Origin of the sequence: Bradyrhizobium canariense, from assembly GCF_018130465.1 — a bacterium.
GTDB lineage: Bacteria > Pseudomonadota > Alphaproteobacteria > Rhizobiales > Xanthobacteraceae > Bradyrhizobium > Bradyrhizobium canariense_C.
On record NZ_JAFCKJ010000012.1, the window covers coordinates 56,275 to 111,861 of the forward strand.

General features: G+C 64.7%; 55 protein-coding genes and 2 tRNA genes (1 of these 57 only partly in view). 13 read left to right on the forward strand and 44 right to left on the reverse strand.

Features of this window, described 5'->3' with window-relative positions; all coding sequences use genetic code 11:
- Positions 1-15: 15 nt before the first annotated feature.
- Positions 16-1,875: a sensor histidine kinase gene (locus JQ591_RS26710; RefSeq protein ID WP_211398993.1), complete on the forward strand. Its 1,860-nt coding sequence runs from the start codon at positions 16-18 to the stop codon at positions 1,873-1,875.
- 106 nt (positions 1,876-1,981) lie between these two features.
- On the opposite strand, the gene JQ591_RS26715 is transcribed toward JQ591_RS26710, so the two are convergent.
- Both JQ591_RS26715 and JQ591_RS26720 read right to left on the reverse strand, forming a co-directional pair.
- Entirely contained in the window at positions 1,982-3,541 is a 1,560-nt protein-coding gene (locus JQ591_RS26715) for an oleate hydratase (protein ID WP_211398994.1), read from the reverse strand.
- A gap of 186 nt (positions 3,542-3,727) precedes the next feature.
- Positions 3,728-5,536, reverse strand: a complete 1,809-nt coding sequence (locus JQ591_RS26720; protein ID WP_211398995.1) for an AMP-dependent synthetase/ligase — start codon at positions 5,534-5,536, stop codon at positions 3,728-3,730.
- Between the two features lie 112 nt (positions 5,537-5,648).
- Between JQ591_RS26720 and JQ591_RS26725 the strand changes: the two genes are divergently transcribed.
- The 3 genes from JQ591_RS26725 (at position 5,649) to JQ591_RS26735 (ending at position 7,179) form a co-directional block, all read left to right on the forward strand.
- Positions 5,649-5,996, forward strand: a complete 348-nt coding sequence (locus JQ591_RS26725; RefSeq protein WP_211398996.1) for a DUF3088 domain-containing protein — start codon at positions 5,649-5,651, stop codon at positions 5,994-5,996.
- A 128-nt stretch (positions 5,997-6,124) separates the two neighbouring features.
- A complete protein-coding gene (locus tag JQ591_RS26730) occupies positions 6,125-6,694 on the forward strand; it encodes a cysteine hydrolase family protein (RefSeq protein ID WP_211398997.1) in 570 nt (189 codons plus the stop codon).
- Between the two features lie 164 nt (positions 6,695-6,858).
- The gene (locus tag JQ591_RS26735) at positions 6,859-7,179 is read left to right on the forward strand and encodes a hypothetical protein (protein ID WP_211398998.1); all 321 of its coding nucleotides are present in this window, start codon (positions 6,859-6,861) and stop codon (positions 7,177-7,179) included.
- A gap of 43 nt (positions 7,180-7,222) precedes the next feature.
- Here JQ591_RS26735 and JQ591_RS26740 read toward each other — a convergent pair whose 3' ends face one another.
- The 4 genes from JQ591_RS26740 to JQ591_RS26755 form a co-directional block, all read right to left on the reverse strand.
- Positions 7,223-8,494: a flavin monoamine oxidase family protein gene (locus JQ591_RS26740; RefSeq protein ID WP_211398999.1), complete on the reverse strand. Its 1,272-nt coding sequence runs from the start codon at positions 8,492-8,494 to the stop codon at positions 7,223-7,225.
- 10 nt (positions 8,495-8,504) lie between these two features.
- On the reverse strand, positions 8,505-9,215 hold the full coding sequence (locus tag JQ591_RS26745; RefSeq protein ID WP_211399000.1) for a RibD family protein: 711 nt from the start codon (positions 9,213-9,215) through the stop codon (positions 8,505-8,507).
- Between the two features lie 19 nt (positions 9,216-9,234).
- On the reverse strand, positions 9,235-9,909 hold the full coding sequence (locus tag JQ591_RS26750; protein WP_027514241.1) for an FABP family protein: 675 nt from the start codon (positions 9,907-9,909) through the stop codon (positions 9,235-9,237).
- Between the two features lie 160 nt (positions 9,910-10,069).
- Complete coding sequence (locus JQ591_RS26755) at positions 10,070-10,249, reverse strand: hypothetical protein (RefSeq protein ID WP_211399001.1); 180 nt, start codon at positions 10,247-10,249, stop codon at positions 10,070-10,072.
- A gap of 597 nt (positions 10,250-10,846) precedes the next feature.
- Here JQ591_RS26755 and JQ591_RS26760 point away from each other — a divergent pair.
- A complete protein-coding gene (locus tag JQ591_RS26760) occupies positions 10,847-11,992 on the forward strand; it encodes a helix-turn-helix transcriptional regulator (protein ID WP_211399002.1) in 1,146 nt (381 codons plus the stop codon).
- Between the two features lie 58 nt (positions 11,993-12,050).
- Positions 12,051-13,193 (forward strand): helix-turn-helix transcriptional regulator, encoded by a 1,143-nt coding sequence (locus tag JQ591_RS26765; RefSeq protein ID WP_211399003.1) that lies wholly within the window; start codon positions 12,051-12,053, stop codon positions 13,191-13,193.
- A gap of 27 nt (positions 13,194-13,220) precedes the next feature.
- Here the strand turns inward: JQ591_RS26765 and JQ591_RS26770 are convergent, their stop codons facing one another.
- The 3 genes from JQ591_RS26770 to pcaB form a co-directional block, all read right to left on the reverse strand.
- Positions 13,221-14,540, reverse strand: a complete 1,320-nt coding sequence (locus JQ591_RS26770) for an aminotransferase class V-fold PLP-dependent enzyme (RefSeq protein WP_211399004.1) — start codon at positions 14,538-14,540, stop codon at positions 13,221-13,223.
- A 268-nt stretch (positions 14,541-14,808) separates the two neighbouring features.
- Positions 14,809-15,693 carry a tripartite tricarboxylate transporter substrate-binding protein gene (locus JQ591_RS26775; RefSeq protein ID WP_349630409.1) on the reverse strand — a complete coding sequence of 295 codons (885 nt, stop codon included), beginning with the start codon at positions 15,691-15,693 and terminating at the stop codon, positions 14,809-14,811.
- Positions 15,694-15,794: 101 nt separating this feature from the next.
- On the reverse strand, positions 15,795-17,201 hold the full coding sequence (pcaB, locus tag JQ591_RS26780) for a 3-carboxy-cis,cis-muconate cycloisomerase (protein ID WP_211399006.1): 1,407 nt from the start codon (positions 17,199-17,201) through the stop codon (positions 15,795-15,797).
- 757 nt (positions 17,202-17,958) lie between these two features.
- Between pcaB and JQ591_RS35600 the strand changes: the two genes are divergently transcribed.
- Complete coding sequence (locus tag JQ591_RS35600) at positions 17,959-24,273, forward strand: S8 family serine peptidase (protein WP_211399007.1); 6,315 nt, start codon at positions 17,959-17,961, stop codon at positions 24,271-24,273.
- 135 nt (positions 24,274-24,408) lie between these two features.
- Here the strand turns inward: JQ591_RS35600 and JQ591_RS26790 are convergent.
- The 9 genes from JQ591_RS26790 to JQ591_RS26830 all read right to left on the reverse strand — a co-directional run bounded on the left by JQ591_RS26790 (position 24,409) and on the right by JQ591_RS26830 (position 30,409).
- A tRNA-Phe gene (locus JQ591_RS26790) sits at positions 24,409-24,484 on the reverse strand.
- A gap of 184 nt (positions 24,485-24,668) precedes the next feature.
- Positions 24,669-24,851 (reverse strand): DNA gyrase inhibitor YacG, encoded by a 183-nt coding sequence (gene yacG / locus JQ591_RS26795; protein ID WP_211399008.1) that lies wholly within the window; start codon positions 24,849-24,851, stop codon positions 24,669-24,671.
- Positions 24,852-24,946: 95 nt separating this feature from the next.
- A complete protein-coding gene (locus tag JQ591_RS26800) occupies positions 24,947-25,576 on the reverse strand; it encodes a Maf-like protein (protein ID WP_007597557.1) in 630 nt (209 codons plus the stop codon).
- A gap of 156 nt (positions 25,577-25,732) precedes the next feature.
- Positions 25,733-26,200: a low molecular weight phosphatase family protein gene (locus tag JQ591_RS26805; RefSeq protein WP_211399009.1), complete on the reverse strand. Its 468-nt coding sequence runs from the start codon at positions 26,198-26,200 to the stop codon at positions 25,733-25,735.
- Between the two features lie 6 nt (positions 26,201-26,206).
- Entirely contained in the window at positions 26,207-26,704 is a 498-nt protein-coding gene (locus JQ591_RS26810; protein WP_007615473.1) for a UPF0262 family protein, read from the reverse strand.
- Positions 26,701-27,996, reverse strand: coding sequence for a histidinol dehydrogenase (gene hisD / locus JQ591_RS26815; RefSeq protein ID WP_211399010.1), 1,296 nt, complete (start codon positions 27,994-27,996; stop codon positions 26,701-26,703). Before hisD ends, JQ591_RS26810 begins: the two co-directional genes overlap by 4 nt.
- 272 nt (positions 27,997-28,268) lie before the next feature.
- On the reverse strand, positions 28,269-28,706 hold the full coding sequence (locus JQ591_RS26820) for a DUF2948 family protein (RefSeq protein WP_211399011.1): 438 nt from the start codon (positions 28,704-28,706) through the stop codon (positions 28,269-28,271).
- Between the two features lie 78 nt (positions 28,707-28,784).
- Positions 28,785-29,444, reverse strand: coding sequence for an NAD(P)H-binding protein (locus tag JQ591_RS26825; RefSeq protein ID WP_211399012.1), 660 nt, complete (start codon positions 29,442-29,444; stop codon positions 28,785-28,787).
- Positions 29,445-29,470: 26 nt separating this feature from the next.
- Complete coding sequence (locus tag JQ591_RS26830) at positions 29,471-30,409, reverse strand: SDR family oxidoreductase (protein WP_211399013.1); 939 nt, start codon at positions 30,407-30,409, stop codon at positions 29,471-29,473.
- 83 nt (positions 30,410-30,492) lie between these two features.
- Here JQ591_RS26830 and JQ591_RS26835 point away from each other — a divergent pair, with 83 nt between their 5' ends.
- Positions 30,493-31,146, forward strand: a complete 654-nt coding sequence (locus JQ591_RS26835) for a TetR/AcrR family transcriptional regulator (RefSeq protein WP_211399014.1) — start codon at positions 30,493-30,495, stop codon at positions 31,144-31,146.
- A 6-nt stretch (positions 31,147-31,152) separates the two neighbouring features.
- On the opposite strand, the gene JQ591_RS26840 is transcribed toward JQ591_RS26835, so the two are convergent.
- The 5 genes from JQ591_RS26840 to JQ591_RS26860 form a co-directional block, all read right to left on the reverse strand.
- Positions 31,153-31,977: an alpha/beta fold hydrolase gene (locus JQ591_RS26840; protein ID WP_211399015.1), complete on the reverse strand. Its 825-nt coding sequence runs from the start codon at positions 31,975-31,977 to the stop codon at positions 31,153-31,155.
- A gap of 122 nt (positions 31,978-32,099) precedes the next feature.
- Entirely contained in the window at positions 32,100-32,609 is a 510-nt protein-coding gene (locus tag JQ591_RS26845) for a hypothetical protein (RefSeq protein WP_211399016.1), read from the reverse strand.
- 234 nt (positions 32,610-32,843) lie between these two features.
- Positions 32,844-33,152, reverse strand: coding sequence for an EthD family reductase (locus JQ591_RS26850; RefSeq protein WP_211399017.1), 309 nt, complete (start codon positions 33,150-33,152; stop codon positions 32,844-32,846).
- 211 nt (positions 33,153-33,363) lie between these two features.
- Positions 33,364-35,070, reverse strand: coding sequence for an FAD-dependent oxidoreductase (locus tag JQ591_RS26855; RefSeq protein ID WP_211399129.1), 1,707 nt, complete (start codon positions 35,068-35,070; stop codon positions 33,364-33,366).
- A 27-nt stretch (positions 35,071-35,097) separates the two neighbouring features.
- Complete coding sequence (locus tag JQ591_RS26860) at positions 35,098-35,322, reverse strand: hypothetical protein (protein WP_211399018.1); 225 nt, start codon at positions 35,320-35,322, stop codon at positions 35,098-35,100.
- A gap of 316 nt (positions 35,323-35,638) precedes the next feature.
- On the opposite strand from JQ591_RS26860, the gene JQ591_RS26865 reads away from it, so the two are divergent.
- A tRNA-Thr gene (locus JQ591_RS26865) sits at positions 35,639-35,713 on the forward strand.
- A 992-nt stretch (positions 35,714-36,705) separates the two neighbouring features.
- Here the strand turns inward: JQ591_RS26865 and JQ591_RS26870 are convergent.
- From JQ591_RS26870 to JQ591_RS26885, 4 genes are all read right to left on the reverse strand, one after another.
- Entirely contained in the window at positions 36,706-37,035 is a 330-nt protein-coding gene (locus JQ591_RS26870) for a hypothetical protein (RefSeq protein WP_211399019.1), read from the reverse strand.
- A 147-nt stretch (positions 37,036-37,182) separates the two neighbouring features.
- Complete coding sequence (locus JQ591_RS26875; protein ID WP_211399130.1) at positions 37,183-37,659, reverse strand: Crp/Fnr family transcriptional regulator; 477 nt, start codon at positions 37,657-37,659, stop codon at positions 37,183-37,185.
- Positions 37,660-37,856: 197 nt separating this feature from the next.
- Positions 37,857-38,477, reverse strand: coding sequence for a ferric reductase-like transmembrane domain-containing protein (locus tag JQ591_RS26880; RefSeq protein ID WP_211399020.1), 621 nt, complete (start codon positions 38,475-38,477; stop codon positions 37,857-37,859).
- Between the two features lie 11 nt (positions 38,478-38,488).
- A complete protein-coding gene (locus tag JQ591_RS26885) occupies positions 38,489-38,992 on the reverse strand; it encodes a Twin-arginine translocation pathway signal (protein WP_211399021.1) in 504 nt (167 codons plus the stop codon).
- A 278-nt stretch (positions 38,993-39,270) separates the two neighbouring features.
- On the opposite strand from JQ591_RS26885, the gene JQ591_RS26890 reads away from it, so the two are divergent.
- Positions 39,271-40,278 (forward strand): LLM class flavin-dependent oxidoreductase, encoded by a 1,008-nt coding sequence (locus tag JQ591_RS26890; protein WP_211399022.1) that lies wholly within the window; start codon positions 39,271-39,273, stop codon positions 40,276-40,278.
- Positions 40,279-40,389: 111 nt separating this feature from the next.
- Here the strand turns inward: JQ591_RS26890 and JQ591_RS26895 are convergent, their stop codons facing one another.
- The 6 genes from JQ591_RS26895 to JQ591_RS26920 are packed head-to-tail and all read right to left on the reverse strand — an operon-like array spanning position 40,390 to position 44,997.
- On the reverse strand, positions 40,390-41,265 hold the full coding sequence (locus JQ591_RS26895) for an amidohydrolase family protein (protein WP_211399023.1): 876 nt from the start codon (positions 41,263-41,265) through the stop codon (positions 40,390-40,392).
- A gap of 13 nt (positions 41,266-41,278) precedes the next feature.
- Positions 41,279-41,674, reverse strand: coding sequence for a RidA family protein (locus JQ591_RS26900; RefSeq protein WP_211399024.1), 396 nt, complete (start codon positions 41,672-41,674; stop codon positions 41,279-41,281).
- Between the two features lie 24 nt (positions 41,675-41,698).
- The gene (gene hpaH, locus JQ591_RS26905) at positions 41,699-42,502 is read right to left on the reverse strand and encodes a 2-oxo-hept-4-ene-1,7-dioate hydratase (RefSeq protein ID WP_211399025.1); all 804 of its coding nucleotides are present in this window, start codon (positions 42,500-42,502) and stop codon (positions 41,699-41,701) included.
- Between the two features lie 3 nt (positions 42,503-42,505).
- On the reverse strand, positions 42,506-43,366 hold the full coding sequence (locus JQ591_RS26910) for a fumarylacetoacetate hydrolase family protein (protein WP_211399026.1): 861 nt from the start codon (positions 43,364-43,366) through the stop codon (positions 42,506-42,508).
- 44 nt (positions 43,367-43,410) lie between these two features.
- The gene (locus tag JQ591_RS26915) at positions 43,411-44,028 is read right to left on the reverse strand and encodes a flavin reductase family protein (protein WP_211399027.1); all 618 of its coding nucleotides are present in this window, start codon (positions 44,026-44,028) and stop codon (positions 43,411-43,413) included.
- Positions 44,029-44,031: 3 nt separating this feature from the next.
- The gene (locus tag JQ591_RS26920; protein WP_211399028.1) at positions 44,032-44,997 is read right to left on the reverse strand and encodes a Bug family tripartite tricarboxylate transporter substrate binding protein; all 966 of its coding nucleotides are present in this window, start codon (positions 44,995-44,997) and stop codon (positions 44,032-44,034) included.
- 131 nt (positions 44,998-45,128) lie between these two features.
- On the opposite strand from JQ591_RS26920, the gene JQ591_RS26925 reads away from it, so the two are divergent.
- The 3 genes from JQ591_RS26925 (at position 45,129) to JQ591_RS26935 (ending at position 48,093) form a co-directional block, all read left to right on the forward strand.
- Entirely contained in the window at positions 45,129-45,929 is an 801-nt protein-coding gene (locus tag JQ591_RS26925; protein ID WP_211399029.1) for an IclR family transcriptional regulator, read from the forward strand.
- An 81-nt stretch (positions 45,930-46,010) separates the two neighbouring features.
- Complete coding sequence (locus JQ591_RS26930) at positions 46,011-47,306, forward strand: O-acetylhomoserine aminocarboxypropyltransferase (protein ID WP_211399030.1); 1,296 nt, start codon at positions 46,011-46,013, stop codon at positions 47,304-47,306.
- Positions 47,307-47,310: 4 nt separating this feature from the next.
- On the forward strand, positions 47,311-48,093 hold the full coding sequence (locus JQ591_RS26935) for an alpha/beta fold hydrolase (RefSeq protein WP_211399031.1): 783 nt from the start codon (positions 47,311-47,313) through the stop codon (positions 48,091-48,093).
- Between the two features lie 20 nt (positions 48,094-48,113).
- Here the strand turns inward: JQ591_RS26935 and JQ591_RS26940 are convergent, their stop codons facing one another.
- The 11 genes from JQ591_RS26940 to phnG all read right to left on the reverse strand — a co-directional run.
- Positions 48,114-48,347 (reverse strand): hypothetical protein, encoded by a 234-nt coding sequence (locus JQ591_RS26940; RefSeq protein ID WP_211399032.1) that lies wholly within the window; start codon positions 48,345-48,347, stop codon positions 48,114-48,116.
- A 60-nt stretch (positions 48,348-48,407) separates the two neighbouring features.
- Entirely contained in the window at positions 48,408-48,656 is a 249-nt protein-coding gene (locus JQ591_RS26945) for a hypothetical protein (protein ID WP_211399033.1), read from the reverse strand.
- A gap of 176 nt (positions 48,657-48,832) precedes the next feature.
- On the reverse strand, positions 48,833-49,444 hold the full coding sequence (locus JQ591_RS26950) for a pyridoxamine 5'-phosphate oxidase family protein (protein WP_211399034.1): 612 nt from the start codon (positions 49,442-49,444) through the stop codon (positions 48,833-48,835).
- Positions 49,445-49,466: 22 nt separating this feature from the next.
- A complete protein-coding gene (gene phnN, locus JQ591_RS26955; protein WP_211399035.1) occupies positions 49,467-50,063 on the reverse strand; it encodes a phosphonate metabolism protein/1,5-bisphosphokinase (PRPP-forming) PhnN in 597 nt (198 codons plus the stop codon).
- On the reverse strand, positions 50,060-51,217 hold the full coding sequence (locus JQ591_RS26960; protein WP_211399036.1) for an alpha-D-ribose 1-methylphosphonate 5-triphosphate diphosphatase: 1,158 nt from the start codon (positions 51,215-51,217) through the stop codon (positions 50,060-50,062). The genes phnN and JQ591_RS26960 overlap by 4 nt, the downstream gene beginning before the upstream one ends.
- A gap of 11 nt (positions 51,218-51,228) precedes the next feature.
- Positions 51,229-51,927, reverse strand: a complete 699-nt coding sequence (gene phnL, locus JQ591_RS26965; protein WP_211399037.1) for a phosphonate C-P lyase system protein PhnL — start codon at positions 51,925-51,927, stop codon at positions 51,229-51,231.
- A gap of 22 nt (positions 51,928-51,949) precedes the next feature.
- A complete protein-coding gene (phnK, locus tag JQ591_RS26970; protein WP_211399038.1) occupies positions 51,950-52,747 on the reverse strand; it encodes a phosphonate C-P lyase system protein PhnK in 798 nt (265 codons plus the stop codon).
- Positions 52,740-53,636 carry an alpha-D-ribose 1-methylphosphonate 5-phosphate C-P-lyase PhnJ gene (locus tag JQ591_RS26975; RefSeq protein WP_211399039.1) on the reverse strand — a complete coding sequence of 299 codons (897 nt, stop codon included), beginning with the start codon at positions 53,634-53,636 and terminating at the stop codon, positions 52,740-52,742. Before JQ591_RS26975 ends, phnK begins: the two co-directional genes overlap by 8 nt.
- Positions 53,633-54,736 (reverse strand): carbon-phosphorus lyase complex subunit PhnI, encoded by a 1,104-nt coding sequence (locus JQ591_RS26980; protein ID WP_211399040.1) that lies wholly within the window; start codon positions 54,734-54,736, stop codon positions 53,633-53,635. The genes JQ591_RS26975 and JQ591_RS26980 overlap by 4 nt, the downstream gene beginning before the upstream one ends.
- A gap of 4 nt (positions 54,737-54,740) precedes the next feature.
- Entirely contained in the window at positions 54,741-55,349 is a 609-nt protein-coding gene (phnH, locus tag JQ591_RS26985; protein ID WP_211399041.1) for a phosphonate C-P lyase system protein PhnH, read from the reverse strand.
- Between the two features lie 4 nt (positions 55,350-55,353).
- Positions 55,354-55,587: the 3' portion of a phosphonate C-P lyase system protein PhnG gene (gene phnG / locus JQ591_RS26990; RefSeq protein ID WP_249137759.1), read on the reverse strand. Its footprint extends 180 nt past the window's final position; 234 of the gene's 414 nt are visible here — the last part of the coding sequence; the start codon falls outside the window, past its right edge — the gene reads right to left on this strand; the stop codon is at positions 55,354-55,356.

Sequence of the window (55,587 nt, forward strand, 5' to 3'; positions counted from 1 at the left end):
GGCATAGTGTCCGGCATGCGGATGATCATCGCGATCAAGCGGATCCTGATCATCTGCCTGTTCGCAAGCCTGGCGCCTAAATGCGCTGCGGCCGACGGTCCGGGGCAACGCTCGATCCTGGTCCTGGAAGATGCCGACTTTCGTTCGCCGTTCTATTCCGAGATTTTTGCCGGTATCCGCACCGCCGCGAAGGAAAGTAGCCAGATCCATACCGTGATCTACGGCGAAAGCCTCGATCTCGCCCGTTTCCCGGGACCGGACTACGAGGAGAGCCTAGTCGGTCATCTCAAGACCAAATACGCACACCGGTCGATCGACGTCATCGTCTCGATCGGCGTCGCATCGGCGAAATTCCTTCAGGGGCACAAGCGCGACATCTGGCCCGCCGCACCTGTGGTTTACGGCTTCGTGCCCGATCTGCCCGAGACGCGCGCGCTGTTCCTGCCCGGCACGACCGCGATCTTTGCCAAGGTGTCGCCGGCGCAATTGCTGACCGCCGCACGCGCGGTCGTTTCCGACCTGACTGGCGTCGTCCTCGTGGGCGATGCATGGAAAAATCCTCTGATATACGGCCACTGGAAGCAGGAATTCACGGCCGCGATGCCAGATCTCGAGGTTATCGATCTGTCCGACATGGTGATGCGGGAGGTGCGCGAACGGGTCCGGTCCCTGCCCCCGCGCACTGCAATCCTGACCTCGGCAATGTATTCCGACGGCGAGGGCACCTACTATTTGCCGGCCTCGGCGCTTGCGCGCGTCGCCGAGCACGCGAACCGCCCGATCATCATCACCTCCGATACATTTCTCGGGCGGACGGGAGTTGGCGGCTTCCTGCTGCTGCCCGAAGCCATCGGACGGGAAGCCGGCCAAGTGGCGATGCGGATTCTCGGCGGCGAAGCGCCGTCGAGCATCCCGCCCGTTGCCGGGGACAACGTGAAGCCGATCTTCGACTGGCGACAGCTCAAGCTCTGGAATGTGGACGAAGCCCAGCTACCCCCGGGCAGCGAGGTGCGTTTCCGAGAACCGAGTTTCTGGGAGCAGTATTACGGGCGCGTCATGATCAGTGCAGCCGTGGTGCTGGCGCAGGCGATGTTGATCATCATCCTCCTGCACGAGCGCAGGCTGAGATTTCTGGCGGAGGTCGAGGTCCGCCAGCGCATGGCGGAGCTTGCCCACATGAATCGTCGCGCGACCGCGGGCGAGATGTCTGCCTCGATCGCACACGAGCTGAGCCAGCCGCTCGCCGCCATTCTGATCAATGCTGAGACAGCCGGGCAGGTGTTGCAGACTCCGGCTCCTGACCTCGGCGTCATCAGGGATATACTGGATCACATTCGCCGCGACGATCTGCGCGCAAGCGAGGTTGTCGTTCGGCTGCGCTCGTTTCTGAAGAGAACTCCCACGGAGCGGCGCGAGCTCGACCTCAATGCGACGGTCGGCGAGGTGTTTCGGTTCCTTTCCGTCCAGGCCCGGACCCACGACGTCGCGCTCGCCACGGACCCATCGTCCTCGGATATTCGCGTGAAAGCCGACAAGGTGCAGCTCCAGCAGGCTATCCTGAACCTGGTCATGAATGCCATCGATGCGGTGGTCGACCTCCCGGAGGATCGGCGACGCATCGTCGGTCGAACCAGCCTCGCGAACGACAATCAGGCCATGATCTCCATTGCGGATGACGGCGACGGCATCTCCACAGACAGGGTAGCCGAAATCTTCAAGCCGTTTTTCACGACCAAGACGCAGGGCATGGGCATCGGCCTCTCGATCACGCGCACGATCATCGAGGCACATGGCGGGCGCATCTGGGCCGAGAACGGGCCGACAGGAGGCGCAGTCTTTCATATCAGCCTGCCGCTGGCAGCGGCACGATCGTAAGTCGAGGCCGGCTGCCGTCAGGCGTCAGCCATCAAGTATGATGGTCACCATGCTTCGGGAGCACCATGACGCGATCGCCGTTTCTGCTGCGTCCTGGCTCCATCCGTCACGTGAACGCCTTTTCCAGCGTCGCGCAGATCACCGCGAGCGATTTGTCGTGCCGCGTCACCGGCGGCACCGGGCGATCGATCTTCATCAGCTGATAGACCGCCATCTGCGCCGCGCGCACCGAATATTCGACGGTGAACACGACGTCATCGGGGATTTCGACGAACTGGCTGACGAAGGCGAGATTGACGGAATTCCTGGGCACCGGCAGCGGCCGGTCGGTCGCCGTGCGCGGCATGAACATGCTGGTGATGTAGGGCATGCGGCAGGGAACGCAGACCGCTTCCTCGAAGACGCCAGGGTCGAAATTCAGGTGGCCGCAAAGCTCCTTGAGGATGTCGGCGCCGCCGCAATCGGACATCGGCTTGGCCACGAAATTGCCGACGCGGTCGGGATGCAGCGCGTAGCCCCAGAACACCTGCACGTTCTTCGGCTGTCCGGCGAAATGCGGCTGGTGATACAGCACCACCGACATCAACCAGTTGGAATCCCTGAACGTGACGAGGCCGCCGGTGCCGGCCTTGTTGCCGGAGAACGCCTCCATACTGTCGAAGAAGCGCGGATCGCGGCAGGTGGCAGTGAAGGACAGCCAATAGGATTCCGGGATCGACGCGTTGAACGCGGACGGCCTGCCGAATTCGGGACGTCCCTTCGCGATTTGCTCCCACAGCGCCCAGCCCTGGCTGTCGGACTTGGTCAGGCGCGGAGCCGGCTCGGTCATCGAGCCCAAGCTCGAGGCGTCCGTCATCGAGCCGTTCTGAAAGAACACGAGGTCGCCGTCCTCGAGCTGGACATTGGCGTTGCGGCCGTCGCGGTCGAGCACGAGCTGGCGCACCCGCAAGCGTCCGTCCTCGCGCTCGATCGCCATGTCGGTGACGGCGGTGCCGCGCACGAATTGCACGCCCTGCCCCTTGAGCCAGTCGGCGAGCGGCCGCACGATCGCGTCATACTGGTTGTAGACGGTGCGTTTGACGCCGGCGAGCGTCTCGATGCGCGGGAATTCGTTCATGAAGCGGTGCAGATAGCGCTTCAACTCGACCGCGCTGTGCCAGGGCTGAAAGGCGAAAGTGGTCTGCCACATGTACCAGAAATTGGATTCGAAGAATTTGGGCGACAGCCAGTCGGTGATTCGGCTATTGCCGAGCGTCTCCTCCGAGGCCTCCGTGAGCCGCAGCAGCTCGAGCCGGTCGCGCGCGGAAAATCCCATATGCGAGACGTCGAGCTTGAAGCGGTTGCGATCGACCAGCCGCGCTCGCGAATGCGCGGGGTTCTCGATGTTGAACGCGACGGTTTCCTCGCGCACGCTGAGGCCGGGACGTTCGAGCGAGGGAATGCTCGACAGCAGGTCCCAGGTGCATTCGTAGTGATCGGTCGTGAGCATGCGCCCGCCGCGTAGCGAATAAGCGCCGTTCGCGAGCAGCGCGCCGTCGAGGCTGCCGCCGACCAGCGGCTGCGCCTCGTAGATCACGATGTCCCGCCCCGGCAGCTGCGCGTCACGAACGAGGAACGCCGCGCCCGCAAGCGATCCAATGCCGCCACCGATGAAATACGCCTTCATGTCCTGCCTCGATCTGCAATTCGACTTTTCGCGGCGACATTGCCTGCGGAGGCGGCGATCGAAGTTGCGCTGGATCAAGCGCGGCAGACGCAGCGTTCAAGAGGACGTGAGCACAGCGCCCTCTCCTGTTCCGTTCTTGTCGGTGCTTGTCCGTTCTTGGGGGAGAGGCCAGGGGGAGAGGCCAGGTCACGATGCCGCCGGCTTCTTCGCATAGATCTGCTCAATCTCGGCGACGAAACGGCGTTCTAACGCTGGGCGCTTGTTCTTTAGCGTCGGCGTAAGCAGTCCCGCGGCGATGGTCCAGGGCTCCAGCGTCCACCACACCGCGCGCGGCGTGGCGTAGGACGGATAGGCCTTCACGGCGGCTGCGATCCGCGCGAGCAGCGCGGCGCGCTCTGCCGCATCGCCTTGCTTGCCGCTCGCTGCGAGCCTCTCCTTCTCCTGCCCCCAGGCTTTTGCGTTGAGCACGACCAGCGCAGTGAGGAACGGCCGCTGCTCGCCGACCACCAGCGTCTGCTCGAACAGCGGATCGGCGAGGATCGCGGTCTCCAGATCCACCGGCGCGATCTTCTCGCCGGTGGACGTCACAAGGATGTCCTTGATGCGGCCCGTGATGGTGATCCGCCCGTCCTCGATTCGGGCCTGGTCGCCGGTGTGCAGCCAGCCGTCCGGTTCCTTGACACGGCGCGTCTCCTCGGGCTTGCGCCAGTAGCCAAGCATGACGCTGGGGCCGCGCACCAGCAACTCGTCGTTCTCACCCAGCCTGACCTCGATGCCGTCGAGGACGTGGCCGACCGAATGCGGATCGTTGTCCTCGATGGTGTTGACGGAGACCACCGGCGAGGTCTCGGTCATGCCGTAGCCCTGGAGGACGTCGAGTCCGAGCGACAGGAACAGGCGGATGACAGGCTCGGCGATCGGCGCGCCGCCGGACACCGCGACGCGCAGGCGGCCGCCGAGTTGCGCCAGCACCTTGTCGGCAACGAGCCGCTTGAGCAGCGGCCAGGCCAGCCGGTCGGCGAGGGACAGCCCGCCGCGCCCCTGCCGCGCATCGAAGCGGCGGCGGCCGACCGCCAGCGTGAGGTCGAGCAGCACGCGTTCGACGGCGCCGGCTGATACGCGATGCTGCATGATCAGCGCGTAGACGCGCTCGTAGATCCGCGGCACCGAGATCAGCACCGTCGGACGCACATGCCTCAAATCCTCGGAGAGTTGCGGCACCGAGCGCGCATAGGCAACGCAGGCCCCGGCCGCGATCGGATAGTAGTAGCCGCCGGTACGCTCGAAGGTGTGCGAGAGCGGCAGGAACGACAGGAACACATCGTGCGGCGCCGCCGCGATCCGCTGCGCGATCGCCTTCACATTGGCGACGATGTTGTCATGCGACAGCATCACGCCTTTCGGCCGTCCCGTCGTGCCCGACGTATAGACGATGGCGGCAAGATCGTCCGGCTCGATCGCGACATCGGGCAGCGCGGCCGCGCCGGGAGCATCTGCGAGCCAGCGGTCGAGCATGACGATGCGGGCATCGGCGGGCACCGGCCCGGACGAATCCGCGCAGACGATGCGCTTGACGTGGTCGAGCGGCTGGCCGACGGCTGCGATCGACTGCCAGCGCTCCAGCGTATCGACGAACAGCAGCAGCGCGCCGGAATCGGCGAGGATGTAGGCGATGCTGTCGGGATTGTCGACGGCATGCATCGGCACCGGCACCAGGCCCCGCGACAGCGCCGCCTGGTCCATCGCGATATGCGGAATGCCGTTCGGCATCAGGATCGCGACGCGCTCGCCTGGCGCGAAATCCTCAGCCGCCAGCGCCCGGCGCCACAGTTCGAATTCCGCGTCGATCTCCTGCCAGGACTGGCTGACCCAGCGGCCTGCATCCACATCGAAATGACAATAGGCCGCGCCCGCCGGCGTCGCGCTGACGCGCCAGCGCAGCAGCTCCGGCAGCGTCCTCACCCCGTCGAGCGGTTGACTTATCGGCCCCGGCATGGCGTCCTTTCGCAACTTGATCGATGCTCCCTCAATCTGGGGCCTCGACACTAGTCCAGCCAGTCCTTGCCACTTTGATCCGAAGCAAGGCGGCCATGCCCCGGAACAGTCCATGACGCGCGACCGCCTGTTTCTGCTGCGTCCCGGTTTCGAGGACCCGGCCTTTCCGGGCCGCCGTTTCTATTGCTGGCATTGCGCGCTGATCGAGGGCGTGCTGGTCTCGTTTCCGCAGCTCGCCGACAAGCTCGACGTCGAGCGCATCCCGTGGCCGCGCCCGCGGCAGGCCGTGATCGCACTGGCCGGCGAGGAGAACCAGTCATTGCCGCTGCTCGTGCTGGCGGTTGGAGCGACCTCGCCGCACCAGACCGTCAGCCATCAGGGCCGCGCGTTCATTGCCGACAAGGACGCAATGCTGGCCGCACTCTCCGAACGCCACGGCTTTCCCGATCCGCATCCGTGAGCGGGAGAGCGTCCGGGGCACGAGAGCCGTCGCGAAACGAGGGAAGATTGACATTGCGTGTTGTCGCTATCGCCTCGCATAGTCGGCGCAGCAAGCAAGTCTGCAAGAAAGTCTGAAAGCCGCTCCTCATGCCCCACCCCCTTCCCGCCCTCATCGTCGTCGACGTCCAGGGTGCGTTCGACGAGTGGGAGGCGGCGGGCAAGCGGCGCAACAACCCGGATGCAGTAGCACGTATTGCCGATCTCCTGACGGCGTTCAGAACGAGCGGCGCGCCGATCTTCCACATTCGTCATGAGGGCACCAAGCCGTCCTCCTCGTTTCTGCCGACGGGCTCCGGCTACGCCGTCAAGGATGAGGCGCGCGAGCAGCCGGGCGAGATCGTGATCGTCAAGCGCGTCAACAGCGCCTTCATCGGCACCGATCTGGAAAAGCACTTGCGCGCAGGCAATATCCGCACGCTCGTCATCTGCGGCGCCACCACCAATCATTGCGTCGAGACGACGACGCGGATGGCCGGCAATCTCGGCTTCGACGCGCAGCTGGTGCGCGATGCGACCTGGACGTTCGAGCGGGTCGGGCCGGATGGCGACAAGCATTCTGCCGAAGAGATCCATGCGATGACGCTGTCGAATCTCAACGGCGAATTCGCACGCATCGTCACCACCGATGACGTGATTGCGTCATTCGCGGCAGAGTGATGGCAGAGTTGCGATCAACGCCGGCGATGCGACAATAAATCTCACGACAAGCGCATTTCGCGCGAATCGGAGGCCGATGAAACTGCGTCGTTTCGACGCCCGCACTGGCCGGAACGCGCCGGATGCCCATGTGTTGTCACACGACATTCAACTGGAGTGATGACATGAAGTATCTCTTTGTCGCGATGGCCGTCGGTGCTGCGGCGCTTGCCGGCGGGTCGGCGGCGAACGCGGCCAACCCTTCGAGCGCGAAACAGAACGCGCCGGCCGCTCAGTCAACCGATATCAGCGCGCAGCACAGGCACCACCATCATGGCCATCGCCATCACTGGCGCCCTCACCACCATCATGGCTATCATCGTCCGCACTACCGCAGCTACGGCTATTACCCGCGGCATCACGGCTATTACGGCGGAGGGCCGTACGGATATTACGGCGGTGGCGGTCCCGCCGTGACGTTCGGCTTCGGCGGCAGTCGCTGGTAAGACGAAAGGCCCGCGGAATGCGGGCCTTTTTTCGCTCGCCAGCCTATCCCCGCAAGATCATCCCCGCCGTCTGCTGGCCGCTCGCCAGCGCCGCCTCGACTGTTCCCATGTCGGCTCCGCGATAGAGCGCCTCGCCTGAGAACAGCACCGGACCGTCGGCCCGCGCGAGGATCCCTTGCGCCTCGCGCGTTCGCGGCGTCGCCCAGGAGTAGGCGCCGCGGGCGTAGGGATCGCGCGCCCAGTTTGTCGCAGCGGCCGCGACGAGCTCACGCGAGAGATCCTCGCGCGGTTGCTTGAAAATGGCCGCCAGCGAATCGAGCCCGGCATCGATGAGCCCTTGCGGATCGAGATGCGACAGCGCCGCCGTGCGCGGGCCGCCGAACCAGCCGGTAAGCACGGGATGCTGGTCGGGATATCGCGTCCACCACACCGGGATGGTCTGGTCGGATAGAAGGAAGGTCATGTCCGCGAGCTCTTCCTTGCGCTCGCGCCACCATGGCCGCGTGAAACGCAGCAGAATTTTTATCACATTGCCGAAGCCGATGTCGTCGGCGGCCGCGGCCTTCGCGCGCGCGCTGCTCGGCAGACCGATCTCGCGCAACAGCGGCAGCGGCACGGTGAGGATCACGCGATCGCAGCCATGCACATCGCCGCCGGCACAGCGGACGGCCATCGTGCCGCCGGCCTCCTCGATCGCCGACACCACGCAGCCGAAGCGAAACGTCGCGCCAAGCCTGCGGCACTCGGCCGTCAGGAACTCGATCATCGCACCATAGCCGCCCTTGATGCGCGCCTGCGGGGAGTGCCCGCCATCCATCCATTCCTCGCGCAGCGCCAGTGTGGAGGCGCGCTCGGGGTCGGCCGCGTCATAGCCCTCGACCATCCGCTCGATTGAATGGCGCAGCCGCGCGTACTCATTCCCGGCAAAATGCCGGCGCAGGAAATCGGCGACGGTGAGATCGTCCTTCAAGTCCCGAAGCACGGCTTGCAGCTCAGCCTCATGCGGATCGAAGCCATCCTCGCGCACGATGTCTGCGCCGTCAAAGCTCCACCGCTCGCCTTCGATCCCCTGAAGGGACAGCCCGGCCTCACGCAGCAACGCCCGCGTGACCGGCGCCTCGCCGTGGACGAATTCGGCGCCGCCATCGGCGGGGTAGCCGAACTCCGAAGTCGACAGCGGATGGATGCGGCCGCCGCAGCGCTCGCGCGCCTCCAGGATCGTCACTGTCCTGCCCGCGCACGCCAGCTCGCGCGCCGCCATCAGGCCGGCTGCGCCGGCACCGACGATGACGATATGCTCTGATGTTGCCGACATCTCGGTGCTGTTACTTGCCCACGGCCTGCGGGTCGTTCTGGATCAGATAGCGCAGCAGCAAGACACCGCCGCCGAGATCCCGCGTGCTCTCCAGCGTCATCGCGGTCAGCGGTGCACGCCGGTCCCCGTCGGAGTCCGTCGAATCGAACACGAAGGGTGCGCCCTTGGCGCCATCGATCGCGGGACTGAGGATCAGATTGAACTCGTCGATCAGACCGGCACGCAGGAACGCGCCGTTGGCGACGCCGCCACCCTCCACCAGCAGGCGCTTCACGCCGAGCTCGCGGTTGAGAATGTCCAGCGTCAGCGCGAGGTCGATCTCGGACTTGCCGGCAAAGATATAGGACACGCCCTCGCCGCGGAGCCCGGCGAGATGCGAATCGGAGACACTCTCGGTCAGCACGACGACGATCGGATCGCCGCCGATATCGGAGCGGCCCCAGCCGATCTTGCCCTGCGCATCGAGCACGACGCCATAGGTTTTCGCATCACGTCGCGCGAACCAGCTTTCGCGCGGAAATTTCGCGTCAGCCGTCGTAGGATAGGGCTTGCCCTTGGCGAACTCCGAGCCGGTGACGCGGCCGATCACCCAGGCATCGCCGCCGAGCTCGTCATGGACCTTCTCGAACCAGTCCGTCCCCGCCCCCTTCGGGCGCCAGCGGCTCGGATGGGTGCGGCCATCCAGGCTCGAATGCATCTGACAGATGACGTAAGGCTTCATGCGTATCTCCTGGCCGCGCTCAGGCGGCCGGCTCATTGCCCTTCTCATTCCCCGTGGCGCGGTCGTTCACGATCACCGCGAGGGGATTAAGCTTTGGCGGTGCGACCAGTTTTAGCGTGTTGGTGTCGCGATGGTTGAACGGCGCGCCGCGCACGAACAGCTCGGTCTGGATCAGATAGGTCCAACTGCCGTCGTCGTTGAAGGTGATGTCGCAGCGGTAAGCATCGGTGCGGAACGCTTGTTCCAGAAAATCGGTCGAGCAGATCCCGTAAGCGGTGTCGCCGCGCTTGGCGGTGACGGAGATCTCCTTGTCGTCCGGCCCGGCCTTGCCCGACGCCAGCAGCACCTGCCCGCGCGGGATCGCCAGCGTCTGCATGATCAGCCCGGTCGCGGGCTCCCACAACCAGTAGCCGACCTGGTCATGGAAGGTGATGTCTTCCTCGGGCGTGTTGATGTGGATGTGATAGCGCAGCCCATAGAGCAGCTGCGGCCCGTTGGCCTGCGGATCGATCGGGTCCATCCGGATGCGCTCGATGAAGGTGCGCCGCTCCGGCCCCTCCGCCTTCGGATTGATGTCGATACCCTTGTCGGCCTGCCAGACGCCGGCGAGACGGCGGAGCGGGCCGAGATTGGCAAGGCCGTCGGGCGAGACGTCCTCGGGCTCGGTGAAGATATCGGCGGGAAGGGGGAGCATAGGTGTCCTCGCGTTATTGCGAGGCAGCAATAGCATGAGAGCGCTGGCGTGGCTCGTTCTCAGGCCTCACAATCGCGAATGGACATAGGCGCCACGCGCAGACGATACGTGATGCGAAGCGGAGCCGAACCTCCTCGGTTCGGCTCCGCCGCAAGGGCGGCTAGTGGCGGTGATCGCGAACCTCAGGCTGATTCCGGTGATCCCGGACGATGGGTTGATTGCGATGGTCGCGCACGATGGGCGGATCGCGATGGTCGCGGACGATGGTCGTCGCGTTCGAGGGTGTCACCACGTTCGCCAATGCGATCGCGGCGAGAGCCACTAGGATGTAATTGCGCATGAGTCTTGCCTTCTGCTTGGTGGATCACTGCGAGCCACCTGACAACAAGCTAAGATTGATCAGCTCGAATGATATGTGTCGTCGATCACCCGGCGATGATCGATGCGCTGTCAGCCGTGCCGTCGTCCAATCGGAGGAGAGGCGGGGCGGCGACCGTCACGATCAATCATGATTCGGCTACGCCCGGACGGGCCTCCTCAGCCGCGATGCGGGGGGCGGTTGCGACATCGCCGTGCCGCTGAAACGGCACGGCAGCAATGCAGTCGAGAGGATGGCGACAGCAGGACGCGCAACGAAGCGTGACGACGACGTCATGACCATGTCTTTCGCAATCGACGTCGCCTCTGCCGCAGTTTTAATCAGACACCCGAGCGTCGGGCTTACGCAGTCAAGCCGCTGACGTTCCGGAATTCGTGAAAATCATGGCAGCTGCCCAAGAGGGCGTCATAAGCATTTGTGTTCGGTGTTCCCGTTTGCGCCCCGGAATCGCGGTGATAAGATCACCGCCTCAGGATTGTGAAATACACCATAGGCGATGAAGCCACTCCTAAACTAGCGTTCACGTGACGTCCGTTATTTTCAAGTGAGTGGTTTGGAATGCAGCAGGCTTCGGTCGAGAAGTTCTCAGACCTCATCGGCGCGATCTACGACTGCGTGATCGCGCCGGAACGCTGGACGGGCGTTCTAAACGAGATTCGCACGGAGCTCGGCTTCGCGACCGCCGTGCTCTCGGCATATAGCCTCACGAACATGAGGATCGGAGTCAATGCCGCCTCCGGGACCGACCCTGTCCAGACGATGGCCCAGACCAGCATCGAGTATGCACCTGATATCGTCGAACTCTGGGGCGGCGTTGAGCGCATCCGGCAATATCCGCTTGGAGAACCGATCATTCGATCCCAGGCGGTCCCGGAGGAAATAGTCCTCGGCAATCGCTATCACCTGGAATGGGCTCTCCCCAAGGGCTTGTTCGACGCCGTCGGCGTCGCCCTCGTTCGCGAGAAAACAATGATCGGCAATGCGACATTCAGTCAGCATCAGTCGGACGGGGCCATTGACGATGCGCAGGTCAGCGGATTGCGCGTTCTCGCACCTCACATCCGCCGCGCCGTGATCATCAGCAATCTGTTCGACATGAAGACCGTGGAAGCCGCGACATTCGCCGCGACAGTGGAGGCCCTGACGGTCGGAGTCGTTCTGGCGGACGACGATTCGAAGATCGTTCACACCAATGCCGCAGCCACAGCCATGCTCGCGGCAAGCGATCCGCTTCTGGCTCGACATGGCCGCATCGCCGTTCAATCGGCGACCACCACCAGCAGATTGCAATCGGCCATCGCGCAAGCAGCGAAGGACGAGGCGGCACTCGGCCAAAAAGGCATCGGCATCCCGATCCCCCGCCCGAGCGGAGACCCTCTCGTCATTCACGTTCTGCCGCTGCGCCGCGGCCACATGCGGGCCGGCCTGGTCCAGCGCGCCGCCGCCGCTCTGTTCGTGGCATCGGCCTCCGGTCCGCCGCAGCTGCCTCACGATGCTCTCATCCAGCTCTACGATCTGACGCCGGCCGAAATTCGTATCTTCGAGCTCATCTGCGATGGACAGACACGCGACGTGATCTCGTCGCAACTCGGCGTGTCCGTCAGCACCGTGAAAAGTCACCTCTTGCACGTCTTCGAAAAGACAGGTTGCCGGCGCCAGGTCGATCTGGTCAGGCTGGCAAGGTCGCTGACGTTTCCGGCATAGGGAGGCTCGGTTGACGGTACGCTTTGTCGCCCAGTGATTTTGAAGTGAGCAGTTTGGAATGCAGCAGGCTTCGGTCGAAAAATTCTCGGACCTCATCGGCAGTGTCTATGATTGTGTGATCGCGCCGGAGCGCTGGACCGAAGTTCTGGATCAGATTTGCGCCGAGTTCGGCTTTGCCACCGGCGCGCTCTCGGTCGCCAGCCTCTCGAACATGAAGGCCGTCGTCAATGCGGTCTCCGGGTCCGACCTGGCCCAGATGGCCCAGAACGGGGTCGGCTACGGCGCCGACATCATCGAGCTCTGGGGCGGCGCCGAGCGCATTCAGCAATACCCGCTCGGCGAGCCGATCGTTCAATCCCAGGCCGTCCGGCAGGACATCATTTCCAGCAACCGCTATTATCGCGAATGGGCCCTGCCCAAGGGCTTGTTCGACGCCGTCGCCGTCGGCCTCGTTCGCGACAGGACGATGGTTGGAAATGCGATATTCAGCCAGCATGAGTCGGCAGGCCGCATCGACGATGCGCAGGTCGACGGATTGCGCCTTCTGGCGCCTCACATCCGCCGCGCCGTGACGATCAGCAATCTGTTCGACATGAAGGCGGTGGAAGCTGCCACATTCGCGGCGACGGTGGAGGCCCTGACGGTCGGCGTCGTCCTGGCCGACGAGGATTCGAAAATCGTTCACACCAACGCCGCGGCCGCGGCGATGCTCGCGGCCGGCGATCCGATCGTGGCAAGGCATGGCCGGATCGCAGTTCAATCCGCGGCAACCACGGCCACATTGCAATCGGCCGTCGCGCAGGCCGCAAAGGACGAGGCGAGGCTCGGGCAAAAAGGCATCGGCATCCCGATCCCTCGCCAAGGCAGTGACCCTCTCGTCATCCACGTTCTGCCGCTGCGACGCAGCCACATGCGATCCGGTCTGATCCAGAGGGCCGCCGCCGCCTTGTTCGTGACGTCAGCCTCCGGGCCGCCGCGATTGCCTTACGATGCGCTCAACCAGCTCTATGACCTGACGCCGGCCGAGATTCGCATCTTCGAGCTCATCTGCGAGGGACACACACGAGACGCGATCTCGAGTTTGCTCGGCGTTTCCGTCAGCACCGTGAAGAGCCACCTCATTCACGTCTTCGAGAAGACGGGCTCCCGGCGTCAGGTCGATCTGGTCAGGCTCGCGAAATCGCTGACGTTTCCGGTGTGACCGAGGCTCCCTCCCGCCTCGCACGGGTTAGCCCGCCTTCGTCCCCGTGATGGCAGCAAGCGCCTCGACGAGCCGGTCGAGATCGGCCTCCTCGGTATAGAGCGCCGGCGTCACGCGGATGCATTGGCCCTTGGCGATGCCCGCCCGGCGAACCGTCAGGACCTTGTAGGTGTCCCTGAGCTTCGCCACGGTGGCGTCGTTGTCGGCCTTGCTGGTCTTGCCGGCGAGGCGGAAGGACGTGATCGCACCATACAGGCCGACCTCATCCGGCGTCAGGATCTCGATGTCCTTGAAGCCCCTGCTACGACTGACCCAGTAGTCGCGCAAATAACGCAGGCGGGCCTGTTTCGCCGCAGCACCGATTTGCTGATGCAGTTCGACGGCCGCGGGCACCGTCAGCACCGTCGCGAAATTGACCGTGCCGGTGTGGACCCGCGAGCGGATGTCGGTGTCCGGAAAATCCTCGTCACCGAGGTCGCGATCGATGTCGGCGAGGCGGTCCTTCCTGATGTAGAGAAAGCCCACGCCGACCGGCGCGCCGATCCATTTGTGCAGGTTGAAGCCGACAAGATCGACCTCCAGCTCACCCACGCGAAAATCCATCTGTCCCCAGGAATGGGCGGCGTCGAGGATCGTGTCGATGCCCCTGGCCTTGGCCATGCGGGCGATCTCGGCGACCGGCATGATCAGGCCGGTGCGATGACTGACATGGGTGAGGAGGAGCAGCCTGGTCTTCGGATTCGCCTCGAAGGCGCGGGCATAGGCGTCTAGCACGGCCTGGCGGGTGGCCGGCTCCGGCACGTCGAACTTGACCACGTCGACGCCACGGCGCGCCTTGAGTGCGTTCATCGCATACTGCATCGAATCGTAGTCGAGGTCGGCGTAGAGCACGCTGTCGCCGGGCTTCAGCCTGTTGTAGCCGCTGATGAGCAGCTGCAGCGCTTCGGTCGCGCCGCGGGTGAGCGCGATTTCCTCGGGCGCTGCTCCGACCGCCGCCGCCACCTTGGCTCGCACGGAATCGAAATCCGCGCCCGCGCGCTGCCGCGCGTAGTAGGTGTTTTGATAGTTGACCATGTCGGACAGGCGGATGAACTCGCGCCGCACGGGCTCGGCCATGACGCCCCAGAAGCCGTTCTCCAGATTGACGATATCAGGCGTCACGGCATAGAGCCCCTTCACGGCCGACCAATAGGCCTTGTCGGTGGCGATGGCGGCCGCGGGTCCAGTCAGCTGTGCCGGCAGGCCCTCGGCGGCAAAAGCCGGCGCTGCCAGCGGCGCGACGGCTGCGGCCGCGAGGCCCTTCAGGATCGACCGGCGGTCGGAGGAAATCGTCTTGATCAGATGCATGTCCACCCTCTGCGATGCGCGGCGAAAGGAGCAGCGATCGATGGAACGCCGATGACAGCGGGATGACAACCTGATGATGCCGGACGTTGCTCTGGGAGGGACTACGATGTTGCTCTGGGAGGGACTACGATCTCGTGCTCGTCGGGGACCACGCGGGGATTACAGTGCATTTAATGCGGTAATTTTGTAGTCGATCAAAATGGCCGATCAGGTAAAGCGTGCATTGAGCGCACTATCACCGCAATTGAAGGATCGGGATCGGCTGCGCCTATTGATCGAGCCGAATCTGCGCGGTTTTGACAATGTCCTGCCAGCGCGCGATCTCTTCGGTCATCCGCTGCTTGAGCGGTGCGGGGCCGCGCTGATCCGGCGGCGGCAGAATCAAGCCTGCCTGTTCAAGTCTTCTGCGCACGCTGTCGTCGTCGAGCGCCGCGCGAAGTGCATCGGTGAACCGGTCGCGAATGGCGTCCGGCACGCCTTTCGGCAGGTAGAATGCGAACCAGCTCGACGCGACGAAGCTTGCGAGCCCCGCTTCCGTCGCCGTCGGCGTGTCCGGCAATTGCGGAACGCGTGCGGGCGCCGAAACGGCCAGAAACCGCAAATGGTTGTCAGCCAGGAAGGGAAGGACGTCGCCCAGCAATGCACAGCTGAAGTCGCTGCGGCCCGCGATCAGGTCGGTCATCGCCAGCGCCGATCCGCGATAGGGTACCCCGACCGGCTTGAACCCGACCACGCCGGTGAACAGCAGACAACTGATGTGGCTGATCGAACCGACACCGGCATGGGCCAGGGTGAGGTCCGGACCGCGCGCCTTGGCGATCGCGATGAAGGACGCCATGCTGTCCGCGCCGAGGTCGTGGCGGGCGACGACGAGGATCGGTGTTTCCGCAACCAGGCCAATCGGCGTGAAATCAGCCAGCGGATCGTAGCGAAGGTTCGGATACAGCGCGACCGATGCCGCGTGCGTGCCGACGTGACCGCTGACCAGCGTATAACCGTCGGGTGTGCTTTTGGCGACGCGCGTCGAGCCGGTCGTGCCGCCCGCCCCGGCGACATTCTCGACAATGATCGGCTGCCCGAATTGTCGCGACATGTGCTCGGATACGATCCGGCTCATCACGTCATTCGGGCCACCCGCCGCGAACGGGACCACCAGCGTGATCGGCCGTGACGGAAACGGAGCCTCGGCCTTCGCCGCACTCAGCATTGTCAGCATCGCAGCTGCGGCAACGACGGGGCGAATGCGTTTCAGCCTCATGGGGTCCCGCTCCGCTTCGCCTGTTGCGCGGCGCTGCCCGGCCGATCAGCGGATGCCGCGAGGACGCGGTCGACCTCGCGGCCGGACAAACCGGTGTACCGGGCCGGATCCGCGGCCGCTTCGATCTCGTGCGGCGCGAGGTGGGCCGTCACGGCCGGATCGCGCGCAAGGCTCTGGGCCAAGGTGAGGCCCGAAGCGATGGCGTGCGTGCAGGCCGCACCCACCATCTCATGCGCATGATGGCGCCCGACATGCGGAGCGAGCGCCATCATGACGGCCTCGGCTGCGATCAGTCCCTGTGTCCGTCCAAGATTGGCCTGCATCGCATCGGGTCTGACGACGAGCCCGGTACAGAGCCGGATGGCATTTTCCATGGCCCGGGCGATCAGCATGAAGGCTTCCGGCAGCAGCAGCCATTCGGCCTGCCACGGTCCCGTCGCCCGTTCATGGTCGTGGACCGAAGCATCGAGCATGGCGCTTGCAAGACGGCGCAACGCCGATCCGGTGCTGAGAATCTGCTCGCATATGATCGGATTTCGCTTGTGCGGCATCGTGCTGGAGCCGCCATGGCCCTGGCCACCCGGCTCCAGCACTTCCCCGACCTCGGTCTGTGCCATCAGCACGACATCGGTTGCGATCTTGCTCAGGCTCGTGGAGATCAGTCCGAGCAGGCAAACCGTCTCGGCCAAAGCGTCGCGCGCGGCGTGCCATGCCACAAGCGGCTCGGCGAGTCCGAGTTCGCGGGCCAGCCCGGCGCGGACGCGGTCGCCGTCGTCGCCGAGCGAAGCGAAAGTGCCGACAGCCCCGCCGAACTGAACCTGGAGCACTCTTGGTCTGAGTTCGGCGAGACGTTCTCTGTGGCGCAGCAGGCCCGACAGCCAGACGGAAACCTTGAATCCAAAGGTGATCGGAATCGCATGTTGAAGCTTGGTTCTGCCGACCATCGGTGTGTCGCGGTGGATTCGCGCCAGCTCCGTGGTCGCCGATATCAAGCTCTCCAGATCGCGCTCGACGAGTTCGAGCGCGTCGCGAATCTGCATCACGAGCGCGGTGTCCATGATGTCCTGACTCGTGGCACCCCAATGAACGAATTCGCCATGGGGTTTGCCAGTGAGCCGGATCAACTGCTCGACCAGATTCACGACCGGCAGTCCGGCGCGCAACGTGCCCGCGGCCAGTTCGTCGAGGTCGAGCCGCTCCGCACGAGCAGCGGACGCGATGGCCGCCGCAGCCCCGGCTGGGATCAACCCGAGCTGCCCTTGAACCCTGGCGAGCGCGGCCTCGACGAGGAGCATCGAGGCCAGTGAATTGCCCTCGCCGAAAATGGCGCGCATCGGCGCGGTGCTGAAAAGGTCGGCAAGGTGGCGGCTGCTGAAGACCGTCGCGGGCTCGAAACTCAGCATGGCGATGCCGCAACCATCGATCGCCGAGCGGGTATGTCGCCCTCTGTCACAAGCGTCCCGTCATCGCGGACGCGCACTGATAGTCTGGAGAGCAATCGCCGCTTAAAAATTAGCCGCATCGGTCGGTACCGTCCCTCCGCCGTCACGCCTCATTGCGCAACCGTATCAAGCCTAGGTTACCTCTCGGTTTTTCAAAAATGCAATGTTGAGATAAGTGCGTTCTGAATCGAAGAACGCGGCTTTCGAGGCGGCAATGGCCGCGGCGTGGTTCTTGTGCCGCGTTGCCGGCCAGCCGATCAATCCGCGACGATCGGTCCGAACGCCTCCCATCGATCGCCTGTGAAACGCATCATTCGGAACTCCTTGAGGCGCACGACCTGCGAGTCGAGGGTCGGGTCCGACGCATCGCATGATGCGTCGCTAAGGAAGAGTTGGGCTGCTCTTGCGCCGAGCGTTTCCTCCATCTCCGACGCCGCCGGCGAAATGACAGGGCATGGAACCGCGCCGCGCAAGTGCGGCCTCTCTGTTTCGTGACCAGCGACGGAGGCAACCATTGCCCAAAGCGGACCGGACTCAACCGAACGGTGGAGGCGGCCACCACTCATTTCAAATTGAATGCTTCTGCTTCGTCGCATCGGACGGAAGCGCGTGCCGACGATCGAGCAGGCGATTTGCGTGCTCGGCCCAACACAAGAATGAATCGATCTGCAACTACTGCGTGAATTTTAGATCAAGACAGTCTTTGGAGATGAGATAAATGGCTTACAAAGGTTCGGCGCGCTTCCCGTTTTTCGATCTGGACACCCCATTTTACGATCTGCAGTTTTCTTTTTCCGATCCCGTGCTCGGCAACCTAGGGCCCACGCCGAATCTCAATTCTTCGATTGCCGATCCGATTCAGCCTGCTTCGGATGCCGCTCCCGATCAGCTTTCCTCAAACTTCAATCCCAATCAGCTGGTCATCTTCCCACCGCCTCCCATTCTCGCCCCACTTCTGCAAGGCGACTGGTATCTTCAGAATGTTGGGCAAACTCTCGGCACGCCGGGCCAGGACCTCAACGTCAAGCCCGTCTGGCCGGAGTATACCGGCAAGGGCGTGCATGTCGGCATCTTCGACACAGGCGTTCAAGGTAACCACCCCGACCTTCAGGCCAATATAACCGGCATACCCGGGACGAATATTCCCAGTTATTCACCGACCGTGGCGGAACTCGGGAACTCCGAGAACGCCCATGGCACACAAGTCGCGGGAATCATCGCTGCCGCAAACGACGGTGTGGGTGCGACAGGCATCGCCTATGATGCGAAAATTACCGGCGTTGCTTTTGATGTCGGTGGGCAGGCCAATTACGGCCTCCTCACCTATTTCAAGAACTTCGATGTTACGAGCAATAGTTGGACGGACAGGCACGCTTTCGGGCTGAACTACAACCACCTCCCGCAGATCGCAGGGGCGGTCTTCACGGCCGTGACGATCGGGCGCGGCGGCCTTGGCACCATCATCGTTGCCGGCGCCGGCAACGATCGCGAGGGCGGGTCCGAATATGTCCGTGACGTGAACGAGACCAAGCACGGAGTCCAGCCGTTCCTTGCTACAGATGTCAATGCTGAGAATTTCAACAGCGACCCGCGGGTCATTACAGTGGGTGCCGTAGATCACAATGGCAACGTGCTCGATTACAGCACACCAGGCGCCGCTCTGCTGGTTTCGGCGTTCAGCGGTCTGGGCGGCACCACCGACAATGACCAAAGAAATGGAACGGGCACCGCACCCGATGGGAAGCCGCACGTCATCGGAACCAGGGACGGCGTCCTTTCCACCGATCTGCTTGGCTGGAACGGCTACAATAACAATCCCTCGGGCGGCCTCGTTGATGGCGACTACGCGCTTTTCACGGGAACGTCTGCTGCCACCCCCGAGGTGGCGGGTGTCGTTGCGCTCATGCTGCAGGCCAATCCCGATCTCGGCTGGCGTGACGTGCGCGATATTCTCGCCTTGACCGCTCGCCATACGGGAAGCGCCATCAACGCAGCCCCGACGGGGTCCGAAAAATATATTTGGACCAATAATGGCGCCGACGAATGGAACGGCGGTGGACTTCACTTCTCGAACGATTACGGGTTCGGCACCGTGGATGCCAAGGCGGCGGTTAGCCTCGCCGAAACCTGGACCGAGCAATCCGTCTCTTCCAATCAGGCCCTTGCGGTGGGATTTTTTCTTCAGCCGCTGCACATCGCCGACGCCAGTTACGTAGTCAACGCCGGCGGCGTCGTCCGCAGCGAGGAAGGAATTACGCGGTTTTCCATCAATATCGCCGACGATATCAAGATCGAGGACCTGACGCTCACCCTCACCAGCAGTCATGCGAATGTGAGCGATCTGACGATCGTGTTGACCTCGCCCGACGGGACGCGCAGCGTCATGCTGGATCAAGTCGACAACGCCGACTATCAAGCCGCCATCGTCCACGGCAACGTTAATCCTATCGCCTTCCCGACCAGCGGATGGACCATGACCAGCAACCAGTTCGCGGGCGAACTGAGCGCTGGAACCTGGACCGTCTCCATCATTGACCACAACATCGGCTACACCGGCGACATCACCAATGCCAGGCTCAACATCTTTGGCAGCGCCAACACGACCAATGACACCTACGTCTTCACCGACGAGTTCGGCACGCTCGGCAATGATTCCACCCACGGATTTGTTTTGTTTGACAGGGATGGCGGCATCGACACCATCAACGCGGCCGCCGTTTCGACCGCCTCGATCATCGACCTGGAGAATGGACATTATCGTATTGCGGGTCGCGAATACTCTGGCGGCTGGGGCACGACCGACGATTTTCACCTGCACCTGATAGAGAACGTCATCGGCGGCGACGGCGGCGACACGCTGGGCGGCAACGAGGCCGACAACCATCTCCAGGGCATGCGGGGCGACGACACGCTGCGCGGCTATGAAGGCAATGACACGCTGGATGGCGGTGCCGGCAACGACAATCTCGATGGTGGCGCCGGCGACGACACATTGACAGGTGGCGCCGGGGCCGACGTTCTCATCGGTGGTGATGGACACGACACCGTAAGCTACTGGGACTCCTTGGGGGTGAACGTCAATCTGGCAACCGGCATTGGCCTCGGGGGTGACGCCGAGGGCGACCACCTCAGCGGCATCGAACATATTGACGGCAGCCGCTTGGACGACCAGCTGATCGCCGATTCCCTTGGTGACACGCTGGACGGAAATGCCGGCAGCGACGTGCTGCTCGGCGGCGCCGGAAACGATACACTCAATGGTGGCCGAGGCGACGACTCGCTGCGCGGCCGTGCAGGCAACGACACGCTGGATGGCGGTTTTGGCAACGACCATCTCGATGGCGGCGCCGGCGATGACACATTGACCGGTGGCGCCGGCGCTGACGTTCTCATCGGCGGTAATGGATACGACACCGCAAGCTACTGGGACTCCTCGGCGGTGAACGTCAATCTTGCAACAGGCATTGGCCTCGGGGGCGACGCCGAGGGCGACCACCTCAGCGGTATCGAACATGTTTACGGCAGCCGCTTAGGTGACACGCTAACCGCCGATGCGCTTGGTGACACCCTGGACGGAAATGCCGGCAACGACGTGCTGACCGGCGGCGCCGGAAACGATACGCTCAATGGCGGCCGTGGCGACGATATGTTCATGGTCGGCCAAGGCGGCGTCGACCGTATCGATGGCGGCGTCGGGGGGACCGACACGGAAAACTTCAGCCAATCCGCCAGCGCGATCTGGGCTCAGCTCGACTCCGCGGATAGCTCGGCAGGACCAAGATGGATCTTGCCCGCCGACCCCGATGCGACCGGCCACGCCTGGACCACATCCGACGACAGTTTGTGGGAGGCCAATTACTCCGGCCTCTTCCAAGGGATCGTCCAATCGATCGACGTCGAAAACATCACCGGCAGCCAGTTCAACGATATCCTGGAAGGCGACAGCGACAGCAACATCCTGGTCGGCGGGCTCGGCGATGACGAGTTCTACGGCATGGGCGGCGCGGATACCTACATCGGCGGCACATCCGCGCACTCAAGCAGCTTCGGTATCGGCGGCGATGATCTGGTCGGCTATTGGTACGCGGGTGCGGCGGTGACAGTCGATTTGGAGAACGATTCCAGAAATACCGGTGAAGCTGCCGATGATCGGTTCTACGGCATCAAAGGCCTGGGCGGCAGCTTCTACGACGACGCGCTCCACGGCACCGCCGGCAACAATGTGCTGATGGGTGAGGCAGGCGCCGATATCCTCGACGGACGCGAGGGCGAGGACACCGCGAGCTACCGCTGGGCCCTGCCTCCGGTCGAAGGCAGCAGCGAGGGGGTCACGGCCAACCTTGCCCACGCGGAGCTGAACACGGGCGATGCCAAAGGCGACACCTACATCTCGATCGAAGATCTGCAAGGCAGCTATTTCGACGACACCCTCACCGGTGACACCGGCAACAATCGGATCGAGGGCCTGAACGGTCAGGATACTCTGACCGGCGGTGGCGGCAACGATACCTTCGTCTTCGCGCACGCGAGCGATATCGGAGGCGGCGCGACCGGCTCGGCGTCCGATGTCATCACGGACTTTTCGGCCGGCGACATCATCGACCTGTCCGGCATCGATGCAATCGATGCAACGGACCCGAAGGACAGTTTCTCCTTGATCGGAGATGCTGCATTTTCAGGGCATGCAGGCGAATTGCGGACCGGCCAGGATCATGCCACGGGCATGACGTACGTCCAGGGCGATACCAATGGCGATGGGATCGCGGACTTCCAGCTCAACCTGTCGAACCAGTACCATCTGGCGGCGTCAGACTTCCGGTTCACGCCCCCGGCGCCCGATATCTCTGGCAAGGCGGAGGACGGCTACCTCGCCGGCGCGACGATCTTCGCAGATACCAATCACGATCATGTCTTGAGCCCCCATGAAGCCGCGACCACGACGGATGATCATGGCAATTTCACCCTCGCACCTGGAGCAGCCCCCCTCATCGCCATCGGCGGAACCGATATTGCGACCGGCCTGGCGTTCAAAGGGTTCCTTTCCGCCCCCTCCGGCGCCACGGTGATCACGCCGCTGACGACATTGGTGCAGGTTTTGACGGAGAGCGGCGTCGCCGATCCGCTCGCCAAGGTGCTGCAGGTCTTTCATCTGCCGTCCGGCACCGATCTGCTTCACATCGACCCCGTCGCCATGGCCGCGGCGGGCGAGCCGTCGGGTTTCAACCTGCTCGCAGCCGGCGCAGGCGTGATGTCCGATGTGGCCTTGATTGCCGCCGGCCTGGAGGGCCAATCGAACATGGCTCCGATGGCGGCAGCCACGAGCGCCTTTGCTGCCGTGGCATCGGTCATATCAGGCAATGCGAGCATCGATCCGACCGATGCAGGTCTGCTCCGGCAGATTGCGACCGTCGCCGGCTTGACCGGCGAATTTGCGGACAGTGTCACGGACGCGCTGGTATCGATCAACGGCCAGATTCTTGCCGCGCCAGATACAGCGTCACTGATCGCGATCCAGACCCACGCCCAAGGCGATCTCGCCGACTCCATCGCCACGCCTGCGGCGCCGACGCTGACACTCGCCCACGATTCCGGCGCGTCGAGCACCGACCACATCACCAGCGACGCAACCATCGCGGTCGCGGCGGCAGCCCCCGGAGGAACGCTCACCTACACGGTGGATGGAAGCGTCGTTGCTGCCTATGACCCGGCAGGGCTCACGCAAGGCGCCCATCACGTCAGCATGACCCAGACCAATGCCGCCGGATACATCTCGGCCGCCGGCCAGATCGATTTCACCTACGACACCACAGCGCCGGATCTCGCATTCGCCGCGCCAACCGGACCCATCATCACGGACAGGCCAACCGAAATCTCCGGCACCGCCGGGCTCGGGGACTCCGGACTGACCATTCAGATCACCGAAGGCACGTCCGTGCTCGGCACCGCGATCGTGGGTGCTGACGGCACCTGGCACACCAACGTCACGCTCCACGGCGGCGGCGATCACACACTGGTCGCGTCGGCCACCGACCTTGCGGGCAACACGGGTCAGCTCTCGACGACGCTTGCGGCCGCCGCCAATGGGTTGCCCACCGCGGGCGGTGATCACGTCACCGCACAGGAACATACGCCGCTCGTCACATCGGCCGCCGCACTTCTCGCCAACGACACCGATCCCGACGGCGACACGCTGAGCCTGATCAACGTCGGTCACGCAACCCACGGCGACGTGGTGTTCGATGCCGCCAACCAGATCGTCACCTTTACGCCGGATGCCGGCTATAGCGGCGCCGCGGCGTTCGACTACACGGTTTCCGACGGCCATGGCGGCCTGGCCACGGGGATTGTCGACGTCACCGTCAAGGCCGGCTCCACCGGCGGCGGCTGGGGCGACGTCCATTACACCTCGTTCGACGGCTTCAAATTCAATCTGCAGTCGACCGGCGATTATGTCGTCGCCCAGGCGACGTCCGGCCCGGAATTCGAGATCGAGGGCCGTGCAGAAAATCTGGGACACGCCGGGGTGAGTTATCTGACCGCGGTCGCTGTCGAGGCCGGCGACCACCTCATCGTGTTCGACGAGGCCAAGCCGAGCACAATGCTCGTCGACGGCCATGCCGTGGCCTTCGCGGTCGGCGACCGCCTCGATCTTGGCGACGGCGTGGTGATAGGCCGGGCGACCGCAACCACCCACCAGATCGAGACGCCGCTCGACTTCGTTCAGATGACCGATCACGGCAGCTACCTCGACCTTTCCGTGCATGCGGGCAGCGCCCGCGGGCCCGGCAGTTTCGAAGGATTGCTCGGCAATCTCGACGGCAACGCCAAGAACGATTTCGGCCTTGCCAATGGCACGTGGCTGGTCAATCCGAACACCAAGGTGATCGAAGGGCTGTTTGCCGATGCCTGGCGGGTCGGAAACCAAGACAACTTGCTAGCGAGCCTCGCCAACGAAACTTTCGCGCAAAGGCTAAGCGATGCAACACATGATCATGCGCCGGCGATCCCCGTACACGACTGGCACTTGATCTGAGCGCTTGCCGAATGCGATCGCGGCCCGTTCCGATTGATCGGACAATTGGGCAATGCTCACCGCTGTCGGGGCGTAGGGAGGGACGGTCGTAGCAATCCTGATCAATCAGCCGATTGCAGCGCAGCGGTGGCAAAATGGTGCCCAGGGGCGGGATCGAACCACCGACACTGCGATTTTCAGTCGCATGCTCTACCAACTGAGCTACCTGGGCGTGCTCCAAGAGAGGCCAAGGCCCATCGAGCGGGCGGTTTATAGTGGGCTGAAGGCTGCCTGTCCACCCACGCTTCGCCGATGGCTTCGCGGGGCGCCGCCCGGCTGTGCACAAGGCGGGAGGTGGCTCGGAGGGAACGGCGCGCGGCGGCGCCTTGAGAATTTAAACAATTGATACAACAGGGTTATTCCTCCCCATCTGCCTCGTCGTCTCGGCCGGGGACGACGTAGGAGCCCTTCAGCCAGCGGTTCAGATCGACGTCGCGGCAGCGTGAGGAGCAGAACGGGCGGGTAGCCTCGGACTGCGGCTTGCCGCAGATCGGGCAGGACTTGAGGGGGCTTGCGGGCTTTTTCACCTGGTCGTCCATAGGGTGCGCAGCTCATACGGGGTGAGGGAGTTCAAGAGCCTGCCGCCAAAGGGGTTCCTCGCGCAAGCGCAGGCGTCCAGGAGCGGCTTTTCGGCTCACACGGCAGTGGCGTTGAGCCAGCCGAAGCGGATCGGGAAACCTTCGCCGCCGAGCAGCGTGGTGGTCTCGTAGAGCGGCAGGCCGACCACGTTGGTGTAGGACCCCACCATCTTGACCACGAACGAGCCGGCGATGCCCTGCACGGCGTAGCCGCCGGCTTTGCCGCGCCATTCGCCGGAGCCGATATAGGCCTGGATGTCGTCCTCCGAGAGGCGCTTGAAGCGGACGCGGGTCTCGACCAGGCGCTGGCGGAAGGCCTCGCGCGGCGTCACCAGGGTGATCGCGGTGTAGACGCGGTGGTTGCGGCCCGACAGCAGCCGCAGGCACTGCGCGGCCTCGTCGACGAGGTTGGCCTTGGGCAGGATGCGGCGGCCGACCGCCACCACCGTGTCGGCGGAGAGGATGAAGGCGCCGCGCAGCTCGTCGTCGAGCTGCACCGATTTGAGCGCCGCATCCGCCTTGGCCCGCGCGAGCCGGTTGGCACAGGCGCGCGGCAGCTCGCCCCGCTTCGGCGTCTCGTCGACGTCGGCGGGCCGGAGCGCGTCCGGCTCGATGCCGGCCTGGTTGAGCAGCGACAGGCGCCGCGGCGAACCAGAGGCGAGAACGAATTTGGGGCGGCCAAGCATCAGGTGATTTGGGGGATGAAGCAGGGGGTGAATTGCGCGCGGAACCTATCGGACGGGGGCTGATTTCACAACCCGGGAACCCGGACTTTACTGATTCGACGGGCACGGGATGCGTGTGCCTGCAGTCTGTGACGCGGGTGTTACGGGCGCCGAATGCTACCCGTTCGCCGCGCCCACCTTCGAAAACCGCCGGCGGATGCGCATCAGGAGCTGATCGCAGACGTCGCGATAGGCGGCGAGCTTCTGGTCACGGCTGCCTTCGATGGTGGTGGGGTCCTGCGTCGGCCAGTACTCGACGTCGGCGGCAAGCGTCCGGGTCAGCTCCAGCGCCTTGTGATGCGCCTCCGGCGAGAGCGTGATGATCAGGTCGAAATTCAAGCCCTCCCAGTCCTCCAATTCCTCGAAGGTCTGCGGCTTGTGGGTGGAGATGTCCTGGCCGAGCTCGGCCATCACAGACACCGCGAACGGATCGAGCTCGCCGCGCCTGGCGCCGGCCGACTTCACATAGAGGCCTTGCGGGAACATGTGCCGCAGCAGGCTCTCGGCCATCGGCGAACGCACGCTGTTCATGGCGCAGGCGAACAGCACCGATTGCGGATCGCGTGCGCGTGGGGGCGCAGCCATCCGCGTTTAACCCTTCCAATGAAGGACAGTAATGAGCGTGAACAGCCGGCGCGAGGTCTCGAAATCCACCCGCACCTTGCCCTTCAAGCGCTCCTGCAGCGTACGCGATCCCTCGTCATGGATGCCGCGGCGGCCCATGTCGATGGCCTCGATCTTGTCCGGCGTCGCCGTGCGGATCGCCTGGTAGTAGCTGTCGCAGATCATGAAATAGTCCTTCACGATCCGCCGGAACGGCGTCAGCGACAACAGATGCGCGACCACGGGCGTGCCGTCCTCGCGGCGGATGTCGAACATCAGGCGGCTGCCGGTGATGCCGATATGCAGCGTGAACGGCCCCTTCCCGTCCGCGCCCTCCGGCGCGAACAGGTTCTGCTCGATCAGGTCGTAGATCGCGATCGCGCGCTCATGCTCGATGTCGGGCCCGGAACGGCCGATCGAGTCCTCGTCGAGCGTGACGCCGACGATGCGATTTTGCGAGTCGTCCTGTTCGGGCGGCTGGGTCATGACAGGTTGAGGCGCAATCCAATCGAGCGCGAATGGGCATCTAGCCCCTCCGCTTTACCGAGAATCATCGCGGCCGGCCCCAGCGCACGCAGCTGATCCGGGCCGCATTTCAGGATCGAGGTGCGCTTGAGGAAATCGTGCACCGAGAGCCCCGAAGAGAATCGTGCCGAGCGCGCCGTCGGCAGCACATGGTTGGAGCCGCCGACATAGTCGCCGATCGCCTCCGGCGTATGCGGCCCGAGGAACACGGCGCCGGCGTTGCGGATCTGTGCGGCGAGCGCGTCGGGATCTTGCGTCATGATCTCGAGATGCTCGGCGGCAATCGCATCCGCAAGCGGAATGGCGTCGTTGAGGTTCTTCACCATGATGATGGCGCCGAAATCGGCCCACGAGGCGCTGGCGATCGCGGCGCGCGGCAGCGTCTTCAACTGCGCTTCGACGGCCTTTTCGACATCGGCGGCAAGGCGCACGGAATCGGTAATCAGGATCGACTGCGCGCTGGCGTCGTGCTCGGCCTGTGCCAGCAGGTCGGCGGCAATCCAGTCGGCATTGCCGGTGTCATCGGCGATCACAAGCACCTCCGAGGGACCGGCGATCATGTCGATGCCGACCTTGCCGAACACCAGCCGCTTTGCCGCGGCGACATAAGCGTTGCCGGGTCCGACGATTTTCGCAACCGGCGCGATCGTCGCGGTGCCATGTGCGAGCGCAGCCACCGCCTGCGCGCCGCCGACGCGGTAGATCTCGCTGACGCCGCCGAGATGAGCTGCCGCCAGCACCAGCGGATTGAGCTTGCCGTCGGGCGAGGGCACCACCATGACGAGACGCGACACGCCGGCGACCTTCGCCGGCACCGCATTCATCAGCACCGAGGACGGATAAGCCGCGGTGCCGCCGGGCACGTAGAGGCCGGCGGATTCGATCGCGGTGTAGCGCCAGCCGAGCTCGACGCCGAGCGGATCGGTGAAGCGCTCGTCCTTCGGCAGTTGGCGGCGGTGATAGGTCTCGATGCGATCGCGCGCGAGCTTGAGCGCATCCAGCGTCGCGGCATCGCAGGCTTTCACCGCGACCTCGATCTCGGCGGCGGTGACGCGCAGGCCAGATGCATCCAGCGTCAACCGGTCGAACTTTGCCGTAGCCTCGAGCAGGGCCGCATCGCCCCGCTTCGCCACGTCGTCGACGATGGCTCGCGCGGCGGCCTCGACGTCGGCCGAGGCCTCGCGCTTGGCGGCGAGGAAGGCCACGAATCGCTGGTCAAAATCGGCGCTGCTGCGGTCGAGACGAACGGGCATCTTGGCTTCTAACTGGTTTTTGGGGGCGCGGTTTGGCTCACCAGGCTCCCTGCTCAATGGCGCGGCGGGGAAGCTGCGTCAACCCTTGGGCCGAGCCTTGGGCCGAGCCGTTCCCCTCCGGCGTCGTCCTGGCGAAAGCCAGGACCCGTTTCCACCAGCGGGCGTGAGGAGGCGGAATTGGGCCACATCTCGTTTCAACAACAAAGCCTTGGGGTTATGGGTCCTGGCTTTCGCCAGGACGACAACGGAATGCGTGGCCTTGGCATGCCACCTCACCCCTCCCCTTCAACCTCCAACCCCGTCCCCAGCTCATCCGCCCCGAGATCAGTCAGCTCGCATTCCAGGCACTCTACGTCGAGGCGGACGGCGCCGCCTTGGGCAAACAGGAGCAGCGCGTTCCCGCCAGGGGCGTCCTGGCCGTGGAATTCGATGCCGACGAGGTCCAGAATCGTGTCCGGCGCGTCGAGATCGATGTCGCGCGACTTGCAGGCGAGCACGCGGTCGAAACGGAGGGCGGCCACCAGCCTGCGCGGCTCGGCCTCGCCGTCCAGCGTCTGCGCCCAGTCCAACCGGCTCATGCCGACCACCAGCCGCTTTTCGCTTTGCCGCCAGATGATGTCCGAGGGCTGCACGCGGGCGTCCTGGACATGGGCCGAGATCACGGCGAGATCGTCGGCGTCGAGCGCGATCAGTTTGAGTGGGGGAGGCATCGACGGCGCTTCTCCTTCGGACGGACAGGGCTCAACGCGCGAGCGCCGAAATTTCCTTAGAACTAACGCTCCACTGGACTAGAGGCTATTGATATCCTCCATCTCCAGCACCTTCCGCGGATACCCCTCCCGCGCAACCCGGATCATGGCGCGGCCGACCTGCTCGGTCGAGGTGACGAGCCGCGGCGAGAGCCGGCGCAGCACCGACCAGAGCGGCCAGGTTGCGGCATACACGGCCTGCACCCACGCCGTCTTGGAGCGGGCACCGTGGAGCGGTTGGATCGCACCCGGCCGGAACATGTAGGCCGCCCTGAACGGCAGCTTGAGCAGATCGTTCTCGGTCTTGCCCTTGATCCGCGCCCACATCCGCGAACCCTGCTCGGTGGAATCGGTGCCGGCGCCGGTGACGTAAGTGAACGTCATCTGCGGATTGAGCCGTGCCAGCGCGGTCGCCGCTGCCAGCGTGACGTCATAGGTGAGATGACGGTAACGCTCCTCGCTCATGCCGATCGAGGAGACGCCGAGACAGAAGAAGCAGGCATCGAAGCCGGTCAGCTGCGCTTCGATCGCTGAGTAGTCCGTGAAATCGCCGTGTGTGATCTCCGTGAGCTTGGCGTTGCGGACGCCGGTCGGGCTGCGGCCGACCACGAGCACGCGGTCGATGCCGGCATCGACCAGACACTCCCGCAAAACGCCCTGCCCGACCATGCCAGTCGCGCCGAAGATGATGATCTGCATCGGGATGTCCCCAACAGGCTCGCGGCTCACGCGGCGGCCGCGATCTCGTCGAAGGATATACCGGTCAACGTCGCCGAGACATCCCACAGCATGGCTGCCGAGGCGAAATCCTTTGCCTGCGACATGATCTTCGCCAGCCTCGGTGGCCCTTTCAATTCGTAGAACCCGTTCGGACCGTAATAGCCGCCGGGCTCCGCTGCCGGAAAGGTCGCCGCCAACAAGGTCGGCAGCGCGCCTTCCGCGGCAGACTGGCTGATGAAAGGCTGCAGCCACCGGCTCACACGCGACTGCAAGGTCCTGGTGCCCGGCCCGTTCGCAATGAGATCGGTCCGCGCGTAGCCGGGATGTGCGGCAAGGCTCGTCAGGCCCCAGCCTGCGGCGAGGCTGCGGCGCTGCAACTCCAGCGAAAACATCAGCATCGCCAGCTTGGACTGACAATAGGCCCGCCACGGACGATAGGAATGCTTGCTTTGCAGATCGTCGAAATTGATCGCGCCGGAGCGGTGCGCAAGGCTCGACAGGTTGACGATTCGAGCCGCCTTCGCCCGGCGAAGCTGCGGCAACAGCCGCGCCGTCAGGGCGTAATGGCCGAGATAATTGGTGCCCAGCTGCATCTCGAAACCATCCGCCGTCTGCTGCCGCTTCGGCAGCGCCATCACGCCGGCATTGTTGACGAGCAGGTCGAGCTGCTCGTTGCTGGCGGCAAATCGCCTGGTAAAATCGGAGACGGAGGCGAGGCTGGCGAGGTCGAGATGCTCGTAGGCGATCAGCGCATGGGGAAAGCGCTCGCAAATGCCCTCGATCGCGCGCACGCCCTTTGCGTCGTTGCGCCCCGTGAGTATGACAATGGCACCGGCGCCCGCCAGCGCCATCGCCGTCTCGTAGCCGAGGCCGCCCGTCGCTCCGGTCACGACGGCAGTCTTGCCGCTGAGGGAGGGGATGTCTGCCGTGGTCCAGTCGGTCATGCCATAGCTCCGTCGGGGCTGGGAAAAGGCCCGCGACGGGTCTAAATGTGCACTGGGTGCAACTTTGCAAGTGGTGAAATGATTTGAAGCTTTCGAAGGCCGCCGGGAAATCAGTCAACAGGCGCACCAAGCCATTGCCGGCAGGAGCAAAATCCCCCGATGGCCCCGGCCTGCGCCAGCGTAAATTGCAAGAGACCCGCGAGCGGTTGACCCGCGGGGCGATGGCACTATTCCTGGAGCGCGGCTTCGAGGCCACGACCATCGACGACATTGCGGCCGCGGCGGACGTGTCGCGCCGCAGCTTCTTCCATTATTTCGCCTCGAAGGAGGACGTGGTCGCGGCCTGGCAGGAAGGCGCCGCCGCCGCGCTGGTCGCGGAGGTCGTGGCGCGGCCAGCGGGCGAAACCATGCTGACCGCGGCGGAAAACGCGATCGCGGCGGCGCTCAAGCGGATCGATCCGGCCGAGGCCGCGGCAATGTCGCGGCTCAAGCGCGACAATCCCGCGCTTCGGGCGCGCGATCAGCTCAAATACGAGAAGCTCGAGCGGGCGCTGGCCGAAGGGCTCGCCCAGCGCGCCAGAAACAAATCGGACCGGCTGAAAGCGCGGCTCGTCGCCATGATCGCCACCGGCGCGATGCGCGTCGGCGGCGAGAGCTGGATCGGCGAAGGGGCGCGGGAGAAGCCGGAAGCTTTCGTCAAGCGCACGTTCGACGCGATCAGGGCGATACTGGAGTGAGGCCACTCACCCCTTGAAGAACGCCAGCAGGTCCGCGTTGATGGTCTCGGCGTGCGTCGTCGGCATGCCGTGCGGGAAACCCTTGTAGGTCTTCAGCGTGCCGTTCTTCAAAAGCTTGGCCGACAGCGGCGCGGAGTCCGCGTAAGGCACGATCTGGTCGTCGTCGCCGTGCATCACCAGCACCGGCACATTGATCTTCTTCAGATCCTCGGTGAAGTCGGTCTGCGAGAACGCGACGATGCCGTCGTAGTGCGCCTTCGCGCCGCCCATCATGCCCTGGCGCCACCAGTTCTGGATCACCGCTTCCGACGGCTTTGCGCCGGGACGGTTGTAGCCATAGAAGGGGCCGGCCGCGATGTCGCGGTAGAAGCTGGCGCGGCCGGCAGCGAGCTGCACCTGGAAATCGTCGAACACGCTCTTCGGCAGGCCGCCGGGATTGGCGTCCGTCTTCAGCATCAGCGGCGGCACCGCGGAGAGGATCGCGGCCTTCGCCACCCGGCTCTCGCCATGGCGAGCGATGTAATGCACGACTTCGCCGCCGCCGGTGGAGTGGCCGACGTGGATCGCGTTCTTGAGGTCGAGATGCGCCGTCACGGCGGCGAGATCATCGGCATAGTGATCCATGTCGTGGCCGTCGGCGACCTGCGACGAGCGGCCGTGGCCGCGGCGGTCATGGGCGACGACGCGATAGCCGCGGGTGACGAAGAACATCATCTGCGCGTCCCAGTCGTCGGCCGACAGCGGCCAGCCATGGCTGAACACGATCGGCTGGCCCGAGCCCCAGTCCTTGTAGAATATCTCGACGCCGTCCTTGGTGGTGATGGTGGGCATGAATGGCTCCTTCAGTGCGAATCGGTCCGGCGCGCGAGGCGCGAGCCGGCAAGCGGAAGATGGTCGTACGAGCGTCCGAGGTCGATGCCGCGCACCGTCCTGCGGTGACGAGGATCGTGCGATCAGGCGAACGCCATCGGCCTGTAGCGGCGCCAGGCGCCGATGGTGAGCACCACGAAGAACACCAGCACGAGGCCCTGCACCACGGCGAACACGGGACCTCCCGGTGGATTCGGCGGCACGGCGGGTGCGAGCGCGGCGAGCGCCGGCACCTTTAGGAACGACTGGATCACCAGCACGAAGACGTTGAAATACAGCGAGATCATCGCGGTCACGATGTAGACCGGACGCCAGACGCCATTGAGCTTCATGCCGTACAGCGCGAAGCAGGCGATCGCGAGCAGCACCAGCGAGATGATGCCGATGATGTGCGACGGCAGCAGCTCTTTGAACGGAAACAGGAAGCCGGTGGCGCTGGTGAGGATCGTGAACAGCAGGAAAATCGCGGTGAGGCCCGGCATCGGTTTCGAGCCGAGCAGGCCGAACATCACGACGAGACCGGCGGCGATGCCGATCAGGCTGATGGTGACATGGACCAACGTGAAGGCGGGCAAGCTCAACCCTAGAACCATGACATCTCTCCTACTCTTCGCATCGGGTTCGAAAAGATAAGTATTACGGTCCTCATCGAATTGCCACCTGCGCCGGTGTCACACATTCGCGCGCAGCCATGCGTCATCGTGCGAATCGACAAACGCATGCTCTGATTTTTTGCAGCGCCGCCACAAACGACAGCAGGGCATCGACCAAAGTTGAGTCGAATTGGCCGGGGCGCTCGCGAGGTGCGAAGCGCCCCTGCACGCGTCTCACACTTCCTTGGTGTCGAAGATCAACAGGTCGGCGCCGCCGCTGGCGAATTTCGGCACGTCAGCGCCGGTCGCCTTGCCTTCCGGGCTAGCGAATGCCGCCTGGATGTCGGCCGCGCTGTCAAAGGTGAGAATGGCGACGAGATGGATTCCGGAAGGCCCAGCGGGAGAGCCGACCGGCCCCTTGCTGATGGCGTACTTCTTCAGGCCGGGAAGTTTCTTGGCGAGCGGAATGTGAGTCTCGGCATAGTACTTGTCGAAGGCCGCAGCATCCTTGGGCGTCTTGTAGAGCACGACGATTTCAGCCATTTAGTCCTCCCGTTAAGCGTTTTGTTTGTAGATCCTCATGGTGAGGAGCGTGCGAAGCACGCGTCTCGAACCATGCAGGCCCGGCTGTTGCTTCCGGGCCTTCGTCCTTCGAGACGCGCGTTCCGCGCTCCTCAGGACGAGGGGATAGTCTGCATCAACGCGCGCAATGGCAAGCCTCATTCGACTTGCCATTTACTTGCCTTGTCCTTGACTAAAGCGCCGGTTTTGCGGCGTCGCCGAGATAGCCGTGCAGGGAGGCCACGACCTGCGCGCCCTCGCCGATGGCGCCGCCGACGCGCTTGACCGAACCGGAGCGGACATCGCCGACGGCATAGACGCCGGGCACCGAGGTCTCCAGCGGCGCCACCAGCCGGCCCTGGTTCTGTTCCGACTGCGCGCCCGTCACGACGAAGCCGCCGCGATCGAGCGTGATGCCGCAGCCGTCGAGCCAGCCGGTGGCGGGATCGGCGCCGACGAACAAAAAGAGATTGCGGATGTCGGCGGATTCTTCGTCGTTCGACAGCCGGCTCTTCAGGCGGATGCGCCGCAGCAGCGAGGCTTCGTCGCCCTCGAGCGCGGAGATCTCGGTGTTGAACATCAATTCGATGTTGGGGGTCGCTTCGATGCGCTCGATGAGATAGCGCGACATGCTGGCCCCTAAGCCGCCGCCGCGAATGATCATCAGCACCTTCTTGGCATGACCCGACAGGAACACCGCGGCCTGCCCCGCCGAATTGCCGGCGCCGACCAGCGCCACTTCCTCGCCGGCGCAGAGCTTTGCCTCGACCGGGGAGGCCCAGTACCAGACGCCGCGGCCTTCGAATTTATCGAGGTTCTCGATCTCCGGCCGGCGATAGCGCGCACCGCTCGCGACCACCACCGCGCGCGAGCGCAGGGAATCGCAGCCGTCGAGCGCGACAGAAAACGCGCCATCCTTGCGCGTGCAGTCGAGCGACTTCACCGTGACGGGAATCATGATGTCCGCGCCGAATTTCTGCGCCTGGTTGAACGCGCGCGCAGTCAGGGCCTGACCGGAAATGCCGGTCGGAAAGCCCAGATAATTTTCGATGCGCGCGCTGGCGCCGGCCTGGCCGCCGAAGGCGCGGGTGTCGAGCACCGCGACCGAAAGTCCTTCGGACGCGGCATACACCGCGGTGGCGAGCCCGGCCGGTCCGGAGCCGACGATCGCGACGTCGTAGATGCGATCGTTCTTCGGCCCGCCGATCATGCCGATCGCGCGCGCAAGCTCGGTTTCTCCGGGATTGCGCAGCACCGCACCATCAGGGGTGACGACCAACGGCCAGTCTTCCGGCTTGGGCGAATAACGCGCGATGACGTCGGCGGCGTCGCGGTCGCGCTCGGGATCGAGCAGATGATGCGGCTGGCCGTTGCGGGTGAGGAAACCCTGCAACCGCACCACGCCGGCCGAATGCGACGGACCGATCAGCACCACGCCGCCGACGCCGGCCTGGAGCAGATTGACCCGGCGCAGGATCAGCGCGCGCATGATGCGCTCGCCGAGCTCGGCCTCTGCGACCAGCAGCGCGCGCAGGCGCTCCGGCGGCAGCAGCAGCGTTTCGACATCGCCCTCGGCGCGGCCGTCCACCAGCGCCGGCCGTCCCGAGAGCTGGCTGAGCTCGGCCAGGAATTGCCCCGGCCCCTGGTCGATCAGCGGCGTCACGTTGCCGAGGCCATCACGCTGGGTGATGGCGACATGGCCCTTGAGCACCACGAACATGCCCGGCCCGGGCTTGCCGGTCTCGAACAGCAGCTCGCCGTCGGCGTAGGTGCGGACCTCGCCGAAATGCCTGACACGCTCGATCTCCGCGGGGGTCAGCGCCGGAAAGGTCTGTTCAGGGCGCGTGAACCGCGACATCTGCGCGTCACCGTCGATTCGTTGCGTGTCGTCCTGCCCCATTGCCACGTCCATGCACTCCAGAAATTTCTAACCACCGGTCTTGTCGGCAGTCTCGCCGGCGGTCCCCTCATCTAGGGAATCATCTTCGTTCTGCGAGGGGTCGCCACTTGCGGCGCGTTCGCGCGCCTGCACCTTCCGCCGCTTCAGATTTTCGCGCAGCGCCGATTTCAGCCGGTCGTCGCGGGACGACCTCGCCTGTCTCGAGTCCTGTCTCGAGTCCTGCCGCTCGCTCTTGTCGTTCTCGTCAGCCATCGGGGTCCATTACAGCGATCGGCGATAACATGCCCGAGGAATAAGGCAGCTCAAGAGGCCCGCGCGAGCCGGTCGTGCGAAAATCGAAATGGATCGAATCCGGCGCGTGGGGCAACTGGCCAGTTGGGTGGGGATATCGGAACCGAATCCGCGGAAAGTCGGCCGTTTCGAACCAAAACGAGCATTTTGGCCCCGATATCGACCCGATTTTATCGTTTTGGCGGAGCTAGCAAGCTTGCACAGGAGGGGGGCTTGTGGCAGATATCGGCCCGCTTGGTAGGCCCCTCGTGGCGGCCGATTCTCGATCCCAGCACATGCTGCCGTAGCTCAGTGGTAGAGCACTCCATTGGTAATGGAGAGGTCGACAGTTCAATCCTGTCTGGCAGCACCATTCCCTGGGTCAAATCACGCACAGATCAGCATTCTCGCGGCATCAAACGCCCGAGTTTTGCTTCTCTCCGTAACCCTCTTCCGTGAAGAGGGCGCAGGGAAGACCGGGTGCCGGCTGGCACCCGCGGTCCACTGCGCGAAAGCACACGCAGAAAAACCGCACAGCAGCATACAGGTGTAGCCGAACACTCGGCCTTCCCTGCGCAGTGGGTTGACGGCTTATGCCGCGCTCTCCCCGGCGACGAGTTCCTTTTTGTCACCGTCGCCTTGCGAATTGACGATGCCTCGAGACCCGGTTGGGCCCCGATCCATCTCCGCAAGGCTTGACCGTAGCAACGACGGCCAGGACCACACGATTTTGCCGTACGCAGCGATCCGGCTTCGCCCAAGGGCTTCGCCGGACACAGGCGCCGTTCGTCCGCACGCTAGCCAGACCTCACGAGGTTCATCTCGCCCTGGTCCCGCCTTCGCGTGCCCGACGCTGCCGCGTCCACCGCACCCCGATCCACGCTTCGTTACGACGGACGACCGCCCCTCTCCGGGGACCGGGATGGTGGATTGATACTGCGATTCCGAATTTCGGTAAAGTGGAATATTTTTGCGGAGGAGGGTTGACGAGGTTTTGTGGGGAGGCGGGTGTTTTGCCCGACGGGTTGAGATTGGACCGCGCAGGTAAGGTTAATTCTTCCTTTCGATTGCCGGTAAAGTTTTATCTATTATCGTCCTTGCGGTGGATGATGAACCAGAGGCTCCAATAGTGATTGCGTGTTGCATGATCGTGACTGGGATTGCGTTGCTTCTCTCCGGCATCGTTGTCTTCGGCTTTCATAGAAACTCGCTGCACTCGATGGCATTGCTGTAGCCGCATCGGCGATGCCGGCGCCCAGCTTGTAGGATGGGTAGAGCGAAGCGAAACCCATCGAAACATCGTGCGGTGACGAAACATGATGGGTTTCGCAAGGGCTCTACCCATCCTACGCGAGCTGACTGGATCTACCGCCGGCCTCGGCGCCATGACGCACCGATCAGCCAGAACACGAACCTGACAAACAGGATCGCGGCCGTGATCTGGATCCAAAGGAAACCACCGAGTTCACGCAAGACAATTTCGGCCTGAGCGCCCCAATAACCAGGAAGCGCATCGCCGACAGCTTCGATACCGTGCGTGCCGGTCCGCAGGGCCCATCGGATCCACTCGGGCTTGTAGAAGAGCGCAGCGCCGAGCAAAATCCAAGTCAGCAAGGCAGTGCTAACTCTGAAGGAGTGCACCTTGGCGTGGTGCTTGAACGCCCCGAATCTTCCATTTTCTCCGGCTTGAGCCATGTTATTTTCCTATTCGAAGCCGACGGTGCCCGGAAGTTCGCAGGATGGGTACAGCGAAGCGAAAACCCATGGAAGACTTGTGTAGTGACCTTGCGCGGTGACGAAGCATGATGGGTTTCGCAAGTGCTCTACCCATCCTACGCACGATCAATTGTCGTCACCCATCTGCTGTGCGGCGAAGCGATCGTCGGAGCGGCGCAGCCGTCGGCATAGCTCGCGGTTGATGTTTTGCAGGACGATCACATAGGCGTGGATATCGGCCTTGTAGCAGGCGTAGAGCTTTTGGGCGGTCAACTCGTAGAGGACGGTCGGACTCTCGGCGACTACCGTGGCAGAACGATTTTGCATTTCAATCAGCGTCATCTCACCGAAGAAATCGCCGGGCTGCAGAACGGAAATCGGGATGGCGCTCCCCGAATTCGCCCGCTTGCTCACCGCAAGCCGCCCGGATTTGACGATGAACAGCGAGCGCCCCGGCTCGCCTTCCGCCACGACGGTCGCGCCGACATCGAAGCTGCGTTCGACCAGCATCGAACTCAAGAGGTCGAGACTTGGGTCCGTGAGACCGCCGAAGAACGGCGTCGCGAGCAAGAACGCTTTCATGTCGGGGGCACTGACAACCATCACGGGAAGATAAGCTTCATCGCCATCTGCGGCAAGCAACGCAAGCGTAGCCCGGATGGAGCGTAAGCGTAATCCGGGGCCATCAACCACGGATGCAGTTTCGCAGGATGGGTAGAGCACTTGCGAAACCCATCATGCTTCCGCGCAGGCCAAGTGCGCAGACCAAGTGCGATGGGTTTCGCTTCGCTCTACCCATCCTACGCACTCTCGCCGCGCAATGCCCGCTTTCTCCGGAGGTCAGCCACGACCTTGACGGTTGCCGCAAGCACAGCTGCGCAAAGCGCCGCTTTCGAGATCGTCTCCATCGTCCCCTCGATCAGCAGGCAATGGGCCACGCTGCATGCGACGATGACGATCGCGAGGGGAATATGCACGATGCGCCAAGTGCGCAGCCGCAGCCTCAATCGCCGGCGCAGCGCGGCCAGAACCGCGACGGTGAAGATGGCCCACATGGCGGTCACGCCGAAGGGGGAGAACGGCGTTGGTGAAGTGTAGGTGAGAGCGTCGATCATGTCGGGCGGGCTGGTGACCCAGAGGCCGGCGACGTGGATCACCACCGCCAGAGCAAGCGCGCCGCCGATCCAGTGATGGGCGCGCCGGCCGCGATAGGTCGACAATCCCGGCAGATATCCGCCGATCAGCAGGGGCTGAACGAGCACGAGTCCGAGCCCGATGATCCCGGCGAATCCGGCGAGGATGTAGACCGGCCCTCGCCATGCGATCAGCTCGCTTCCCGCAGCGAGCGCGATCGGCACGCCAATGGCCAAGGCAAGGGCGACCCAGATCAGGCTCGCCCGGGCCGATCTCCACCCCTTCATCTCCAATGCGATCAGGCCGACTGCAGGACGAAGTGCGCTTCCAGGCTGGTTTCCTTTGCGCTCCGCATCACCGGCCGCAGGAAAACGGTTTTGAATTCACCGCTGTCATAGGCGAGGTGGCCATGCGGCTGGCCGAAGATGGGAATGATCTGCGGCATCTCGAGCCGGAACTTGCCGTCCTTATCGGTGAGCGTGGCGCCATGGCTCTGCGGCTCGTGCTCCTGACCTTCGGTCGTGTGCGCCCAGATCTGGATGCGCTGCCCGGCCAGCGGAACCCCGTCGCCGGCGCGGCGGACGGTGCCGCTCATCCAGAAGCCACCCTTTCCAATGCGGTCCACGATCGCCGCGCCCTTGCGGTAGTTGTTTGCCCCGCCCGACATCGTCTCGGTCGGTGCGAGGCCGTCCGCGCGTGCAGGCAACAGCAGGCCGGAAACGCCGGTTGCCAAAAGCCCGGTTGCGAGGGTCGAGCCGCCCGCGGCGAGGAGGCTCCGGCGATTGAGTACGACCGTGGTCATGTCGGTTCCTCCTGCAACGGGAGCAGTAGCTCCCGCAATGGTACAACAACAGGCGCGAGCCGCCCAGTTAAGACGAGGGGTGGAACGGGGCGCGATGACGGTGTTGTGAATGGAGGTGCGGGCCGCTCAAACAGCTTCGTAGGATGGGTCGAGCGAAGCGAAACCCATCGAGTCTCGCGATGGACGAAACAGGATGGGTTTCGCTGCGCTCTACCCATCCTACGCGCCGACACTACATGTATTCTTAGCCGTCAGCTCTCCACTCCGGTACCCCTCCCATGATCCCCTTCTCCGTGCTCGACCTCGCTCCCATCCGCCAGGGCGGCGACGCGTCGCAGGCGTTTGCCAATTCGCTCGATCTTGCGCAGCATGCCGAACGCTGGGGCTACAAGCGGTTCTGGCTGGCCGAGCATCACAACATGACGGGCATCGCCAGCGCGGCGACGTCGGTGGTGATCGGGCATATCGCGGGCGGCACCCGGACGATTCGCGTCGGGTCCGGTGGGATCATGCTGCCGAACCATTCGCCGCTCGTCATCGCCGAGCAGTTCGGCACGCTGGCCTCGCTCTATCCCGGGCGGATCGATCTCGGGCTCGGGCGCGCGCCGGGCACCGACCAGTACACCGCACGGGCACTGCGGCGCGATCTCGCGACGAGCTCGGAAAATTTTCCGCAGGACGTGCTGGAATTGCAGGCGCTGCTCGGCGATGTGCAGCCGAACCAGACGATCCGCGCCGTGCCCGGCATGGGGACGAAGGTGCCGCTGTGGATCCTGGGATCGAGCACCTTTGGCGCGCAGCTCGCCGGCATGCTCGGCTTGCCGTTCGCGTTCGCCTCGCACTTCGCGCCGCAAATGATGATGCCGGCGCTGCGGGAGTATCGCGCGCGCTTCGAACCATCGGCGCAGCTCGACAAGCCCCATGCGATGGTCGGGGTCAACGTGTTCGCCGCCGACAGCGACGCGGACGCGCAGCGCATGTTCTCCTCGCTGCAGCAGCAGTTCATCAATCTGCGCCGCGGCACGCCCGGCCCGCTGCCGCCGCCGACTGGCGACATGGATGCGCTGTGGTCGCCGGCCGAAAAGGCCATGGTCGGCCAGTCGCTGTCCTGCTCGGCGGTCGGCTCGCCTGAAATGGTCGAGCAGAAGCTGAGGGCGCTGATCGCCGAGACCGGCGCGGACGAATTGATGACGACGGGGCAGATCTACGACCACGCCGCGCGGCTGCGCTCGTTCGAGATCGCGGCCGAGGTGCGGGACCGACTGGCTTCGCAGCCGGCCGCGTGAGCGCGAAGACCACGCCCGTCATTGCGAGCGCAGCGAAGCAATCCAGAGTGCCTCTGCGGAAACAAGTCTGGATTGCTTCGTCGCTTCGCTCCTCGCAATGACGGGGTGGCGCTAGTCCGGAAACCCGAACAGCTTTGCCGGATTGTGCACCAAAATCTTCTCCAGCTCCGCCTGGTCGGGCGCGTAGCGGTACATCAGCTCGAGCAGATCGGCGTCGTTGGGCGGTTGCTTGACCGAGACCGGATGCGGCCAGTCGCTGGCCCAGACGCAGCGGTCGACGGCGGCCTCGATGTAAGCCCGCGCGATCGGGATCACGTCGTCGTAGGGCGGGCCGGCCTTCGAGGTCTTCTCGCCGAGCGACAGCATCACCCAGAAATTGCCCTTGCCGAGCAGCTCGAGCATCTTGCGCAGGTTCGGATCGTTCTTGCCGGCTTCCGGATCGGGCCGCGCCATGTGGTCGATCAGCACGGGCACGTCGAGATTCTCGTACTTGGCAACGCTGGAGACGATGCCGTCCTTCTCCGGCTGGATCTTGACGTACCAGCCGAGCTCGCGGATGCGCGCGATGGCGCGGGCGAAATCGGCATCCGACAGCACGGCGCCGAGTTCCTGGCGGAAGCTGAAGCGCGCGCCGCGGACACCTGCATCATGCAGCCTGGCGAGATAGGCGTCGTTCGCTTCCGCGAACACCAGCGCGTTGGCGCAGCCGCGATAGTTCGGGCCCATCGCGGCGAGACCGTCGAGCACGACGGCATGATCGGCGCCATAGGTGGTGGTCTGCACGATGATGCCGCGCTCGATGCCGAGCGTCTTGTGCACGCGCAGCGCCGCTTCCCAGGTCGCGGTCGGCATCCGGTAGGCTGCACCGGGACGCTCCGGATATTTGTCGATGGGGCCCAGCACGTGAAACTGGCTGTCGACGGTTTTGGGCGGCGGCGCCTTGACCGGGCGGCGCGGGTTCGGGTCGAACGGCAGATAGGTCGGCATGCGCAAAACTCCCTCAGTCGATCACGGCGGTGAAGTCGCACTGCACCAGCGCGCCGCCGTCCATATTGTCCATCGGCAGCGCGTGGCGCGCCGGGCGTGAATGCTCGTCCGGAAACATCTTCAGCCATTCGACATTGACCGGGCCGCGCTGCGTACGGTCCTTCAGCCACACCGTCATCTTGATGATGTCGTCCGTGGTGCCGCCGGCGGCTTCCACGGTCGCCTTCATGTGCGCGAACATGTTGGCGCATTGCGCGTCCAGGCTCTCGGGCATGACGCCGGTCGCGCCATCGCGGCCGAGGATGACGCCCGACATCACGAGATTGCCGATGCGGCAGGCGTTCGGAATCGGATTGGCATGCTTGAAGCCGCCGATATGGATGCTCTTGCGCCGCGTTTGACCCGTCATGGTGCGCTCCTCTTCATTGCTTGTTCAGACGAACTGGCACGACACCGAGCCGAAGGTGCCATAGTCGGCATGAAAAGTGTCGCCGCGGCGGATGTCGACGGGCCGCGTGAACGAACCCGCCAGCACGACCTCGCCGGCCGCGAGATGTTCGTCATGCGGCGCGAGGCGGTTGGCGAGCCAGGCGATGCCATTGGCGGGATGATTGAGCACGCCGGCGGCAAGCCCGGTTTCCTCGACCTCGCCGTTGCGGAACAACAGCGCGCCGATCCAGCGCATGTCCGCGTCCATCGGGCGGAAGGGCCGGCCGCCGAGCACCAGCGCGGCGTTCGCCGCGTTGTCCGAGATCGTGTCCATGACCTTTCGCGCCTTGCCGGTCTCGGGATCGACGCGATGCATGCGCGTCTCCAGAATCTCCAGCGCCGGCGTGACGTAGTCGGTGGCGTTGAGCACGTCGAAGATGGTGCAATCGGGCCCGCGCAGCGGCGCCTTCAGCACGAAGGCGAGCTCGACCTCGATCCGCGGCGCGTGAAAGCGGTCGAACGGAATCGGCGTGGCGTCGGCATAGAACATGTCGGCGAACAGCACGCCGTAATCCGGTTCGGAAATGCCGACCGCGTTCTGCATCGCCTTCGAGGTCAGGCCGATCTTGTGGCCCTTGATGACCCGGCCGCGACTGATCTGAAGTTTTGTCCAGGCGCGCTGAACGGCATAGGCATCCTCGATGCTGAAATCCGGATAGTCTTTCGAGAACATCGTGATCAGCGTCTTGGTGCGCTCGGCCTCATCGAGCCGCGCGGCAAGGCGTTCGGTCGTGGCGGCGTCCAGCATGGCTCAGCTCTCCGCCGCGACGGTGTTGCGCAGCACGCCGATGCGGCTGGATTCGACCTCGACGACGTCGCCAACTTTCAGCCAGCGCGGCGGGTCGAAGCGGGCGCCCGCCCCGGTCGGCGTGCCCGTCACGATCATGTCGCCGGGCTTGAGGGTTGCGAAGGTGGAGAGATAGGAGATCAGAAAGTCGAACGGGAACATCAGCCGTTCGGTGGTGTCCTGCTGCCGCACCTCGCCGTTCACGCGCGTGGTGATGTCATGGGGCCCGCGCGGATCGAGCTCGTCCGCGGTAACGATCCACGGGCCGATGCTGCCGGAGCGGTCGAAATTCTTGCCCTGCGTGACGTTGAACTTGCCGTGGCGCAGCCAGTCGCGGATCGTGCCTTCGTTGCACAGCGTCATGCCGAAGATGTGCGCCCAGGCCTTTTCGCGCGGAATGTGGCGGCCGCCCTGCCCGATCACGATGACGAGCTCGCCTTCATAGTCGAGCTGATCCGAGACCTCAGGCTTCTCCAGCGGCTGACCGGAGCCTGTCATCGAGGACATGCTGCGCACGAACAGGCTGGGATATTTGGGCAGGTCGGAGCTGTCTTTATACTCCGCATTGCGCTCGGCGTAATTGACGCCGATGCACCAGAGCTTTTCGGGCGCCAGCACCGGCGGAAGCAGCACGAGATCGTCGAGTGCGTGGTCCGGCTTTTGTCCGGCGACGGCTTCCTGCGCGTCGGCCAGTGCATTGGCCGCGATCAGCGCCCGCACGTCGGAGAAGTCGCGGCCGATCCGCCTGGTCAGATCGACGACACCGCCTTCGATGGCGGCACCATAGTGCGGCTCTCCGTCCAGGAGATAACTCACGAGTCGCATGGTCGTTTCTCCAATGGTCTTGAGGTGCGCCCGGGGCGGCGCGCTCAGTCGGTCGATTTGGGAGTCTGGAACACGCCGCGCAGCGTCACGATCTCGCCGAGCCGGGCGTAGCGCGGCCCGCCGATGCGCGCGATCGGATCGAGCGCCGCGGTTTCGACCTTGCCGTCGTTCACGAGGCCGTCGCGGATGTGGAACATCACGACTTCGCCGACGATCAGCCGGCTGCGGGCGTCGCCGAATTCGAGGCACTGCCGGAAGCGGCATTCCATCGCGACGGGTGCAACGCCAAGCCGCGGCACCTTGATGCGCTCGCTCGCGATCGTCTCGAGGCCCAACTCCGCGACCTCGCTGATCTCAGGCGGATGCTCGACCGATGAGTCGTGCACGGCCTGCATCAGCGGGGTGTCGGCGATGTGGATGACGTATTCCTCGGTGTCGAGGATGTTGTGCGCGGTGTCCTTGTAGTCGGCGCCCTTGCGGCCGACGCTGATGGCCAGCATCGGCGGCTTCTGCGAGACGAAGGTGAAGGCGCTGAACGGCGCGAGGTTGAGCACGCCTGAGCGCGACAGGCTCGTCACCCAGGCGATCGGACGCGGCACCACGATGCCGGTCATCAGCCGGTAGATGCGCTCGGCGCCGAGCTCGGTGGGGTCGATCCGCATCGATCAGTCCGCCTTGATGTTGGCCTTGCGCACGACCGGAATCCATTTGGCGTCCTCGCGCTCGAGATAGGCCTTGAATTCGTCGGGCGTCATCGCGACGGCTTCCCCGCCGAGCTTCTCGAACTTGTCGACCACGGCGGGGTCCTTCAGGATCGCGGTCAGCGCCTCGTGCAGCTTGTCGATCACGGGCGCCGGCGTGCCTGCCGGTGCGAACAGGCCGGTGAAGGTCTGGCCGTCAAAGTCCTTGTAGCCGAGTTCGGCGAAGGTCGGCACGTCAGGCAGCGACTTCAGGCGGTGCGGGCTGGTGACGGCCAGCGCCCGGAACAGGCCGGCCTTGATGTGCTGCAGGCTGACCGTGAGCTGGTCGAACGCGAACTGCACCTGCCCGCCTAAGAGATCGTTGACCGCGGGCGCATTGCCGCGATAGTGCGCGGTGACCCATTGCAGATCGAGGCTGGACTGCATCAGCTCGCTGAGCAAATGGTTGGTGGTGCCGGGACCGGGCGAGGCCATCGTCAGCTTGCCCGGCTCGCGCTTGGCGAGGTCGATGAATTCCTTGAAGGTCGTCGCCTGCACCGACGGATGGACCTCGAGCACCAGCGGCGTCATCGAGATCGTCGTGATCGGCAGGAAGTCCTTCTTCCAGCTGTAGGCGTCGCGCTTGTTGATTTCGGTCGCGAACAGCACCGGGCCGTTGGCGCCGACGAACAGGGTGTAGCCGTCGGGCGCGGATTTGGCGAACGCCTCGCCCGCGATCATGCCGCCGGCACCCGCCTTGTTCTCGATGATGAAGGGCTGGCCGAGCTTTTCCTGGAGCTTGTCGGCGATGATGCGCGCGGCGCTGTCGACATTGCCGCCGGCTGGATAGGGCACGATCAGCTTGACGTTGCGCGCCGGCCATTGCTGGCCCGACGCCGCTCCCGTCAACATCGCCGCTGCGGCAGCTATGGCAATCCAGATTAATCTCATGTTAACCTCCCGGCGGCGCTTCCAATTCCACATCGAGTGCCCTGACGTCGTACACGGCAGCTCGATTCGGAGCGCAATCTCCAGATGCGCGCTTTACCTGTCGAGTGAATTGTGGCGTTCTTGTCCATATTATGGACAAGACGACTTCCCCGAAATCCGCCCGCCGCATGACGGAACCGCGACAGGGCGCGCAGGCGATCCGGCGCGCCCTCGCGGTGCTGCGCATTCTCGCCGCAGGCCGTGAAGACGGCGTGCCGCTGGCCGAGGTGGTGCGGGCGACCGGCCTCACCCGTCCGACCGTGCATCGCATCGTCCACGTGCTGATCGAGGAAGGCATCGTCGAACGGCATGACAGGACCGGCCGCTACGCGATCGGCAATCAGGTGCCGGAGCTCGCGCTCGCACGCGCCCGGCCGTCGCGGTTGCTGATCGCCGCCAATCCGTCGCTGCAACGTGCGTCGACCGAGATCGGCGACACGCTGTTCCTGACGGTGCGGACCGGCAACGACACGCTGTGCGTCGATCGCAGGATCGGCGTCTATCCGATCCAGGTGCTGTCGATCGAGGTCGGCGCGCGCCGGCCGCTCGGCGTCTCCAGCGCAGGCGTCGCCATCCTCGCCGCAATGCCGGCGCAGGACGCGCGAAAAATCGTCGCAGCCAACGAGAAGAGACTGGAGGCCTACCGGACCGATGCCGCAACGGTGCTGGGCCAGGTCACCGCCGCGAGACGGCGGGGATACGGCATGAGAGAGATCGGCCTGGTGCAGGGCACGAAATCGATCTCGACCTGGATCAAGACGCCCGACGGCCGCCCCGCTGCCGCGATGACCGTCTCCGCCGTTCGGACGAGGCTCGGCCCGCGCCGCGAACAGGAGGTCGCGGAGATTTTGCTGCGGGAGGCGCGGATCATCGAGCAGGCGATCCGGAGTTAGGCCACGCTGTCAATGGGCTGACGCGCCGCGCATTTTTGTGGCACAAGAGCCGCCTCCGCCGACCGAGCAACGAGGCCACGCATGCCCGCGCCAAAACCGCCCGCCTTCGAGACCCTGAGCCTGCATGCGGGCCAGCATCCGGATCCCGCGACCGGCGCCCGCGCCGTGCCGATCTACCAGACCACGTCCTACGTGTTCCAGGATTCCGACCACGCCGCCGCGCTGTTCAATCTCGAGCGCGCCGGCCACATCTATACGCGCATCTCCAATCCGACCACGAGCGTGCTGGAGGAACGGCTCGCGGCGCTGGAGGGCGGCGTCGGCGCGATCTGCACCGCGAGCGGCATGGCCGCGCTGCATCTGGCCATCGCGACGCTTCTGAACGCCGGCGACCATATCGTGGCGTCGAGCTCGCTCTATGGCGGCACCATCAACCTGCTGGCGCACACGCTGCCGCGCTTCGGCATCACCACGACGTTCGTGAAACCGCGCGATCTCGACGCGTTCCGCGCGGCGATCAAGCCGAACACGAAGCTGGTGATCGGCGAGACCATCGGCAATCCCGGGCTCGAGGTGCTGGACATTCCGAAGGTCGCGGCGATCGCGCATGACGCGAAGATCCCGCTGCTAATCGACAACACCTTTGCCACGCCCTATCTCAGCCGTCCGATCGAGCTCGGCGCCGACATCGTCATGCATTCGGCGACCAAATGGATCGGCGGCCACGGCATCGCGATCGGCGGCGCCATCGTCGACGGCGGCCGGTTTGATTGGCGTTCATCCGGAAAATTCGGCGTGCTGACCGAGCCCTATGGCGGCTATCACGGCATCGTCTTCGACGAACAGTTCGGCACGGCCGCCTTCATCATGCGCGCGCGCACCGAAGGCCTGCGCGATTTCGGCGCCTGCCTGTCGCCGACCAACGCGTTCCAGCTGTTGCAGGGCGTGGAGACGCTTGGCGTGCGGATGGACCGCCACATCCAGAACACGCATCTCGTGCTGGAAGCGCTGAAAGCCAACAAGGCCGTAGATTGGGTGCTGCATCCCTCGCTGGAGGATCACGCGGACTACCAGCTCGCAAAACAGTTGCTGCCGCGCGGCGCCGGCTCGATCGTCTCTTTCGGCATCAAGGGCGGCCGGCCCGCGGGCCGCAAATTCATCGAATCGCTCCGCATGATCAGTCATCTCGCCAATGTCGGCGACGCCAAGACGCTGGTGATCCACCCCGCCTCGACCACGCATCAGCAGATGGACGCCGAGCAGCTCAAGGCCGCCGGCATCGGCGAGGAGCTGGTGCGGCTGTCGGTCGGCATCGAGACCGCAAGCGACATCATCGACGATCTCGCGCAGGCGCTGCGCATCTCGCAAAAGGTCTGACACCATGAAGCTCTCCGTCAACGGCGCCGAGGTGTTGGTCGCGACCGGCGGCCGCGACTTCGACAAGTCCCTGCCCGCGGTCGTCTTCCTCCATGGCGCCGGCTTCGATCATTCGACCTGGGCGCTGCACACGCGCTGGTTCGCCCATCACGGTTTTGCCGTGCTGGCGCCTGATATGCCCGGCCACGGTCGTTCGGCCGGACCTTCGCTCGGCAGCATCGCCGAGATGGCCGACTGGACCGCTGCCCTGCTCGATGCGGCCGGAGTTACGAAGGCGCATTTGATCGGCCATTCCATGGGATCGCTGATCTCGCTGGAGACGGCGGCACGGCATCCCGAAAAAATCTCCGCATTGAGCCTGATCGGCACGGCGGCGACCATGACGGTCGGCCCGGATCTGCTGAAGGCGGCCGAGGCCAACGACCAGGACGCCGTCGATATGGTCTCGATCTGGGGCCTCGGCTTCAACGCCGAACTCGGCGGCAGCCTCGCACCGGGTCTGTGGATGCATGGCGGCGCGCAGGCCGTGTTGAAGCATTGCGAGCCGGGCGTGCTGTTCAGGGATTTGTCGGCCTGCAATGCTTACGCGAATGCGCTTCAAGCAGCCGCGAGCGTGACGGTGCCCACGACGCTCATCCTCGGCGAGCGGGACATGATGACTCCGGTAAAGGCCGGCAAGGCACTCGCGGCGGCGATCCCGCATGCGAAGACCGTCGTGGTGCCCGGTGCCGGCCACATGATCATGGCCGAGCGCCCGGATGAATTGCTGGCAGCGCTGAAGGGCTGAGCTCCTTCAGGAGCGCAGAATCAGCTGGCAATGAGTTGAGAATTCGCGCGCCGGCTCCGCTCGGAGTACACAGCACGTTCGGCGCGCTCGGCCTCGCGCGCCGAACGGAACTGACGGCCTTCAAGACTGTCGAACAGGCATTCGGAGGAGAAGAAGCGGAAGCCGCGCTCGCCTCTCGTGATGATGCCGGCGGCGCGGTCGTGAATTTCGATGATGTAAGCGTTGGACTGGGCTTCGAATTGGGATCGGGACATGACAGCTCGTTCGCCGGACTCTCGGCGTTCCTGTCTTGAGATTTGTGCTGTGCGAGGTTGCTAGGAGACGGTCAGCAACAACAACAGCCGTCGGTGGCCGCCGAGAAACAGCGCCGCGTCATGCACGCATGCATGTCGTTCCTGTTGCGCTGGTGATCGGTTCTCATATCGCGGCTTCGGCTCGAGGAGCAGTGTCGATGCCTCGAATATCGAGCGTTGAGCGCGACCGGTCAATGAAATGGCTATCCATAATTGCCACTGGCGCGCATCGGCACTTCTCCGGGCGCGAGCGCCGGCAAACGAATTCATCTCGCGATGGGTTCTCCCCTTCTTCCCTTGCGGGAGAAGGTGGCGCGAAGCGCCGGATAAGCGGTTACCTCAGCGAATCCTGACGCAAGAGAGTCGCGCGCGGAGAGAACCTCTCACCCGTCTCGCCGCTGTCGCGTCGAGCCACCCTCTCCCGCAAGGGGAGAGGGAAACAACGCTCACCACATCGTCGCGGCCGCACGCTCCGGCCAGAGGCGGTCATACTCCGCGCCCCCGACCTTGTTCTCGCTCATCTCGGCGAGGATCTGGCCGGGGGTCGGCAGCGTCTTGGGGTCGATGCGCTTGTCGGGATTCCAGAGGTCGGAGCGGACGATGGCGCGGGCGCACTGGAAGTAGATCTCGTCCACGTTCATCACCATGACGCTGCGCGGCGCCTTGCCCTCGACCTTGAACGAGGCCAGCAGTTCGGGGTCGATGGAGAGATGCGCGCGGCCGTTGGCGCGGACCGCGTTGCCGGAACCCGGGATCAGGAACATCAGCGACCCCCTGGGATCACGCACGATGTTGCGCAAGGAATCGACCCGGTTGTTGCCGCGGCGATCCGGCAGCATCAGCGTCTTCGGATCGTGGATGCGAACGAAGCCGGGGACATCGCCACGTGGCGAGCAGTCGATCCCCTCGGGCCCGATGGTGGCGAGCGCGGCGAACGGCGCCTTTTCGATGAAGACGCGATAGAGCGGGGTGACGTGGTCGGCGACTTTCACGGTCGAGGCGTCGTTGGTGACGCCGTAGATGGCCTCTAACTGCGCGACCGTTTCGATCACCGACATTCCAGTCTCCTTGTTGTGCGGGCTATTCGTGCCAGCCTTGATTCCTGATCACGCGCAGAAGCTGGCGGCCGTGATACTCCGCGCTGCCCGCGTTGAGGATGGTGACATCGGCCTGTGCCGATGCGTCGTCGACGCTGCGCGTCAGCCGTTCCGCGATATTGCCGTCACTGTGCCGGGCGCGCGCGGCGAGCCGCTGCGCCAGCACATCCGGCGGCGCGGTGATCGCGACCACCGCGACGTTTGCATATTTTTGGCGCAGCGCGCCGATCACCGTGCGCGAGACATTGGCGACGACGGCGCGGCCGGCGCGGATATCGTCGTCGATGTCGAGCGGCAGCGCGTAGGAATGCCCATGCGCCTCCCAATGCACGGCGAAATCCCCGTGATCGAGTGCGCGCCGGAATTCGTCGGAGCTCACCGCGATATTGTCCTCGTCGGCGGAGGATTCGCGCGTCACGACACGGCGCGGGAAGACGATGTCGTGATCCTCGATGCACGCTGCCTGCGCGAGCCGCAGCAGCGTGTCCTTGCCGGCGCCGCTGGGACCGACCACGAGCACGAGCCGTCCGGGCCCGATCGCACCCGTCGTCTCTTCCGCCACGGTGACGGTCTCGCTCATGCGACACGGCTCCCTTCGCGCCAGACGCTGCGGACCGCGGGGACGCTGCCCGCGACATGCACGCGGATCAGATCGGCGCGCTTGCCGACCGCGACCTCGCCGCGATCGGACAGGCCGACCGCCTCGGCGGGCGCCTTCGTGACCGTGCGGATCGCCGCCGCAAGGCTGATGGCGGGCACATGCTCCGGCAATTGCAGCGCGGCCATCAGAAGGCTCGAGGGAATGTAATCCGACGACAGGATGTCGAGCAGGCCCTCGCGGGCGAGATCGACCGCGGCGATGTTGCCGGAATGCGAGCCGCCGCGCACGACGTTCGGCGCGCCCATCAGGATGTCGATGCCGGCCTGGTGCAGGCCGCGCGCGGCCTCGATCGTGGTCGGAAATTCGGCCACCACGATACGATCGCGCACGGCGTCGGCGACGTTCTCCTCGGTGGTGTCATCGTGGCTCGCGAGCGGGATATTGTATTTGTGGGCCAGCGCCACGATCTCGCGCATATTGGTCGCGGCATAGGCCTTCTGATATTCGAAGCGCCGCGCGAACAGCTGGTCGAGCTCGGCATCGGTCTTGCCGCCGTTCTTGCCGCGGTAATAGTCGCGCAGCTTGCCTTCGTCGCGGAACTGGCGCTGGCCGGGGGTGTGGTCCATCAGCGACATCAGCCGCACGTCGGGACGGTCGACCAGCTCCTTGGCCTCCTCGACCACACTCGGCATCGGGATTTCGCAGCGCAGATGCAGGAAGTGATCGGCGCGCAGAAGGTCGGCATCGCGCGCCGTCGTGATCGCGGCAGCGAGCGTGCCGGCGCGGCCGTCGACTTCCTCGGCGCCGTCCTCGCGCCAGACCCGGAGCGAGTCGAACACCGTGGTGATGCCTGAGGTCGCCAGCTGGCCGTCGTAGGAGACGACGGCGGCGACCGGATTCCAGAACACCTTTGGCCGCGGCACGTAATGCGCCTCGAGGTGGTCGGTGTGGAGCTCGATCAGGCCTGGCATGATCAAATCGCCGCCGGCATCCTCCGCCCCCGCAGGCGCCCTGCCCTCACCGATCTCGGCAATGCACCCATCGGCGAGCGCAAGCCAGCCCTGCTCGATCACCCGGTCGGCCAGCACGATCCTGGCGTTGGCGATCACGATGTCCTTCGACTTGGCGTTCATGTCCATTTCCTTCAGGCCGCGGCGGCGAAGCTGGTGACGTCGACGATGCGGTCGGCAATCAGATGACGGATTTCGTCGTCATGGACAATGGCCACCATGGCGACGCCCTGGCGCTTCTTTTCGGCGACCAGCTCGACCACGACGGCGCGATTGGCGGCGTCGAGCGAGGCGGTGGGCTCGTCGAGCAGCAGGATCGGCAGGTCCGAGATGAAGCCGCGCGCGATGTTGACGCGCTGCTGCTCGCCGCCGGAGAAGGTCGCGGGCGGAAGCTGCCAGAGCCGCTCGGGGATATTGAGACGGTGCAGCAGTTCGCCAGCACGGGCTTGCGCCTCAGCGCGCGCCAGGCCGTTGACGATCAGCGGCTCGGCGACCACGTCGACGGTCGCGACGCGCGGCACCGCGCGCAGGAACTGGCTGACATAGCCGATGGTCGCGCGGCGGATGTTGAGGACCTGCCGCGGCTCGGCGGTGGCAAGATCGACCAACGCGCCGCGATGGCGGATGCCGATGCGGCCGGAGTCGCAGCGATAATTGCCGAAGATCATCTTCAGGATCGACGATTTTCCGGCGCCGGACGGGCCGGACAGCACGACGCATTCGCCGGGATCGACGTGAAAGGTCACGCCGCTGACGACCGGCAATTCGATGCCGCCTTGCAGGTGCATCGTAAAGGTCTTGTTGGCATTGCTGACGTCGATCATGGCGGTCACTGGAAAACTCTTCTTGGAAGGTTCATGGCGGCAAAATCGAGGAGACGAGGAGCTGGGTGTAGGGCTCGCGGGGGTCGTCGAGCACCTGGTCGGTGAGGCCGGTCTCGATGACGCGGCCACCCTTCATCACCATCACGCGGTGCGACAACAGGCGCGCGACCGCGAGATCGTGGGTGACGATGATGACGGCGAGACCCAGTTCGGCGACCAGGCTGCGCACGAGGTCGAGCAGACGGGCCTGCACGGAAACGTCGAGACCGCCGGTCGGCTCGTCCATGAACACCAGCCGCGGCTCGGTGACGAGGTTGCGGGCGATCTGCAGACGCTGGCGCATGCCGCCGGAATAGGTGCGCGGCGCATCGTCGATGCGTGCGATGTCGATCTCGACGCGGGTCAGCCAGTCCGACGCGGTATCGCGGATGCGACCGTAGTGATTCCACCCCACCGCCATCAGCCGTTCGCCGACATTGGCGCCGGCCGAGACCGCCATGCGCAGGCCCTGCGCGGGATCCTGGTGCACGAAACCCCAATCGGTGCGGAACAGGAAGCGCCGTTCGGCCTCGCCCAGCGTGGCAAGATCGCGGGTGACGCCGTCGCGCATCCGATAGGACACGTGCCCTCCGGAGGCCGCGAGCTGGCCCGACAGGAGCTGGAGCAGCGTCGACTTGCCCGAGCCGGATTCGCCGACGATCGCCAGCACCTCGCCGGGATAGAGCGCAAAGGACACCTCTCGGCAGGCGGCGATGCGGCCATAGGACTTGCTCAGGGATTTTGCGACCAGCAAGGGCTCGTCGTTCTCAAGCGCGTTCTGATCAACCATGATCTCTCTCCTGCGCCTTCTCCTTGTACGGCGCGGCGCTGAGGCTGCCGTGATGACCGGCGGCCTGGCGGCCCTCGCAATAATCGGTGTCGGAGCAGACGAACATGCGCCCGCCCTTGTCGTCGGTGACGATCTCGTCGAGATAGGAGTTTTCGGCGGCGCACAGCGCGCACGGCGCGTTGAAGCGATAGGGCTCGAAAGGATGGTCCTCGAAGTCGAGCGACACGACCTGCGTATAGGGCGGGATCGCATAGATGCGCTTCTCGCGGCCGGCGCCGAACAATTGCAGCGCCGGGCAATTGTCCATCTTGGGATTGTCGAATTTCGGCGTCGGCGACGGGTCCATCACGTAGCGCGCGTTGACCTTCACCGGATAGGCGTAAGCCGTCGCGATATGGCCGAAGCGGGCGATGTCCTCGTAGAGCTTGACATGCATCAGGCCGTATTCGGCGAGCGCATGCATGCGCCGCGTCTCGGTCTCGCGCGGTTCGAGGAAACGCAGCGGCTCCGGAATCGGCACCTGATAGATCAGCACCTGATTTGCGTGCAGCGACGTCTCCGGAATGCGGTGGCGGGTCTGGATCACGGTCGCATCTTGCGTCGCCGTCGTCGTGGCGACGCCGGCGGTCTTGGCAAAGAACTTCCGGATCGAGATCGCGTTGGTGGTGTCGTCGGAGCCCTGGTCGATCACCTTCAGCACGTCCTCGGGCCCAAGGATCGCGGCGGTGACTTGGACACCGCCGGTGCCCCAGCCATAGGGCATCGGCATTTCACGGCTGGCGAACGGCACCTGATAGCCCGGGATCGCGATTGCCTTGAGGATCGCCCGGCGGATCATCCGCTTGGTCTGTTCGTCGAGATAGGCGAAATTGTAGGCGGGCGCGTTCATTCCGCGGCCTCCTTCATGGCGTCGGGCGCATTGGCATCAGTGAATTCCTTGCGCAGCTTGCGCAACAGGCCGAGCTCGGACTGGAAGTCGACATAATGCGGCAGCTTCAGATGCTCGACAAAGCCGGTCGCCTGGACGTTGTCCGAATGCGACATCACGAATTCTTCATCTTGCGCGGGGGCGAGTGCCTCTTCGCCCAGCTCGCGCGCGCGCAACGCGCGGTCGACCAGCGCCATCGACATGGTCTTGCGCTCGCTCTGGCCGAAGGCGAGGCCATAACCGCGCGTGAAGCACGGCGCTTCCGTGGCGGAGCCCTTGAACTGGTTGACCATCTGGCACTCGGTGAGCTCGATCGAGCCGAGCGGCACGGCGAAGCCGACGTCTTCCGCCAAGAATTCGACCTCGACCTCACCGAAGCGAATCTCGCCGGCGAAGGGATGGTTGCGGCCGTAGCCGCGCTGGGTGGAATAGCCCATCGCCAGCAGAAAGCCTTCGTCGCCACGCGCGAGGTTCTGCAGGCGCAGATCGCGGTCCGCAGGGAAATTCAGCGGCTCGCGGGTGAGGTCGCCGACGCTGGCGCCCTCTTCGGCTTGCGGCGAGGATTCGATCAGGCCGTCGCGGCCGAGGATATCCGTCACCCGCGGCGTCGGCGCCGTCGAGGCGTCGGCCGTCGCAGGCTGCTCCGGCACAAAGCCTTCGGCGAGCGAGGGATCGAGCAGGCGATGGGTATAGTCGAAGGTCGGACCGAGGATCTGGCCGCCGGGAATGTCCTTGAAGGTCGAGGACACCCGCCGCTGCACCCGCATCGCGCCGGTCTCGACCGGCTCGCTCGCGCCGAAGCGCGGCAGCGTGGCGCGGAAGGCGCGGACCAGGAAGATCGCCTCGATCAGGTCGCCGCGCGCCTGCTTGATTGCCAGCGCCGCGAGCTCGCGGTCATAGAGCGAGCCTTCGCTCATGACGCGGTCCACGGCGAGGCCGAGCTGCTCCGAAATCTGGTCGAGGGAAATTTCCGGAACGCTTTGGTCGCCACGCCGGGCACTTGCGAGCAGGCGATGGGCGTTCTCGATGGCGCGTTCGCCGCCTTTGACTGCGACATACATGCGGCTAGCTTCCCTTGTTCACGACGCGCGTGGTGCGCGGGATCGCAACCACGGCATCATCGGCGACCAGCACCACATCGATGCCGCGCGGAAACAGCGTTTCGTTGACGCGCAGGCGCTCGAACAGGTCGAACGGCTTGATCGACGCCTGGAGCGTCGCGACACCGTCGATGCCGGGCCCGCGAAGCTCGAAGCTGCGGCCTCCGTTCAGGCTCTCGACCTGAAGGATCAACGTGGTCGACCGATCCGGATATTCGCTGGTGCCCAGCGCGAAGCGCTCGAGCGAAGGCAGCGCCCCGCCGTCGCTGATCAGCGCGAAGCTTGCGATCGAGGAATCCTGCACCACCGGTGCGCCGGTGTGGAATTTCAGCCATTTCACGACGTCGGAGCTTTCCGCCATGCGCGCATCGAGCCAGAGCGGCGTGTCGTGATCGAACAGCGTCAGCGCGATCGCGGCCGTGCCGCGCATCATCGTATGAGGCGCGCCTGATGTCGGCACGATGCGCCGGACCGACCCCGGCCGCGCCATCGCGTCCATGACCGAGCGAAAGGTCGATTGCGCCGACAGCACCTTGTCGGCGAATCCCGGCGGAAGTTCAGCAATGGTGGTCATGATCTCACCCCTCACCGCGCACCATGGTGTAGAAATCAACCTTCGTCGCGGCGGTCTCGGCCGCCGCCTGCTTGCGTCTGACCATAAGCTGCTCACGCAACGGCGCGATAACGTCCCGCTCCACCGCACCGCCGAAATCCCTGGACTGCACCAGCGCATCGCACAGCGCGATCAGCCGCGCCTTCTCGCCGTCGCGCCCGAGCGTGTAACCGAAACCGACCTCGCCGCTCGCAAGCCG

Excerpts from the sequence above, each read along its gene's own strand:
- JQ591_RS26710 (WP_211398993.1), top strand. The coding sequence starts at position 16 with ATGCGGATGATCATCGCGATCAAGCGGATCCTGATCATCTGCCTGTTC.
- JQ591_RS26715 (WP_211398994.1), bottom strand. The coding sequence starts at position 3,541 with ATGAAGGCGTATTTCATCGGTGGCGGCATTGGATCGCTTGCGGGCGCG.
- JQ591_RS26720 (WP_211398995.1), bottom strand. The coding sequence starts at position 5,536 with ATGCCGGGGCCGATAAGTCAACCGCTCGACGGGGTGAGGACGCTGCCG.
- JQ591_RS26725 (WP_211398996.1), top strand. The coding sequence starts at position 5,649 with ATGACGCGCGACCGCCTGTTTCTGCTGCGTCCCGGTTTCGAGGACCCG.
- JQ591_RS26730 (WP_211398997.1), top strand. The coding sequence starts at position 6,125 with ATGCCCCACCCCCTTCCCGCCCTCATCGTCGTCGACGTCCAGGGTGCG.
- JQ591_RS26735 (WP_211398998.1), top strand. The coding sequence starts at position 6,859 with ATGAAGTATCTCTTTGTCGCGATGGCCGTCGGTGCTGCGGCGCTTGCC.
- JQ591_RS26740 (WP_211398999.1), bottom strand. The coding sequence starts at position 8,494 with ATGTCGGCAACATCAGAGCATATCGTCATCGTCGGTGCCGGCGCAGCC.
- JQ591_RS26745 (WP_211399000.1), bottom strand. The coding sequence starts at position 9,215 with ATGAAGCCTTACGTCATCTGTCAGATGCATTCGAGCCTGGATGGCCGC.
- JQ591_RS26750 (WP_027514241.1), bottom strand. The coding sequence starts at position 9,909 with ATGCTCCCCCTTCCCGCCGATATCTTCACCGAGCCCGAGGACGTCTCG.
- JQ591_RS26755 (WP_211399001.1), bottom strand. The coding sequence starts at position 10,249 with ATGCGCAATTACATCCTAGTGGCTCTCGCCGCGATCGCATTGGCGAAC.
- JQ591_RS26760 (WP_211399002.1), top strand. The coding sequence starts at position 10,847 with ATGCAGCAGGCTTCGGTCGAGAAGTTCTCAGACCTCATCGGCGCGATC.
- JQ591_RS26765 (WP_211399003.1), top strand. The coding sequence starts at position 12,051 with ATGCAGCAGGCTTCGGTCGAAAAATTCTCGGACCTCATCGGCAGTGTC.
- JQ591_RS26770 (WP_211399004.1), bottom strand. The coding sequence starts at position 14,540 with ATGCATCTGATCAAGACGATTTCCTCCGACCGCCGGTCGATCCTGAAG.
- pcaB (WP_211399006.1), bottom strand. The coding sequence starts at position 17,201 with ATGCTGAGTTTCGAGCCCGCGACGGTCTTCAGCAGCCGCCACCTTGCC.
- JQ591_RS35600 (WP_211399007.1), top strand. The coding sequence starts at position 17,959 with ATGGCTTACAAAGGTTCGGCGCGCTTCCCGTTTTTCGATCTGGACACC.
- yacG (WP_211399008.1), bottom strand. The coding sequence starts at position 24,851 with ATGGACGACCAGGTGAAAAAGCCCGCAAGCCCCCTCAAGTCCTGCCCG.
- JQ591_RS26800 (WP_007597557.1), bottom strand. The coding sequence starts at position 25,576 with ATGCTTGGCCGCCCCAAATTCGTTCTCGCCTCTGGTTCGCCGCGGCGC.
- JQ591_RS26805 (WP_211399009.1), bottom strand. The coding sequence starts at position 26,200 with ATGGCTGCGCCCCCACGCGCACGCGATCCGCAATCGGTGCTGTTCGCC.
- JQ591_RS26810 (WP_007615473.1), bottom strand. The coding sequence starts at position 26,704 with ATGACCCAGCCGCCCGAACAGGACGACTCGCAAAATCGCATCGTCGGC.
- hisD (WP_211399010.1), bottom strand. The coding sequence starts at position 27,996 with ATGCCCGTTCGTCTCGACCGCAGCAGCGCCGATTTTGACCAGCGATTC.
- JQ591_RS26820 (WP_211399011.1), bottom strand. The coding sequence starts at position 28,706 with ATGCCTCCCCCACTCAAACTGATCGCGCTCGACGCCGACGATCTCGCC.
- JQ591_RS26825 (WP_211399012.1), bottom strand. The coding sequence starts at position 29,444 with ATGCAGATCATCATCTTCGGCGCGACTGGCATGGTCGGGCAGGGCGTT.
- JQ591_RS26830 (WP_211399013.1), bottom strand. The coding sequence starts at position 30,409 with ATGACCGACTGGACCACGGCAGACATCCCCTCCCTCAGCGGCAAGACT.
- JQ591_RS26840 (WP_211399015.1), bottom strand. The coding sequence starts at position 31,977 with ATGCCCACCATCACCACCAAGGACGGCGTCGAGATATTCTACAAGGAC.
- JQ591_RS26845 (WP_211399016.1), bottom strand. The coding sequence starts at position 32,609 with ATGGTTCTAGGGTTGAGCTTGCCCGCCTTCACGTTGGTCCATGTCACC.
- JQ591_RS26850 (WP_211399017.1), bottom strand. The coding sequence starts at position 33,152 with ATGGCTGAAATCGTCGTGCTCTACAAGACGCCCAAGGATGCTGCGGCC.
- JQ591_RS26855 (WP_211399129.1), bottom strand. The coding sequence starts at position 35,070 with ATGGGGCAGGACGACACGCAACGAATCGACGGTGACGCGCAGATGTCG.
- JQ591_RS26860 (WP_211399018.1), bottom strand. The coding sequence starts at position 35,322 with ATGGCTGACGAGAACGACAAGAGCGAGCGGCAGGACTCGAGACAGGAC.
- JQ591_RS26870 (WP_211399019.1), bottom strand. The coding sequence starts at position 37,035 with ATGGCTCAAGCCGGAGAAAATGGAAGATTCGGGGCGTTCAAGCACCAC.
- JQ591_RS26875 (WP_211399130.1), bottom strand. The coding sequence starts at position 37,659 with ATGGTTGTCAGTGCCCCCGACATGAAAGCGTTCTTGCTCGCGACGCCG.
- JQ591_RS26880 (WP_211399020.1), bottom strand. The coding sequence starts at position 38,477 with ATGAAGGGGTGGAGATCGGCCCGGGCGAGCCTGATCTGGGTCGCCCTT.
- JQ591_RS26885 (WP_211399021.1), bottom strand. The coding sequence starts at position 38,992 with ATGACCACGGTCGTACTCAATCGCCGGAGCCTCCTCGCCGCGGGCGGC.
- JQ591_RS26890 (WP_211399022.1), top strand. The coding sequence starts at position 39,271 with ATGATCCCCTTCTCCGTGCTCGACCTCGCTCCCATCCGCCAGGGCGGC.
- JQ591_RS26895 (WP_211399023.1), bottom strand. The coding sequence starts at position 41,265 with ATGCCGACCTATCTGCCGTTCGACCCGAACCCGCGCCGCCCGGTCAAG.
- JQ591_RS26900 (WP_211399024.1), bottom strand. The coding sequence starts at position 41,674 with ATGACGGGTCAAACGCGGCGCAAGAGCATCCATATCGGCGGCTTCAAG.
- hpaH (WP_211399025.1), bottom strand. The coding sequence starts at position 42,502 with ATGCTGGACGCCGCCACGACCGAACGCCTTGCCGCGCGGCTCGATGAG.
- JQ591_RS26910 (WP_211399026.1), bottom strand. The coding sequence starts at position 43,366 with ATGCGACTCGTGAGTTATCTCCTGGACGGAGAGCCGCACTATGGTGCC.
- JQ591_RS26915 (WP_211399027.1), bottom strand. The coding sequence starts at position 44,028 with ATGCGGATCGACCCCACCGAGCTCGGCGCCGAGCGCATCTACCGGCTG.
- JQ591_RS26920 (WP_211399028.1), bottom strand. The coding sequence starts at position 44,997 with ATGAGATTAATCTGGATTGCCATAGCTGCCGCAGCGGCGATGTTGACG.
- JQ591_RS26925 (WP_211399029.1), top strand. The coding sequence starts at position 45,129 with ATGGACAAGACGACTTCCCCGAAATCCGCCCGCCGCATGACGGAACCG.
- JQ591_RS26930 (WP_211399030.1), top strand. The coding sequence starts at position 46,011 with ATGCCCGCGCCAAAACCGCCCGCCTTCGAGACCCTGAGCCTGCATGCG.
- JQ591_RS26935 (WP_211399031.1), top strand. The coding sequence starts at position 47,311 with ATGAAGCTCTCCGTCAACGGCGCCGAGGTGTTGGTCGCGACCGGCGGC.
- JQ591_RS26940 (WP_211399032.1), bottom strand. The coding sequence starts at position 48,347 with ATGTCCCGATCCCAATTCGAAGCCCAGTCCAACGCTTACATCATCGAA.
- JQ591_RS26945 (WP_211399033.1), bottom strand. The coding sequence starts at position 48,656 with ATGAATTCGTTTGCCGGCGCTCGCGCCCGGAGAAGTGCCGATGCGCGC.
- JQ591_RS26950 (WP_211399034.1), bottom strand. The coding sequence starts at position 49,444 with ATGTCGGTGATCGAAACGGTCGCGCAGTTAGAGGCCATCTACGGCGTC.
- phnN (WP_211399035.1), bottom strand. The coding sequence starts at position 50,063 with ATGAGCGAGACCGTCACCGTGGCGGAAGAGACGACGGGTGCGATCGGG.
- JQ591_RS26960 (WP_211399036.1), bottom strand. The coding sequence starts at position 51,217 with ATGAACGCCAAGTCGAAGGACATCGTGATCGCCAACGCCAGGATCGTG.
- phnK (WP_211399038.1), bottom strand. The coding sequence starts at position 52,747 with ATGGTTGATCAGAACGCGCTTGAGAACGACGAGCCCTTGCTGGTCGCA.
- JQ591_RS26975 (WP_211399039.1), bottom strand. The coding sequence starts at position 53,636 with ATGAACGCGCCCGCCTACAATTTCGCCTATCTCGACGAACAGACCAAG.
- JQ591_RS26980 (WP_211399040.1), bottom strand. The coding sequence starts at position 54,736 with ATGTATGTCGCAGTCAAAGGCGGCGAACGCGCCATCGAGAACGCCCAT.
- phnH (WP_211399041.1), bottom strand. The coding sequence starts at position 55,349 with ATGACCACCATTGCTGAACTTCCGCCGGGATTCGCCGACAAGGTGCTG.